The 54,835-nt window shown below is 65.5% G+C and carries 52 protein-coding genes, 3 tRNA genes and 1 other RNA gene (1 of these 56 running past the window's edge); 33 read left to right on the forward strand and 23 right to left on the reverse strand.

The features are described from left to right. Positions 1–44 precede the first annotated feature (44 nt). From tgt to MI302_RS00820, 4 genes are all read right to left on the reverse strand, one after another. A complete protein-coding gene (gene tgt / locus MI302_RS00805; RefSeq protein WP_239725937.1) occupies positions 45–1,202 on the reverse strand; it encodes a tRNA guanosine(34) transglycosylase Tgt in 1,158 nt (385 codons plus the stop codon). Further along, entirely contained in the window at positions 1,202–2,410 is a 1,209-nt protein-coding gene (gene ispG / locus MI302_RS00810) for a flavodoxin-dependent (E)-4-hydroxy-3-methylbut-2-enyl-diphosphate synthase (RefSeq protein ID WP_370687351.1), read from the reverse strand. Before ispG ends, tgt begins: the two co-directional genes overlap by 1 nt. Positions 2,411–2,477: 67 nt before the next feature. Next, positions 2,478–3,410: a VOC family protein gene (locus tag MI302_RS00815; protein WP_239725939.1), complete on the reverse strand. Its 933-nt coding sequence runs from the start codon at positions 3,408–3,410 to the stop codon at positions 2,478–2,480. Between the two features lie 140 nt (positions 3,411–3,550). Further along, entirely contained in the window at positions 3,551–4,327 is a 777-nt protein-coding gene (locus tag MI302_RS00820; protein ID WP_239725940.1) for an enoyl-ACP reductase, read from the reverse strand. A 684-nt stretch (positions 4,328–5,011) separates the two neighbouring features. On the opposite strand from MI302_RS00820, the gene MI302_RS00825 reads away from it, so the two are divergent. Next, positions 5,012–5,521: a DinB family protein gene (locus tag MI302_RS00825; RefSeq protein WP_126165501.1), complete on the forward strand. Its 510-nt coding sequence runs from the start codon at positions 5,012–5,014 to the stop codon at positions 5,519–5,521. Here the strand turns inward: MI302_RS00825 and MI302_RS00830 are convergent. After that, on the reverse strand, positions 5,500–5,754 hold the full coding sequence (locus tag MI302_RS00830) for a glutaredoxin family protein (RefSeq protein ID WP_126165500.1): 255 nt from the start codon (positions 5,752–5,754) through the stop codon (positions 5,500–5,502). The two genes, MI302_RS00825 and MI302_RS00830, sit on opposite strands and share 22 nt — an antisense overlap. A 49-nt stretch (positions 5,755–5,803) precedes the next feature. Between MI302_RS00830 and MI302_RS12155 the strand changes: the two genes are divergently transcribed. Genes MI302_RS12155 through fmt form a run of 9 tightly spaced genes read left to right on the forward strand, consistent with a single transcriptional unit; the run spans position 5,804 to position 11,896 of the window. After that, positions 5,804–6,079, forward strand: a complete 276-nt coding sequence (locus MI302_RS12155; RefSeq protein WP_219758864.1) for an AbrB/MazE/SpoVT family DNA-binding domain-containing protein — start codon at positions 5,804–5,806, stop codon at positions 6,077–6,079. Further along, positions 6,076–6,474, forward strand: coding sequence for a type II toxin-antitoxin system VapC family toxin (locus MI302_RS00840; protein WP_239726535.1), 399 nt, complete (start codon positions 6,076–6,078; stop codon positions 6,472–6,474). Before MI302_RS12155 ends, MI302_RS00840 begins: the two co-directional genes overlap by 4 nt. 18 nt (positions 6,475–6,492) lie before the next feature. Then, complete coding sequence (zapE, locus tag MI302_RS00845) at positions 6,493–7,464, forward strand: cell division protein ZapE (protein WP_239725941.1); 972 nt, start codon at positions 6,493–6,495, stop codon at positions 7,462–7,464. A gap of 9 nt (positions 7,465–7,473) precedes the next feature. Beyond that, positions 7,474–7,734, forward strand: a complete 261-nt coding sequence (locus MI302_RS00850; RefSeq protein WP_015718294.1) for a hypothetical protein — start codon at positions 7,474–7,476, stop codon at positions 7,732–7,734. Beyond that, complete coding sequence (locus MI302_RS00855) at positions 7,734–8,876, forward strand: phosphopentomutase (RefSeq protein WP_015718293.1); 1,143 nt, start codon at positions 7,734–7,736, stop codon at positions 8,874–8,876. Before MI302_RS00850 ends, MI302_RS00855 begins: the two co-directional genes overlap by 1 nt. A gap of 3 nt (positions 8,877–8,879) precedes the next feature. Continuing rightward, complete coding sequence (gene cdaA, locus MI302_RS00860) at positions 8,880–9,593, forward strand: diadenylate cyclase CdaA (RefSeq protein ID WP_015718292.1); 714 nt, start codon at positions 8,880–8,882, stop codon at positions 9,591–9,593. Further along, positions 9,586–10,404, forward strand: coding sequence for a YbbR-like domain-containing protein (locus MI302_RS00865; RefSeq protein WP_015718291.1), 819 nt, complete (start codon positions 9,586–9,588; stop codon positions 10,402–10,404). The genes cdaA and MI302_RS00865 overlap by 8 nt, the downstream gene beginning before the upstream one ends. Before the next feature lie 5 nt (positions 10,405–10,409). Next, positions 10,410–10,985 carry a peptide deformylase gene (gene def, locus MI302_RS00870; RefSeq protein ID WP_015718290.1) on the forward strand — a complete coding sequence of 192 codons (576 nt, stop codon included), beginning with the start codon at positions 10,410–10,412 and terminating at the stop codon, positions 10,983–10,985. After that, complete coding sequence (gene fmt, locus MI302_RS00875; protein ID WP_239725942.1) at positions 10,982–11,896, forward strand: methionyl-tRNA formyltransferase; 915 nt, start codon at positions 10,982–10,984, stop codon at positions 11,894–11,896. Before def ends, fmt begins: the two co-directional genes overlap by 4 nt. 240 nt (positions 11,897–12,136) lie before the next feature. On the opposite strand, the gene MI302_RS00880 is transcribed toward fmt, so the two are convergent. Both MI302_RS00880 and MI302_RS00885 read right to left on the reverse strand, forming a co-directional pair. Further along, positions 12,137–13,858 carry a hypothetical protein gene (locus tag MI302_RS00880; protein WP_239725943.1) on the reverse strand — a complete coding sequence of 574 codons (1,722 nt, stop codon included), beginning with the start codon at positions 13,856–13,858 and terminating at the stop codon, positions 12,137–12,139. Beyond that, positions 13,855–14,466 (reverse strand): hypothetical protein, encoded by a 612-nt coding sequence (locus MI302_RS00885; RefSeq protein WP_239725944.1) that lies wholly within the window; start codon positions 14,464–14,466, stop codon positions 13,855–13,857. Before MI302_RS00885 ends, MI302_RS00880 begins: the two co-directional genes overlap by 4 nt. A 78-nt stretch (positions 14,467–14,544) precedes the next feature. Between MI302_RS00885 and MI302_RS00890 the strand changes: the two genes are divergently transcribed. The 6 genes from MI302_RS00890 to MI302_RS00915 all read left to right on the forward strand — a co-directional run bounded on the left by MI302_RS00890 (position 14,545) and on the right by MI302_RS00915 (position 18,769). Continuing rightward, positions 14,545–14,618, forward strand: a tRNA-Gln gene (locus MI302_RS00890). Between the two features lie 6 nt (positions 14,619–14,624). Then, positions 14,625–14,699 (forward strand) — tRNA-Glu (locus MI302_RS00895). Between the two features lie 21 nt (positions 14,700–14,720). After that, a tRNA-Glu gene (locus tag MI302_RS00900) sits at positions 14,721–14,796 on the forward strand. 133 nt (positions 14,797–14,929) lie between these two features. After that, positions 14,930–15,907, forward strand: coding sequence for a thioredoxin-disulfide reductase (trxB, locus tag MI302_RS00905; RefSeq protein WP_126178231.1), 978 nt, complete (start codon positions 14,930–14,932; stop codon positions 15,905–15,907). Positions 15,908–15,918: 11 nt separating this feature from the next. Next, positions 15,919–17,154: a DUF4127 family protein gene (locus MI302_RS00910; RefSeq protein ID WP_239725945.1), complete on the forward strand. Its 1,236-nt coding sequence runs from the start codon at positions 15,919–15,921 to the stop codon at positions 17,152–17,154. A gap of 13 nt (positions 17,155–17,167) precedes the next feature. Beyond that, on the forward strand, positions 17,168–18,769 hold the full coding sequence (locus tag MI302_RS00915; protein WP_239725946.1) for an HD domain-containing phosphohydrolase: 1,602 nt from the start codon (positions 17,168–17,170) through the stop codon (positions 18,767–18,769). A gap of 85 nt (positions 18,770–18,854) precedes the next feature. Here the strand turns inward: MI302_RS00915 and glmS are convergent, their stop codons facing one another. Then, entirely contained in the window at positions 18,855–20,669 is a 1,815-nt protein-coding gene (gene glmS, locus MI302_RS00920) for a glutamine--fructose-6-phosphate transaminase (isomerizing) (RefSeq protein ID WP_239725947.1), read from the reverse strand. Between the two features lie 440 nt (positions 20,670–21,109). On the opposite strand from glmS, the gene MI302_RS00925 reads away from it, so the two are divergent. From MI302_RS00925 to uvrB, 4 genes are all read left to right on the forward strand, one after another. Beyond that, positions 21,110–22,201 (forward strand): IS4 family transposase, encoded by a 1,092-nt coding sequence (locus MI302_RS00925; RefSeq protein ID WP_014514485.1) that lies wholly within the window; start codon positions 21,110–21,112, stop codon positions 22,199–22,201. Positions 22,202–22,253: 52 nt separating this feature from the next. Further along, the gene (locus MI302_RS00930) at positions 22,254–23,306 is read left to right on the forward strand and encodes an integrase core domain-containing protein (RefSeq protein WP_239725948.1); all 1,053 of its coding nucleotides are present in this window, start codon (positions 22,254–22,256) and stop codon (positions 23,304–23,306) included. Positions 23,307–23,471: 165 nt separating this feature from the next. Continuing rightward, a complete protein-coding gene (locus MI302_RS00935; protein ID WP_239725949.1) occupies positions 23,472–26,264 on the forward strand; it encodes an S-layer homology domain-containing protein in 2,793 nt (930 codons plus the stop codon). 60 nt (positions 26,265–26,324) lie between these two features. Beyond that, the gene (gene uvrB / locus MI302_RS00940; protein WP_239725950.1) at positions 26,325–28,322 is read left to right on the forward strand and encodes an excinuclease ABC subunit UvrB; all 1,998 of its coding nucleotides are present in this window, start codon (positions 26,325–26,327) and stop codon (positions 28,320–28,322) included. Here the strand turns inward: uvrB and MI302_RS00945 are convergent. Beyond that, a complete protein-coding gene (locus MI302_RS00945; RefSeq protein WP_239725951.1) occupies positions 28,319–29,497 on the reverse strand; it encodes an E3 binding domain-containing protein in 1,179 nt (392 codons plus the stop codon). The genes uvrB and MI302_RS00945 overlap by 4 nt on opposite strands. A 20-nt stretch (positions 29,498–29,517) precedes the next feature. On the opposite strand from MI302_RS00945, the gene MI302_RS00950 reads away from it, so the two are divergent. After that, positions 29,518–30,606, forward strand: coding sequence for an aminopeptidase (locus tag MI302_RS00950; protein ID WP_239725952.1), 1,089 nt, complete (start codon positions 29,518–29,520; stop codon positions 30,604–30,606). Here the strand turns inward: MI302_RS00950 and MI302_RS00955 are convergent. Further along, entirely contained in the window at positions 30,603–31,373 is a 771-nt protein-coding gene (locus tag MI302_RS00955; protein WP_239725953.1) for an ABC transporter permease, read from the reverse strand. The two genes, MI302_RS00950 and MI302_RS00955, sit on opposite strands and share 4 nt — an antisense overlap. Continuing rightward, the gene (locus MI302_RS00960) at positions 31,366–32,283 is read right to left on the reverse strand and encodes an ABC transporter ATP-binding protein (protein ID WP_239726536.1); all 918 of its coding nucleotides are present in this window, start codon (positions 32,281–32,283) and stop codon (positions 31,366–31,368) included. Before MI302_RS00960 ends, MI302_RS00955 begins: the two co-directional genes overlap by 8 nt. A gap of 20 nt (positions 32,284–32,303) precedes the next feature. On the opposite strand from MI302_RS00960, the gene MI302_RS00965 reads away from it, so the two are divergent. After that, positions 32,304–33,356: an integrase core domain-containing protein gene (locus MI302_RS00965; RefSeq protein WP_239725388.1), complete on the forward strand. Its 1,053-nt coding sequence runs from the start codon at positions 32,304–32,306 to the stop codon at positions 33,354–33,356. Positions 33,357–33,407: 51 nt separating this feature from the next. Further along, positions 33,408–33,508, forward strand: an RNA gene (gene ffs / locus MI302_RS00970) — signal recognition particle sRNA small type. Positions 33,509–33,594: 86 nt separating this feature from the next. Here the strand turns inward: ffs and MI302_RS00975 are convergent. After that, a complete protein-coding gene (locus MI302_RS00975) occupies positions 33,595–34,797 on the reverse strand; it encodes a CaiB/BaiF CoA-transferase family protein (RefSeq protein ID WP_239725954.1) in 1,203 nt (400 codons plus the stop codon). Between the two features lie 106 nt (positions 34,798–34,903). On the opposite strand from MI302_RS00975, the gene nrfH reads away from it, so the two are divergent. The 3 genes from nrfH (at position 34,904) to MI302_RS00990 (ending at position 37,523) form a co-directional block, all read left to right on the forward strand. Beyond that, positions 34,904–35,362 carry a cytochrome c nitrite reductase small subunit gene (nrfH, locus tag MI302_RS00980; protein ID WP_026328935.1) on the forward strand — a complete coding sequence of 153 codons (459 nt, stop codon included), beginning with the start codon at positions 34,904–34,906 and terminating at the stop codon, positions 35,360–35,362. Between the two features lie 12 nt (positions 35,363–35,374). After that, on the forward strand, positions 35,375–36,676 hold the full coding sequence (locus MI302_RS00985) for an ammonia-forming cytochrome c nitrite reductase subunit c552 (protein WP_019550387.1): 1,302 nt from the start codon (positions 35,375–35,377) through the stop codon (positions 36,674–36,676). A 61-nt stretch (positions 36,677–36,737) separates the two neighbouring features. Next, complete coding sequence (locus MI302_RS00990; protein WP_239725955.1) at positions 36,738–37,523, forward strand: carbohydrate ABC transporter permease; 786 nt, start codon at positions 36,738–36,740, stop codon at positions 37,521–37,523. Here MI302_RS00990 and MI302_RS00995 read toward each other — a convergent pair. After that, the gene (locus tag MI302_RS00995; RefSeq protein WP_239725956.1) at positions 37,520–38,770 is read right to left on the reverse strand and encodes a replication-associated recombination protein A; all 1,251 of its coding nucleotides are present in this window, start codon (positions 38,768–38,770) and stop codon (positions 37,520–37,522) included. The two genes, MI302_RS00990 and MI302_RS00995, sit on opposite strands and share 4 nt — an antisense overlap. 44 nt (positions 38,771–38,814) lie before the next feature. Between MI302_RS00995 and MI302_RS01000 the strand changes: the two genes are divergently transcribed. Both MI302_RS01000 and MI302_RS12075 read left to right on the forward strand, forming a co-directional pair. After that, positions 38,815–39,498 (forward strand): hypothetical protein, encoded by a 684-nt coding sequence (locus MI302_RS01000; RefSeq protein ID WP_239725957.1) that lies wholly within the window; start codon positions 38,815–38,817, stop codon positions 39,496–39,498. 62 nt (positions 39,499–39,560) lie between these two features. Beyond that, the gene (locus MI302_RS12075; protein ID WP_255721668.1) at positions 39,561–39,686 is read left to right on the forward strand and encodes a hypothetical protein; all 126 of its coding nucleotides are present in this window, start codon (positions 39,561–39,563) and stop codon (positions 39,684–39,686) included. 44 nt (positions 39,687–39,730) lie between these two features. Here the strand turns inward: MI302_RS12075 and phnE are convergent, their stop codons facing one another. From phnE to typA, 4 genes are all read right to left on the reverse strand, one after another. Further along, positions 39,731–41,356: a phosphonate ABC transporter, permease protein PhnE gene (phnE, locus tag MI302_RS01005; protein ID WP_126213437.1), complete on the reverse strand. Its 1,626-nt coding sequence runs from the start codon at positions 41,354–41,356 to the stop codon at positions 39,731–39,733. Beyond that, positions 41,353–42,102, reverse strand: a complete 750-nt coding sequence (gene phnC / locus MI302_RS01010) for a phosphonate ABC transporter ATP-binding protein (protein WP_038029982.1) — start codon at positions 42,100–42,102, stop codon at positions 41,353–41,355. The genes phnE and phnC overlap by 4 nt, the downstream gene beginning before the upstream one ends. Before the next feature lie 61 nt (positions 42,103–42,163). Beyond that, positions 42,164–43,039 (reverse strand): phosphate/phosphite/phosphonate ABC transporter substrate-binding protein, encoded by an 876-nt coding sequence (locus MI302_RS01015; RefSeq protein WP_054391546.1) that lies wholly within the window; start codon positions 43,037–43,039, stop codon positions 42,164–42,166. A 41-nt stretch (positions 43,040–43,080) separates the two neighbouring features. After that, on the reverse strand, positions 43,081–44,844 hold the full coding sequence (gene typA / locus MI302_RS01020; RefSeq protein ID WP_239725958.1) for a translational GTPase TypA: 1,764 nt from the start codon (positions 44,842–44,844) through the stop codon (positions 43,081–43,083). Positions 44,845–44,896: 52 nt separating this feature from the next. On the opposite strand from typA, the gene MI302_RS01025 reads away from it, so the two are divergent. The 4 genes from MI302_RS01025 to folE are packed head-to-tail and all read left to right on the forward strand — an operon-like array spanning position 44,897 to position 47,454. Continuing rightward, complete coding sequence (locus tag MI302_RS01025; protein WP_239725959.1) at positions 44,897–45,763, forward strand: DUF1028 domain-containing protein; 867 nt, start codon at positions 44,897–44,899, stop codon at positions 45,761–45,763. Beyond that, the gene (locus MI302_RS01030) at positions 45,754–46,134 is read left to right on the forward strand and encodes an NUDIX hydrolase (protein ID WP_015718263.1); all 381 of its coding nucleotides are present in this window, start codon (positions 45,754–45,756) and stop codon (positions 46,132–46,134) included. Before MI302_RS01025 ends, MI302_RS01030 begins: the two co-directional genes overlap by 10 nt. Next, positions 46,115–46,807 carry a gamma carbonic anhydrase family protein gene (locus tag MI302_RS01035; RefSeq protein ID WP_015718262.1) on the forward strand — a complete coding sequence of 231 codons (693 nt, stop codon included), beginning with the start codon at positions 46,115–46,117 and terminating at the stop codon, positions 46,805–46,807. The genes MI302_RS01030 and MI302_RS01035 overlap by 20 nt, the downstream gene beginning before the upstream one ends. Before the next feature lie 38 nt (positions 46,808–46,845). After that, the gene (gene folE / locus MI302_RS01040) at positions 46,846–47,454 is read left to right on the forward strand and encodes a GTP cyclohydrolase I FolE (protein ID WP_019550381.1); all 609 of its coding nucleotides are present in this window, start codon (positions 46,846–46,848) and stop codon (positions 47,452–47,454) included. Positions 47,455–47,493: 39 nt separating this feature from the next. Here folE and MI302_RS01045 read toward each other — a convergent pair whose 3' ends face one another. From MI302_RS01045 to MI302_RS01055, 3 genes are read right to left on the reverse strand one after another with little or no spacing between them, the layout of a single operon-like run. Next, on the reverse strand, positions 47,494–47,925 hold the full coding sequence (locus MI302_RS01045; protein WP_126205284.1) for a hypothetical protein: 432 nt from the start codon (positions 47,923–47,925) through the stop codon (positions 47,494–47,496). A 15-nt stretch (positions 47,926–47,940) separates the two neighbouring features. Then, positions 47,941–49,101 carry a hypothetical protein gene (locus tag MI302_RS01050; RefSeq protein ID WP_239725960.1) on the reverse strand — a complete coding sequence of 387 codons (1,161 nt, stop codon included), beginning with the start codon at positions 49,099–49,101 and terminating at the stop codon, positions 47,941–47,943. A 31-nt stretch (positions 49,102–49,132) separates the two neighbouring features. Next, a complete protein-coding gene (locus MI302_RS01055; RefSeq protein ID WP_239725961.1) occupies positions 49,133–50,128 on the reverse strand; it encodes a hypothetical protein in 996 nt (331 codons plus the stop codon). 87 nt (positions 50,129–50,215) lie between these two features. Between MI302_RS01055 and MI302_RS01060 the strand changes: the two genes are divergently transcribed. Continuing rightward, complete coding sequence (locus tag MI302_RS01060; RefSeq protein WP_054391492.1) at positions 50,216–51,436, forward strand: IS256-like element ISTth4 family transposase; 1,221 nt, start codon at positions 50,216–50,218, stop codon at positions 51,434–51,436. Here MI302_RS01060 and MI302_RS01065 read toward each other — a convergent pair. The 3 genes in view from MI302_RS01065 to MI302_RS01075 are tightly spaced (at most 1 nt apart) and all read right to left on the reverse strand, a layout consistent with a single transcriptional unit that may run on beyond the window. Beyond that, complete coding sequence (locus tag MI302_RS01065; RefSeq protein WP_239725962.1) at positions 51,344–53,512, reverse strand: hypothetical protein; 2,169 nt, start codon at positions 53,510–53,512, stop codon at positions 51,344–51,346. The genes MI302_RS01060 and MI302_RS01065 overlap by 93 nt on opposite strands. A gap of 1 nt (position 53,513) precedes the next feature. Continuing rightward, a complete protein-coding gene (locus MI302_RS01070) occupies positions 53,514–54,002 on the reverse strand; it encodes a hypothetical protein (protein WP_015718257.1) in 489 nt (162 codons plus the stop codon). Further along, positions 53,999–54,835, reverse strand: the 3' portion of a protein-coding gene (locus MI302_RS01075) for a hypothetical protein (RefSeq protein WP_015718256.1). It continues 6 nt past the right edge of the window; only the last 837 of its 843 coding nucleotides appear in the window; its start codon lies beyond the right edge, outside the window; it ends in the stop codon at positions 53,999–54,001. Before MI302_RS01075 ends, MI302_RS01070 begins: the two co-directional genes overlap by 4 nt.

Below are 54,835 nucleotides of genomic sequence, written 5' to 3' on the forward strand. Positions count from 1 at the left end.
CCGCCTTGGCGAAGCCAAGGCGGGGTGGCCTCACCGGGGTGGTATCACCAGTGCCCCCCCGCCGCCATGGCCTCCCGGAACCAGGGGGGTATCTCCTCGCCAAAACGCCTCTCGGCAAACTCCCGGGCAAAGGCCCCGTAGCTTCCTTGGCGGATGGCCTCCCGGGCCCTTTCCGTGAGGCGGTGCAGGAAGCGGAGGTTGTGCAGGGAAAGGAGGATGCCTCCAAGCATCTCCCGGGCGCGCACCAGGTGGGCGATGTAGGCCCGGCTGAAGGTCTGGCAGGCGTAGCAATCGCAGCCTTCTTCCAGAGGCCGTTTGTCCTCCAGGTACTGGGCATTTTTCAGGTTGATTCGCCCTTCCGGGACCAAGGCCGAGCCGAAGCGGCCCGTGCGGGTGGGGTACACGCAGTCAAAGAGGTCCACCCCAAGCCCCATGGCCGCCACCAGGTCCTCGGGATGGCCGACCCCCATGAGGTAGCGGGGCTTGGTTTCGGGGAGAAGCTCCGTGGAGAGGGCCACCATGCGGAACATGGCCTCCTTGGGCTCCCCCACGGCCAGGCCCCCGATGGCGTAGCCTGGGAGGTCAAACCGAATCGTCTCCAGGGTGGAGCGGCGCCTTAAATCTGGCTCCGTCCCCCCCTGGGCGATGCCGAAGAGGGCCTGGTCGGGCCGGGTCTTGGCCTTCAGGCTCCGCTCCAGCCAGCGCAGGGTGCGCTCCAAGGAGGCTTTTAGGTAATCCCGGCTTGCGGGGTAGGGGGGGCACTCGTCAAAGGCCATGATGAGGTCGGCCCCCAAGGCCTCCTGCACCGCGACGCTCCTTTCCGGGGTGAGCTTGATGAGGCGCCCGTCCAGGTGGCTTTGGAAGACCACCCCCTCCTCGTCAATGCGCCGCAGGTGTCCCAGGCTCATCACCTGGAACCCCCCGGAGTCCGTAAGCCAAGGGCCATCCCAGCCGGCAAAGCGGTGGAGTCCTCCCAGGGCCCTCACCCGCTCAGGCCCCGGACGGAGGAGGAGGTGGTAGGTGTTGGCTAGGAGCACCTGGCTGCCGATGGCCTTCAGGTCCTTGGGCAGAAGCCCCTTCACCGAGCCCTGGGTGCCCACGGGCATGAAAAGAGGGGTTTCCACCCTTCCGTGGGGGGTGGTGAGGAGGCCTACCCGGGCCCGGCCAGAGCGGGCTTGGATGGCGAAGCGAAAGGGATCCATCAGGCTTTGGAAAAGCGCCGCTCCACGTAGTCTTCCAAAAGGGCCAGGAAGTCCTGGGCCAGGTTCTCCCCCTTGAGGATGGTGAGGAGCTTCCCGTCCGCGTAAACCGGGGCCTTGGGTTCTTCCCCGCTTCCCGGCAAGGAGATGCCGATATGGGCGTGGCGGCTCTCCCCGGGGCCGTTCACCACGCACCCCATCACCGCTACCTTGAGCTCCTCCACCCCTGGGTACTTCGCCCGCCATTCGGGGAGCCTGGCCCTCAGGTGGGCGTTTACGGTTTCCGCCAGTTCCTGGAAGAAGGTGCTTTGGGTGCGGCCGCACCCCGGGCAGCTGGTGACCTCCGGGGCGAAGCTTCTAAGGCCCAGGGCCTGGAGGATCTCCTGGGCCACCTCCACCTCCTTGGTCCGGGGCTCGCCGGGAGCGGGGGTGAGGGAGACGCGGATGGTGTCCCCGATGCCTTCCAGAAGCAGGGGAGCAAGGGCTGCGGTGCTGGCCACGATCCCCTTCACCCCCATCCCCGCCTCGGTAAGGCCCAGGTGAAGGGGGGCTTCGGTGCGGCGGGCGAGTTCCCGGTAGACCCATACCAGGTCCTTGGCCTTGGACACCTTGGCGGAAAGGACGATCTTGTCCTCCCCTAGCCCCAGCTCCCGGGCAGCCTCATAGGCCCGCACGGCGCTTTCCACCAGGGCTTCCAGAAGGACCTCGTGGGCGCTTTTGGGCTCAGGGCGGCGGGCGTTTGCCTCCATGAGCTCGGTGAGGAGGGCAGGGTCCAGGCTTCCCCAGTTGGCCCCGATCCTCACCGGCTTCCCCAGGTCCATGGCTATGCGCACCATCTCCGCGAAGTTCTCGTCCTTATGCCGCCCCCGGCCCAAGGTGCCCGGGTTGATGCGGAGCTTGTCCAGGGCCTCGGCCATTTTAGGGTACTTCCTGAGGAGCAGGTGGCCGTTGAAGTGGAAATCCCCCACCAGGGGCACCTCCACCCCCTCCACGAGGAGCCTTTTCCTGATCTCCGGGACGGCCCGGGCCGCCTCCTCGTCGTTCACCGTGAGGCGCACCATCTCGCTTCCCGCCCGGTAGAGGGCCAGGATTTGCGCCGTGGTGGCCTCCACATCCTGGGTGGGGGTGTTGGTCATGGACTGCACGGCCACGGGGTGGGCGCCCCCTATGGGCACCCGGCCCACCCAGACCGTAGGGGTAGGTCGCCTCATCCCCTCCATGGTAGTCCATTGGGGAAAAGGGAACTCCCGGACAGGCCACCTTCCTGGCCAGAGGGGCTTAGCCCTCCTTTCCGGGGAGGCGGACGGGGGGAAGGGCGGCCTCTATGGCCGGGCGCTGCCCTTCCAGCCAAGGGGGGAGGACGAGGCGCTCCCCCAGGGCCTCAGGGTCCTCGTCCACAGCAAAACCTGGCCCCTCCGTGGCCAGCTCCAAAAGGACCCCTCCCGGCTCCCGGAAGTAAACGGAGCGGAACCAGAAGCGGTCGATGAGGGGGGTGGGCCGGAGCCCCCAGGCCAGGGCCGCCTCCCTCAGGGCCAGGGCGTGGGCCTCGTCCCGCACCCGGAAGGCCAGGTGGTGGACCCCCCCTACCCCCAAGGTTCCCCGGCGCCCCCCAGGAAGGGCCCGTACCTCCAGGAAAGACCCCTCCTGCTCCAGGATCCAGCCTGCCCCGTCCCCCACCTGGCGCTGGCGGTAGCCCAGCACCCCCTGGAGGAAGGCCAGGGTCGCCTCTACCTCCCGCTCCAAGATCCGCGCCCCCAGAAGGCCCCGCACCTGGTGCTCCGGGGGAACGGGGCTTTCCTCCCAAGGAAGGCCCGGACCTTCCGCAGCCGTGAAGGCGAGGGGCAGGCCGTGGGGGTCGGGGAAGAGGAGGGCGGGCAGGCCAAAGCGCTCTCCCCTTTCCAAGGGCCTGCCATAGCGGGCCAGGCGCGCTTCCCAGTAGCCGAGGCTTTCTGGAGGCACGGCCAGGGCCACCTCCACCGCCTGTCCCACCCCCAAGCGGTGGGGAGGGAGGTGGGGGTAGGGGAAGAAGGTGAGGGCAGTGCCGGGGGTGCCCTGGCGGTCGGCGTAGAAGAGGTGGTACGTGGCGGGGTCGTCCTGGTTTACGCTCCGCTTGACCAGGCGTAGGCCTAAGACTCCCAGGTAGAAGTCCAGGTTCTCCTGAGGATCGCCGGCCAGGCAGGTCACGTGGTGAAGCCCCAGGGTACCCTCCATGGGGCCAGGGTACTCCTCTGGAGGCGGGACGAAGGTGAGGGGGAAAACCCTTTACTTTTGGTTCCCGCGCTAAAAAAACTTCACGGGGACTTTACCCCGGGGCCCCCAGGCGGGCCTAAAGCCCACCTGGGGTGGTATTCCTAGACCTCCATCCCCATGATGTGGTACCCGGCGTCCACGTAGACCACCTCCCCGGTGATGCCGCTGGCCAGGGGTGAGAGGAGGAATAGCCCCAGGTTCCCCACCTCCTCCTGGGTCACGTTGCGCTTTAGGGGGGCGGTCTGGGCCACCCGGTCGTACATCTTGGAAAAGCCGGGGATGCTCCGCGCCGCCACGGTGCGCACGGGCCCCGCGGAGATGGCGTTCACCCGCACCCCCTTAGGCCCGAGCTCAAAGGCCAGGTAGCGCACGCTGGCCTCCAGGGCCGCCTTGGCGATGGCCATCACGTTGTACCGGGGCACCACCTTTTCGCTGGCGTAGTAGGTGAGGGTGACGATCCCGCCCCCTTCCCGGAGGAGGGGCTCGGCCCTTTGGGCCACGGCCACCAGGGAGTAGGCGGAGACCTCGAGGGCCAAGAGCCAGTCCTCCCGCCGGGTGTCCAGGTAGCGGCCCTCCATGGCCGCCCTAGGGGCAAAGGCGATGGCGTGGACCAGATAGTCCAGCTCCCCCCAGGCCTCCTTGATCCCGGCGAAAAGCCGGTCCAGCTCTTCGTCCTTGGTGACGTCCGCCTGGAAGGTGAGGGCGTTAAGGGGGGTGGCCAGCTTCTCCACGTCTTCCTTAAGCCTTTCCCCTTGGTAGCTGAAGGCGAGGGTTGCCCCTGCTTGGTGGAGCTTCTCCGCAATGGCGTAGCCCAGGCTCCTTTGGTTGGTGACCCCCATGACCAGGGCGGTCTTGCCCGATAGGTCCACGGTGAGCATGGGGGGATTATACCGAAGCTCCCAACACGGGAACGCCCTCCCAGGAGGCCGTGAGGGCCAGCCGCCCCTTCAGGCTGACCAGGGGTGACTCCTGGCCGCCAGAAGGGCGGCCCGTTGAAGGGTGCCCAGGGTCCTCAAGGGGTGGGCCGGGAGGGGGAGGGATACCACCCCATGCAGGCCCAAGCCTGCATGGGGCCCCGGTAGAAAGTCCCCGTGAAGTTTTTGGGAACCTGGAAGCGTAGGAACCCAAAGTAAAGGGCAGGATTCCCGGCGCGCCCTTGGGGAGACCTCCTACCCGTTGGCCCTGAGCCTCCCAAGGCGCTTTCGGGCCAAGGCGTGTTAAGGACCCCCTCCGCCTCCTCCGGCTCAGGGCCGAGGCCGCCTCCACCCAGGCCACCGCCATCTCCCCCTCTTCCTTCTGCCCAGGGCGGGGCCGCGGGGGTACGAGGGCCGAGGTGTCCCGGAACCTCAACCCTCCAGGAGGGTCTGGAGGAGGCTTTCCTTCGAGGGAGGAAGGGAAGGTCTTCCGGGCTTTCCCCGAGGGGGCCCTGGCCTTCTAGCCGAAGAAGGGCCCCGGAGCCCAGGGCGGGGAAGAGGCGGTCTCCGGCCTCCCTCACCGAGACGACCCGCATGGGCCTATATAGCCCGGGGAAAACAGCCCATTAGGCTGGTTTATACTGAGGCATGGTCCAGTTAGAGGACTACGGCACCTGGGAGGAGGCCCTGAAACGGCTTGAGGCGAGCCGCGAAGCCCTCCTCGCCCTGCTTCGGGAGGCGGACCCCGCTTGGCTTGCCACCCCCCTCCGGGAGGGGGCCTGGACCCCCCTCATGGTGGCGGAGCACGTGGCCTTGGTGGAGGACTCCACCGCCCGGGTCCTGCGGCGCTTGAGGCGGGTGGCGGCGGGGGAGAGCCTGCCCCCCGTGCCCTTCGTCCCCGGGGAGTTCAAGGACGGCAGGCCCCAGGCCCCCGAGGGGGTGAGGCCCAAGGGGGGGCTTCCCCTGGAGGAGGTCCTGGCCCTCTTGGCCAAGGCCCGGACCTTCCTCCTGGAGGAGGCGGCCCAGGCCGATCCCCAGCACCCCGCCACCTTTCCCCACCCCTTCTTCGGGGAGCTCACGGCCCTGGGGTGGGTGCGGGCCGCCGCTTACCACGAGGTCCACCACCTGAGGGCCCTTCAGGCCTCTTGGGCGCGGTAGCGGTCAAGCCAGGCGTTGAGGGTGGCCGGGGAGACCCCCCGGATGGCCTCCACCTTGCCGTTCCACTCCAGGACCACCCCGGCGGTGGGGCTTCCCACCAGCTCGCTGATCTTCCTGGCCGCTTCCGGGTCCTGCCGGGCGTTGACGAACTCAAAGGGCACGCCCTTTTGCGCCAGGAACATCTTCACGATCTCGCAAGGACCGCAGCCGGGGATGCCGTAAAGCCGCACCATACCCCACCATGGTACCACAAGGGCTCCTTCCAAGGGGTACAATAAAAGCATGGGGGAGGTTTCGGATAAGACCCACTATGTGGTGCAGGTGGGATCTAAGGGTCGGGTGGTCCTCCCGGCGGAGGTGCGGGAAGCCCTGGGGCTTAGGGAGGGGGATCGCCTCCTCTTGCGCTGGCGGGAGGAGGGCACCCTCGAGCTGGTGAGCTTCCGCGAGGTGGCCCATCGGGCCAGGGGCCTTCTCAAAGGCCTGGCGCCAGGGGTGAGCCTGGTGGACGAACTCATCCGGGACCGGCGGGAGGAGGCCCGGAAGGAGGACCTGGAGTGAGGGCGGTGCTGGACGCCTCGGCCTTGTTGGCCCTGCTTTTGGATGAACCTGGAGCCCAGCGGGTGGAGGAGGCCCTAGCCGAGGGAGCGGCGATAAGCGCTGTCAACCTGGCGGAGGCGCTTTTCAAACTTGCCGAACGGGGAGGGGATCCCAAGGGGGTTCGGGATCGGTTGAAGCGGGAAGGGATTCTGGGCGAGGTCCTGGTGGTCTTCCCTTTTACCGAGGAGGATGCCCTTGGGGTGGCCCGCCTTCGCCCCCTCACCCGCTCCTTGGGGCTTTCCCTGGGGGATAGGGCCTGCTTGGCCTTGGCCCAGCGCCTGAACCTGCCGGCCCTTACCGCCGACGCTTCCTGGGGTGCCCTTTCCCTGGGGGTGGCCGTGGAGGTGGTGCGCTAGCCGGCTAGAATGTAGGCCATGCGCCTGGTGGACCGCTACCCCGAGGTGGATCTGGAAAGACTCCTGCAAAGCTTTGTGCCCCCACCCCGCTTCCAATCCGCCACCTTCGCCACCTATCGGCCCGATCCCCGCTATCCTTCCCAGACCCTGGCCAAGGAGCGCCTGCGACGATGGATCAAGGACCGCCCCCGGGGCTTCCTCCGGCCCCGGCTTCCCGGCCCCCAAGGGCTCTACCTGGACGGGGGCTTTGGCGTGGGGAAGACCCACCTCCTGGTGGCTGCCTACTGGGAGGCTCCGGGCCCTAAGGCCTTCCTCACCTTTGAGGAGCTCACCTACACCCTGGGCCTCATGGGGCTAAGGGAAGGGGCTAGGCGCTTTGCCGCCTTGCGCTACCTTTTCCTGGACGAGTTTGAGCTGGACGACCCCGGCAACGCCCAGATGATCACCCACTTCCTGGCCCTCACCATGGATAGGGGCCTGCGGGTGGCCACCACCTCCAACACCCCGCCCGGGGCCTTGGGGGAAGGGCGGTTTAACGCCGAGCAGTTCAAGCACCAGATCCAAAGCCTCGCCCGGCGCTTCGCTGTGGAGCGCATCGAGGGGGAGGATTTCCGCCACCGCGACCCGGACCGGTTTCCCGAACCCCTTTCCGATTGCAGGCTCCTTCCCCTCTACCGGGAGGACCCCCGCCGGAAGACCCTGGACGCCTTTCCCGAGCTTCTCGCCCACCTGCGCGCCTTACACCCCATCCGCTACCGCTACCTGCTGGATGGGGTGGAGGCCGTCTACCTTAAGGGCCTCGAGGCCATCCCCGACCAGAACGACGCCCTACGCTTCGTGCACTTCGTGGACCAGGTGTACAACCTGGGGGTGGACCTCCGGGCCTCCGGGGTGCCTCTCAAGGAGGTGTTTCCCGAGACCTACCGGCACGGGGCCTTTGCCAAGAAGTACGGCCGGGCCCTTTCCCGGTTGGCGGAGCTTTTGGGGTAGCATGGGGGCATGGAGCTGGCAGAAAGGCTTTCGGAACTGGCCCAGGCCCTATCCCAGGCCAGCGCCGCGGTGGGGATCCTCGAGGCCATAGAGGAAGTGTTGGACGAGTACCAGGACGGGGAACTCTCCCTGGAAGAGGCCATGGAGGAGATCCAGGGCCTGGTGGAGGAGTTCCAGGCGGTCCGGGCCCTTTCCGAGATGACCCCGGAGGAGCTCATGGCCCTGGCCGAGGAGGAAGAGGAGGAAGAAGAGGGGGGCTTAAGGTCGTAATGAAGGTCACGGCCATCGTCCTGGACTCGGTGGGCCTGGGGTATCTGCCGGATGCCCCCTTGTTCGGGGACGAGGGGGCGGACACCCTGGACCACACGGTGCTGAAAACGGGGGTGGAGCTTCCCCACCTGGCCGCCCTGGGCCTGGGGTGGGTTCCCGGGGTCCACACCCTTCCCCGGCCTGAGCCCCAAGGGGCCTTTGGCCGCATGCGGGAGGTGAACCCCGGCAAGGACACCACCACCGGGCACTGGGAGTTCGTGGGGGTGTACCTGGAAAAGCCCTTCCGCACCTACCCTGAGGGCTTCCCCGAGGAACTCCTTAGGGCCTGGGCCGAGGCCATCGGGGTGAAGGGATGGCTTTTGAACCGGCCCTATTCGGGCACCGAGGCCATACGGGACTACGGCGAGACCCACCTGAAGACGGGTTTCCCCATCGTCTATACCTCCGCGGATAGCGTCTTCCAGGTGGCCGCCCACCTGGAGGTGGTGCCCCTGGAGGAGCTTTACCGATGGTGCCAGGTGGCCCGGGAAATGCTAAAGGGCGAGCACCAGGTGGCCCGGGTCATCGCCCGGCCCTTCGCCGGGGAACCCGGGAACTTCTACCGGCGGGAGGATTTGCGGAAGGATTTCGCCCTGGAGCCCCCCAGGAATGTCCTGGATCTTCTCAAGGAGGCGGGCCTCGAGGTGGTGGGGGTGGGGAAGATCCCCGACATCTACGCCCATAGGGGCTTCACCCGGGAGGTGAAGACCAAGGACAATACCGACGGCCTGGAGAAGACCCTGGCCCTCATGCAAGAGCCTTTTTCCGGTCTCCTCTTCGCCAACCTGGTGGACTTTGACGCCAAGTACGGGCACCGGAGGAACCCGGAGGGGTACGCCCGGGCCCTTAAGGAGGTGGACGATTTCCTTCCCAGGCTTATGGAGGCCCTGGGCCCGGAGGATCACCTCTTTCTGGTCTCCGACCACGGCAACGACCCCACCTTCTTCGGCACCGACCACACCCGGGAGTACGGGATGCTCCTCTGGGTGGGCCCGGGGGTGAAGGGGGACCTGGGTACCCGGGAGAGCTTTGCGGATCTGGGGGCCACCTGGGCCAGGCTGTTTGGCCTCACCTGGGAGGGCCCTGGGAAAAGCTTGGTGTAGGCCATGCCCCTCACCTGGCGCGACGTCCTGGATATCCTTCTCGTTGGCATCCTCTTTTATTACCTCTGGCGCCTCATAGCGGGAACCCGGGCCCTGAACCTGGTGCGGGGGGTCTTGGTCTACCTGGCGGTCTGGTTTCTGGCCAGCCTCCTTGGGCTTTCCACCCTTTCCTGGCTCTTGGGGAACGCCGCCACCCTAGGGGCCTTCGCCCTGATCGTGGTCTTCCAGCCCGAACTCAGGGGGCTTTTGGAGCGCATCGGCCGGCCTCAGGGGCCCAGGGCTCCTTCTTTGGCCCTGGAGGAGCTCCTCTTGGGCCTGGCCCGGCTTTCCGAACGGCGCTACGGGGCCATCTTGGCCCTGGAAAGGCGCACCCCCCTGGGGGAGTATGCGGCCACGGGGGAGATCCTCGAGGCCAGGCTTTCCGCCCGGCTACTCCAGACGGTGTTCTACCCCGGCACGCCCTTGCACGACGGCGGGGCCATCCTGAGGGGGGATCGGCTTTTCGCCGCGGGGTGCGTCTTTCCCCTCTCTGAGGCCCGTATGGGCCTGGGCACCCGGCACCGGGCGGCCTTGGGGCTTTCCGAGGTTTCCGATGCCCTGGTGATCGTGGTGAGCGAGGAAACAGGGGCCATAAGGCTGGCGGAGGGGGGAAGGCTTTCCCCACCCATGAGCCTCGAGGCCCTGCGGGAAAAGCTGAAGGAGGCGCTCCGTGCGTGATTGGGGGAGCTTCCTCATCGCCCTTTTGGCGGCTTTTGCCGTCTGGTACTCCTTAAGGGAAAGGGCCCCGGTGGTGGAGCGGGCGGTGAGCGTGCCCCTCCAGGTGGTGGGCCTGGGGAGGGAGCGCACCGCGGAGGGAGTGCCCAAGGAGGTCATGTTACGCCTGAGGGGGCCAGCTCCCCTGGTGGAGGGGGCCAGGCTTCCCGTGTCCGCCTACCTGGACCTCTCCGGGGCCGAGGGGGCCTTTTCCCGGGAGGTGCGGGTGGCCGTGCCCCAGGGGGTGGAGGTTTTGGAGATCCGCCCCGCCCGGGTGGAGGGCCGGGTGGAGGCCCTCCTTACCCGCACCCTGCCGGTGGAGGTCCTTTCCCAGGGGGCGTGGGTGGAAACCCAGCCCGCCTTTGTGGAGGCCAAGGGGCCGAGAAGCCGGGTGGAGGAGGCGGTGGTGGCCTTGGGCCTGGACCTTGGAGGGGATACGGTGGCCCTTACCGCCTTTGGCCCCCAGGGGCCCCTTCCCGGGGTGGAGCTTCTTCCCGCCCAGGTGCAGGTGGTGGCGCGGGAGGTTCCCCTTTTCCGCAAGCAGGTTCCCCTGGTCCTGAAGCCCCCGGCAGGTTTAAAGGTAGTGGACTATGCCCCCAGGGCCGTGGAGGTGGTGGGACCCAAGGAGGCTTTGGCCGGTTTGACCCAGGTGGAGGCGAGGCTGGAAGGAAGCTTCCGCCCGGGAGAGGTTTCGGCCCCCTTGGTCCTTAACCTGCCTCCGGGGGTGAGGGTTCTGGGGGAGGTTTTGGGTAGGGTGCGGCTTGCGCTAGAATAGGTGGGATGATCTACCCCATCCGCCTTTACGGGGACCCGGTGTTGCGCAAAAAAGCCCGGCCCGTCCAGGATTTTCAGGGCCTCAAGAAGCTTGCCGAGGATATGCTGGAGACCATGTTTGAGGCCCGGGGAGTGGGCCTGGCCGCACCCCAGATTGGGCTTTCCCAGCGCTTCTTTGTGGCGGTGGAGTACGCCGACGAGCCCGAGGGGGAGGAGAGGCCCCTCCGCGACCTGGCGCGCCGGATTTACGTGGTAGCCAACCCGGTGATCACCCACCGGGAGGGGGAGGTGGAGGGGCTGGAAGGCTGCCTCTCCCTCCCTGGCCTCTACGCTGAGGAGGTACCCCGGGCGGAGCGGATCCGGGTGGAATACCAGGACGAGGAGGGAAGGCCCCGCGCCCTGGAGCTGGAGGGGTATATGGCCAGGGTCTTCCAGCACGAGATTGACCACCTGGACGGTATCCTCTTTTTTGAACGCCTGCCCAAGGCCAAGCGGGAGGCCTTCCTGGAGGAAAACCGGGCGGAGCTGGCCCGGATGCAGAAGGAGGCCAGGGCGCTTTTGAAGGAGCTTTCCCAGGGATGAGGGTGGCCTTCTTCGGCACGCCCGCCTGGGCGGTGCCGGTTTTGGATGCCCTAAACCGCCACCACCAGGTGGTCCTGGTGGTTACCCAGCCGGATAAGCCCAAGGGCCGGGGCCTGAAGCCCGCTCCCAGTCCGGTGGCGGAGTACGCCTTGGCCCACGGGCTTCCCCTTTTGAAGCCCGAACGCCTCAAGGGGAACCGGGAGTTTCTGGAGGCCTTTAAGGCCGTGGCCCCGGAGGTGGCGGTCACCGCCGCTTACGGCAAGATCCTTCCCAAGGAGGTCCTCGAGGTTCCCCCCTTGGGGTTCTTGAACCTCCATCCCTCCCTTCTTCCCAAGTACCGCGGCCCGGCCCCGGTGCCCTGGGCCCTCATCCGGGGGGAAAGGGAAACCGGGGTGGCCATCATGAAGACCGAGGAGGGCCTGGACACCGGCCCCCTTTACGCCCTCTGGCGCACGGAGATAGGCCCCGAGGAGGATGCGGTGGCCCTTTCCGAGCGCCTCAGGGACAAGGGCATAGAGCTTCTCCTTTGGGTTTTGGAAAACCTTCCCCACCTCACCCCCACGCCCCAGGAGGGCGAGCCCTCCTATGCCCCTCTCCTCATCAAGGAGGAGGGGCGTATCCGCTTTGCAGATAGCGCCCAGGCCATCTACAACCGCCACCGGGGGGTGCAGCCCTGGCCGGGAAGCTACTTCTTCCACGGGGGCAGGCGGGTGAAGGTCCTGAGGATGCGCCCCGAGCCGGGGGCGGGGGAGCCTGGGGTGGTGCTGGGGGTGGACCGGGAAGGGGTCTTGGTGGGTACCGGGGAGGGAGCCATCCGGCTTTTGGAGGTCCAGCCCGAGGGAAAACGCCCCATGCCCGCCGCCGACTGGGCGCGGGGGTATGGGGTGGTCCCAGGCACCCGGCTGGACTAGGGGGCCCCGGCCCGGCGCAAGCCAGGCTGGGGTGACATTAGAGAAAAGTGGGGGTGTGGGGGAGCTATAATCCCCCGGTTTTCAAGATAGCCCTACCAGTGTGGGGCGCTTCTCCACCGGGATGTGGCCGCCGCTCAAAACATCCTGGCAAAGGCCTGGGCGGGGCCTTCGGGGGAGACCCTGCGTGCTTTCCCGCAGGGAAACACCCCGAGAAGCCCCGGACTTTAGTCCGGGGAGTCGTCACAACTCCTCGTCCCACTCCACGATGGTTTCGCTGGTGAGGGTGGTGGCGGATGGCCTTTGGTCTTGGGTGGTGATTACCTCCCGCCCCCGCTCTTTGAGAAGGCCGAACTGGGCGGCGATGCCCCTGAGGCCGGCCCCGGCGAAGGCAACAACGAGGAAGGCGGAGATTCCCCAGGCCAGGTAAGGCACCAAGCCTTGGGCAATGGAGAGGTTGGCCAAAAGGCCCAGGATGGGCAAGCCCCCGTACTCCGCCAGGATGGAACCCATGTAGGAAAGCCCTTCCGCCAAAATGGGGAGAGCTAAGAAGAGGAAGGCTAGTCCCAGAAGCGTCCAGTACACATTTCTGCCGCTGAAGGTGATCCAACCCAAATAAAGGGGGAAGAAGGCCAGGGCCGATGCGAGGAGGAACAGAATGGCCCGGGGAATACCTAGGAGGAAAAGCTGAAGCTGGACCTGCAGGGTGTGCCAAGGACCCAGGGAACTTCCCAGAAGGCGTTCTTCGATTTCCTGAATCTCGCCTAGAAGAACGGTGAAGTCCACCGTGCGCAAGCCCACTGCGTTTTGCATGGCCAAAAAGAGACGGTCGGCACGTTCGGCCAGCTCAGGGGCGTAGGCTCCCACCACCGGATAGACCTTCAGGCGAAAACGGCTATAGGCATAGCTCAGTTGAGCCCGGGCTCGGTTGTACTGGCCCGCTTCGGTATAAAGCTGGGCCTGGGCGAGGCTACTGCGCACCTCGTCCAGAAGGTCCAGCCAGTTGATCAGACTGGGGATGGCCAGGCGTTGCAAAGTCTCGCCTATGCGGGTAGCGGCCTGAGGATCCAGGCGAAGGAGGCTGACTTCCTCCCGGATCTCCTGGGGAAGGGGGCTTTCTGCCGGGGATACTTGACCGGATGAAGGGGCAGGGGGGGAGGGCGGGGAAGCCGCTGGAGGCGTGGTGGAGGGTTTCCCTGCAGGGGAACCCGTAGGGGATTGGGCTGAAGCGGGTGGAGGTGCGGACGTAGCCATAGGGGAAGGCGCCGCCAGGGTTTGCAGATGCTTCCGCCAGGCCAGGGTCTTTTCCTGCAAATCCCTTACCGAGGGTCGGAAGTCCTCCCCGCTGGAAACCTTGCCCAGCGCCTGGATGAAGTCCTGGGCTTTAAGGGTGCTTTGGGGGCTATCCTGGATCACCAAAAAGCGGGCGTAGGCTCGGGCCAGGGCCAGGTAGGCCTGGGGTCGGGAGCTGGCGGAAAGAGCCTGGCCCAGGTCCTCGGTCAGGAGTTGCAGGTAGCCGGCTTCCAGCCTGCGCCGGGCTTCTTCGGGCGCCAGGTTTTCCGCTCCCTGGGCCAGGGACTGGGGTAGACCGGTGGCCCGGACCAGGCGGGTGAGGTAAGGGGCTTTTTGGCCAGCGGGAGCCTGGAAGAAACCATCGTAAAGGGCCTTACCCAGCAGGTGGCGCACCAGGAGGAGACGGGCCTCGAGGTCCACCCGGCTTTGCCTAAGCACCGCCTGCCGGGCATCCTGCAGGTGCAACAAAGTGGCGTCGCGCAACACGGGGGGAAGCCCCTCGCTTTCCTGGCGCAGAAGGCTTTGCGCCCGGTCCAGGGCGGCAAGGGCCTGGGTGGGGTTTTCCAGGCGCACCTGCTTTAGGGCTTCCTCCAGGCGGTCGTAAACCTGGGGCAGGGGGGCGGCCAAGGCCAGAAGGCCGAGGAACCAGGCTAGGGCTAACCATCGTTTCATCCGCTGACCTCCGCTAGGGATATGAGCCGCCGCAAGGCGTGAAGGAGGCGGCCGATGTTGGCTTCCTTTTTGGCGAGAAGGCCGATGTATCCCTGGGCCAGGGGTCTTAAGGCCACGATTTCCCTCTCCAAAATGGCGTAGAAGACCCCATATCCCTGGCGCCTGAGAAGGGGGTAGGCTAGGTCCAAGGGGACGGGCTCCCCGGAAAAAAGCTCCTCCTTGCCGTTTTTACCCGCCACCACCACCCCCGTCACCCCCTCCAGGCGGGCAAGCCTCTTGGCCAGGTGCTGGCGGGCCAAGGGATCCTCGAGGTCCACGGCCTCCACGGGTAGCTCTTCTTCCCCGGTTTCGGTGGCCTCGGCTTCCGCCACCTGGGAAGCGGCGAGCTTCCTCCATTCCTGGGCCAGGGCCTTAAGCTCGGGGGGCATCTCCCGGAAGGGCAGGAGGCGGCGGAGCTCAGGCCAGAGGGTTTCCTCTAGAAGGTGCGCCCACTCCCCTGGCGAGGTGGGCATCCTCTGGGCCAAGGCCCGCCTCAGCAGGTTTTCCGCAGCCCGGGGGGAAACATACCGGCTCAGAACTTCCAAAAGGCTTTCCTCGTTCACCGCCATAGAGGGCACCCTGGGGCTTGCCAATCTGCCCTTCAGAGTGTACCATAACCTCTGCCCGAGGGATCGGGCAAAAGCCGCTGGGGTGTCGTCTAACGGCAGGACAGCGGACTCTGGATCCGCCGGTCGTGGTTCGAGTCCACGCACCCCAGCCAAAACCTGGCCCCATCGACTAGTGGTTAGGTCACCGCCCTTTCAAGGCGGCGGCGGGGGTTCGAGTCCCCCTGGGGTCACCAGAAGCAGTCCGAGCCGCGCGCGGCCCCATCGTCTAGAGGCCTAGGACACGGCCCTCTCAAGGCCGAGACGGGGGTTCGAATCCCCCTGGGGTCACCAGATGCGGCTCGGATTGCCTTTATGCCCGGTCCAGATTTCCCTTGACGGATGCCCCGGGCCTGGGGGAAACTGGATGGGCTATACCCCCACTAGGTATGTGGGGGGTGTAACCTGGACGAAGGAGGAGGGATCCATGGAGTTCACCCTCACGGGGCTTGCGGGAAGCGGGGAAAAGGAGGAGCGGTACGACGTGGTCATCATCGGCGGCGGGCCTGCGGGCCTCACCGCGGGGATTTACGCCGGACGGGCCCAGCTGAAGACCGTCATCCTGGAAAAGGGCCTTCCCGGAGGGCAGATCGCCCAGACCGACGAGGTGGAGAACTACCCGGGTTTCCCCGAGGGCATTTCCGGGCCGGAGCTGGCCAGCCGCATGGTCCAGCAGGCGGAGAAGTTCGGGGCCAGGATCGTCATGGACGAGGTGCTGGGCCTCGAGGCCCAGGACGGGGGTTTTCTGGTGCGGGGGTTTGAGCGCTCCTACTTCGGGCGCGCGGTCATCATCGCCACTGGGGCCAATCCCAGGAAACTCGGGGTGCCCGGGGAGGAGAAGTTCTATGGCCGGGGGGTATCCACCTGCGCCACCTGCGACGGCTTCTTCTACCGGGACAAGGAGGTGGTGGTGGTGGGGGGCGGGGATGCTGCCGTGGAGGAAGGCCTTTTCCTCACCAAGTTTGCCCGCAAGGTAACCCTTATCCACCGCCGGGATGAGCTTAGGGCCAACAAGGTGGCCCAGGCCCGGGCCTTCCAGAACCCCAAGATGCACTTCCTCTTCTCCCACGTGGTCACCGAGGTTCTGGGGGAGGAGCAGGTGACGGGGGTCAGGCTCAAGAACCTGAAGACGGGGGAGGAGTACGTCTACCCCACGGACGGGGTCTTTGTCTTCATCGGCCACGAGCCCAATACCGGCTTCCTAAAAGGGGTGGTGGAGCTCAGGCCCGATGGCTACGTGGCGGTGCGGGATGAGGTCTTCACCTCGGTGCCGGGCATCTTCGCCGCTGGGGATGTGGCCGACCCCATCTATCGGCAGCTCACCACCAGCGTGGGGGCGGGCACCCGGGCGGCCATGATGGCGGAGCGCTACCTGGCGGAGGCCCACGAGAAGGTAAAACCCTAGGGTCGGGTAGGGTGCGGGGCCTGGGGCTTTTGGGGCTTTTTCTTTGGGGTTTGGGCCTGGCCCAGGCTTCCATCCTTTACCTTCCCCTGGACGACCGTCCTCCCAACTGGGGCCCATGCGCCTGGGAGCGGGTGGCCTGCCCTCCCCGGGAGGTCTACCGGGGGCCTGAGGGGGCCGATCTTGCCGCCTTAAGGGCCTGGCTTTTGGCGAGCCCGGGGGAAAAGCTGGTGGCCAGCCTGGATGCCCTGGCCTACGGCGGGCTTCTCCAAAGCCGCCACCTGGCCCTGCCGGCGGAGGATGCCCTAGCCCGGCTTGGCCCTTTGCTCTCCTGGAAAGTCCGCTACGGAGGGGAACTTCTCCTTTTCGGGGTGGTGCCCCGTTGGGACGCCACCCAGCGGCAGAGAAACCTGGCGGTCCTCGAGGCCTTGGCCTCCTGGCCAGGGCTTCCCGGGGTTTATCTGGAGGCAGTTTGGGACGATGCCCTGCGCAACTCCCCCGCCCCCAGAGAAGCCAGGGCCCTTCCCTACCCCAGCCGGCCCGGGGCGGACGAGGCAGGACAGGTCCTGCTCTTAAGGGCGTTGAGACCAGGCCTAAAGGTGGCGGTGGTTTACGAGGACGAAGCCTTGGCGGAACGCGTCACCCCTTATGAGGGGATTCCCTTACGGGATACGGTGATGGGGCTCCTCCAGAGCGCCCTTGCCCAAAGGGTTTCCCTGGAAGAGGGGCCCGACCTGGTCCTTTACGTGTACGGGGGCCGGAATCCCAGAAAGGCCACCCACGACCTGCTTCGCCTCATGCCCCGTTTTCCCGTGGCCCTGGCGGATCTTTCCCGGGTGAACCGGGGGGATCCTGGCCTCATGGCCTACCTGGTGGGCCTTGGGCTTTACCCTCGCCTTGCCTCCTACGCCTCCTGGGGTACCCCAGCCAACAACCTGGGAAGCGCCCTGGCCCAGGGAGGGCTTTTCCTGAAGGACCCAGAGGGGCGGCTTAGGCGCCTGGCCGAGGCCTACTTCGCCTACTGGTGGGGGGAGGTGGGCCGCCCTTGGGTGCGGGCTCGCTTTCCTGAGCCCTTGCCCGTGGAGGCCCAGGAGGTGGCGGCCCTTTGGCCGTACCTGGAGCTGGAAGGGTACCGGGTGGACCTCGAGGACCTGCGCTTCCCCTGGGAGCGATCCTTTGAGGCCGAGGCCCGCTTGGGTTGGACGATTCTTTCCCTTGAGTTTGGGGGCAGGGCCCGGCCCACCTGGTAAAGTAAAGGGCGTTATGACCCCTGGTCAGCCCGAAGGGCTAGATGGCGTAAGCCTCGAGACGCGGGAGCTAAGGCGCCTTCAGACCTTGGCTGAGGCCTGGCGTCTTTTGGCTCCCCTGGAGCGGCCGGAGGAAGTGTACCGGACCGTGGTGGAAACCGCCAAGGGGGCCACCCGGGCGGTTTCCGTTCTCCTCTTCCTCTACCGTCCCCAGGAGGATGCCCTCGAGCTGGTGGCGGCCCAGGGGTTAAGCCAGGAAAAGGTGGGCTTTAAGCTTCGCCGCGGCGAGGGCATTTCCTGGGTGGTGCTGGAGAAGGGGGAGCCCCTCTACCTGGCGGATGTGACCCAGGATCCTCGGGTCATCTTTCTTTCCGGCAGGCCCCAGCCTGGGGTCTATTTGGGCGTACCCTTGCGGAATGCGGAAGGAAAGGCTTTTGGCGTGCTTTCCATGGACACCGCCGGGGGCGTGGGGGAGATCCTCCCCGAAGAGGAGTTTTGGATCCAGGCCCTGGCGGAGGCGGCGGGTTTGGTGTTAGCTCGCATTGAAGCTCTGGAGCTGGCCAAGGCCGAGGCTGCCCGGGCCCAGGCCCTTCTTGAGCTATCCCTGGCCCTGGAAGCTGCCCGCGACCCTCTTGTCATGGCCAAAGAGGCCTTGGAAACCCTCCTCCGCCTCACTCCCTACCATGCCGGGGCCCTTTACCTTTTTCAGGAAGGGACGGTACGCCCTGCCGTCACAGCAGGCCGTTACCCTCTGGGCTTTACCCAGCTTTACGAGGAATATCCCATCCATTTTGGAGAAGGCCTTTTGGGCCACCCCAGGCTCTGGGAAGGGCCGGTGTATGTGGAAGACTATGCCCAGTTCCCTGGAGCTTTAAGGCCCTATGTAGAAAACGGTCTTCGCTCTGCCCTCCTGGTACCCTTAAGGCCTGAGGGAAGGCGGTATGGGGTTTTGGCCCTGGGCTCTTTTGGGGAGCCGGTCCCTTACCGATCTGAAGACGAAGGGGTTTTGCGGCTGGTGGCGGGCAGACTGGAGGAAGCTCTGGAACGCCTTTCCTACCTAAAAACCCTAAACTATACCCGGGAAGCCGCCCTTAGGGCGTTGGCCCGGGTCCTCGAGTACCGGGACCTGGAAACCAAGGGGCACACGGAGCGGGTGGTAGCGCTGGCCTTGCGCCTAGGGCGGGCGGTGGGCTTTCCGGACCTCGAGGGCCTCCGCCTGGGAGCCTACTTCCACGACCTGGGGAAGCTGGCCCTGCCCGACGAGATCCTTCGCAAACCCACGGTTCTGCACCCCGACGAGTGGCGGGTGGTGAAGACCCATCCCCAGGTGGGCCTGGAAATCCTCAAAAACCTGCCTTTTCTTCCCCAGACTGCCTTGAACGTGGTCCTCTACCACCACGAGCGCTGGGATGGTTCGGGTTACCCCCGGGGGTTGAAGAGGGAAGAGATCCCTTTGGAGGCACGGATCTTTGCCGTGGCGGACGTGTACGATGCCTTGCTTTCCCCCCGCCCTTACAAGCGGGCCTGGATGGTGGAAGAGGCCAAGAAAGAGCTTGGGGCCCAGGCGGGTAAGGGTCTGGACCCCAAGCTGGTGGCAGTATTTCTGGATCTCGTGTAGGGCTTTCTAGGTTCGCTCCCTATGTGTTTGCCCTACGGGCAAAGCACCGCCGGGCTGACCCTGGATCCCACCTTGCCTCAACTCTCTATTCCACCGTCACGCTCTTGGCCAGGTTACGGGGCTGGTCCACGTCCCGCCCCAGGAGGACGGCGATCTCGTAGGCCAAAAGCTGGAGGGGCACCACGCTCACGATGGGGGCGAGGAGGGGGTGGACCTCCGGCACGTAGAGCACATCCTGGGCAAGCTTGGCGATCCCCGCATCCCCAAGGGTGGCGATGGCGATCACCTTCCCTCCCCGGGCCCGCACCTCCTGGATGTTGGAAAGGGTTTTCTCGTAAAGGGGCCCTTGGGTGGCCAGGACCACCACGGGCAGGTGCTCGTCTATAAGGGCGATGGGCCCATGCTTCATCTCCCCGGCGGGGTAGGCCTCCGCGTGGATGTAGCTGATCTCCTTGAGCTTCAAAGCGCCCTCATAGGCGGTGGGGGCCTGGACGTGCCGCCCCAGGAAGAGGAAGTCTTGGGCCTGGTGGTACTTCTCCGCCAGGTGGGCGATGAGGGGGCGTTTTTCCAGGACCTCCTCCACCAGCCGGGGAAGCTTGCGCATCTCCCGGATGAGTTCCCTGGCTTTTTCCCGGGAAAGAATGCCCCGGCCTCGGCCCAGGTGGACCGCCAGCATGGCCATGGCGGAAAGCATGGCGGTGTAGGCCTTGGTGGAGGCCACCCCGATCTCGGGCCCCGCGTGGATATAGAGCACGTCCTCCACTTCGCGGGTGAGGCTGGAGCCTTTGGCGTTGATGACCCCAAGGGTCTTGGCCCCTTTGGCTTTGGCCTCCCTCAGGCCCTCCAGGGTGTCTATGGTCTCCCCGGACTGGCTGATGGCGATGGCCAGGGTCCTTTCGTCCGCCACGGGATCGCGGTAGCGGTACTCGCTGGCCACGTCCCACTCCGTGGGGATGCGGGCCAGGGCCTCCAAAAGGTACTTCCCGTACCAGCCCGCATAGCTTGCGGTGCCGCAGGCGATCACGTGGATGCGGTCTATGGCCTTGGGGTCCAGGCTGAGCCCCAGTTCCACATCCCCTTCCTCCTCCCGTAGGCGCCCCCCCAGGGTGTTTTCCAGCACCCAAGGTTGCTCGTAGATCTCCTTCAGCATGTAGTGGGGGAAGCCTCCTTTCTCGGCGGCCTCGAGGGTCCAGTCCACCTCCACGGCCTCCCGGGAAAGGGGGCGGCCCTCCAGGTCCGTGACCACCACCCCTTCCCGGGTGATGCGGGCCAAATCCCCATCGTGGAGGAAGATGACCCGGCGGGTATAGGGGAGAAGGGCAGGCACATCCGAGGCCAAGAAGTTCTCCCCCTCCCCCAGGCCGATGACCAGCGGGCTCACCGTGCGGGCGGCCACCAGCTCCTGGTGGTCCTTGTGAACCGCCACCACCGCATAGGCCCCCCGCACCTCCTTAAGGGCTTCCTTGAGGGCTTGAAAGAGGTTCCCCCGGTACTTCTCCTCTATGAGGTGGGCCAGGACCTCGCTGTCGGTATCCGAGGCGAAGCGGTGCCCCCGCGCCCTTAGGGCCTCCTTAAGCTCCAGGTAGTTTTCAATGATGCCGTTATGGATCACGGCGATGGTGCCGTCCTCCGTGGTATGGGGGTGGGCGTTGGGGTCGGTGGGGGCACCATGGGTGGCCCAGCGGGTATGGCCTACCCCCAAGGGGCCTTCCAGGTGCTCCTCTTTAAGAGCCCTTTCCAGGGCGGAAAGCTTCCCCGAGCGCTTCACCACCTTAAGCCCCTCCGGGGTCCGTACCGCTACCCCTGCGGAGTCGTACCCCCGGTACTCTAACCTCCTAAGCCCATCTATCAGCACATCCGTGGCGTTCCGAAAACCGATATACCCCACGATTCCGCACATACGGTACCCGTTTCGGGTGGTAAAGGGACCACCCGGCGACTCCCTTGGACGCCCTGCCCCTCGGTTGTCCCCGTTTCTTAGGCGGGGCTTTCCCTTAGGGCTTTTCGCAGGCGGGCGGGGCGGGCACACCCCGGGCGGCATCCGCGGATTCCTCGATCTTTCCCGGTTTCCCGGTTATCCCCATCTAGGGGTCCGCCACCTCGTCAGGCCCATAGGGCCCCCTGCGCTTCCCGCCTTCCTTCCCTCCGCGTGCGGTTTTCTCCTCCGGCTTCCCACCCCCTTTCCCGGGGGAGTATAGCAGAATCTTAAGGCCCGGTGCTGAACCCGGCCAGACACATGTGAAACTGGACGAGCTCAGTACACGTCAAAACGTGGGACCACCCCTTTAGGATGGACCTGCGCCCACGTGGATGGGCAGGTACCCATAGGAGGTGGTCCCCATGGAACAGCTTACCCCACTCATCAACGCCTTGAAGCGATACTGGAAGGCCGACCTCAGGCGCCTCACCTTCCTGGCCGCCCTGGTGATGGCTCTGGTCACCGCCCGCACCACAAGCGGCCCCAGACTCGCTCTTTCCCTCGGCTCCATAGCCAGCCCTGACCCCCGCTCCGCCTACCGAAGGTTCCAGCGGTTCTTGGCCTGGCCGGGGCTGGACGGGGAGGGCTATGCCCGCTTCATCTTCGCCCTCCTCCGACCCCAAGGGCTCCTCCTGGTCATGGACCGGACCGAGTGGGAGCTGGGGAAGAGCAAGGTCAACCTCCTGATGCTGGCCTTCCTGTACCAAGGCCTGGCCGTCCCCCTGTTCTGGAGCTTCCTTCCCCACGACGGCAACTCCTCCACCCCCGAACGCATCGCCCTGATGGAGAGGGCCTTGGCTTTCCTGAGGGCCCACTTCCCCCACCTCCGGGTGGAGGGGTTCCTGGCGGATCGGGAGTTCATAGGGGAGGCGTGGTTCCGGTACCTGGAGGAGAAGGGCATCCCCCGGTGCATCCGAATCAAGGCCAACACCCGGATGTGGCGGTTGGGCTCGGGCCCTCGGGCCTGGGAGCTCTTTGCCTCCCTGAAGGTGGGAGAGAGCCGGGTGCCCAGGCGGCGGTACTGGGTCTACGGGCGGCGCATGTGGGTGGTGGGGTTGCGCCTTGGGGTCCGGGAGTGGCTGATTGTGGCTACGGACCTGGACCCTCACCGGGTGCTGGAGGTGTACGGGCTCAGGTGGGGGATAGAGCGGCTCTTTGGGGCCCTGAAGGGGCGGGGATTTGACCTGGAGGCCACGCACGTGACGCGGGGGGAGAGGCTTTCGCGGCTTTTGGTCCCCTTGAGCCTGGCCTTCGTGTGGGCGTTTCGGACGGGGCTTGTGCTGCACCGGGTGCGTCCGGTGAGGCCCAAGAAGCACGGGAGGCTGGGACAGAGCCTCTTCCGGGCGGGGCTGGACCTGCTCACCCTTTGGGCGCTTGCCCTCTGGGGTGCAGGGGGAGGAAGGCGCGGAAGTCCCTTGGGGTTATGCCCTATGGAGGTTTTGACGTGTACATAGCTGGACGAGTAAAAATGTGGGGACCACTCTAGGAGAGAGGGGGTCCCCACGGATGCAGCTTACCACGGTTGGCAAAGAGGTTTTGCGGGGAGCGCGGAAGGCCCGGGAACTCCAAGAGGCCGGGGCCGGCGATCCCACGGTTCAGGACCGCTTACGGAAGCTCAAACAGGTGGAGGCGCTCAGGAAATACCGGGTGGGCTGGCCCGAGATCCAGGAGCTTTTGGGGATCAGCCGGGCCACCTATTACCGCTGGCGGAAACGCCTCAAGGAAGAGGGCCTTGCCGGTGTTAAGCCTCGGTCAAGACGTCCTCAGCGCTTGCGGCGGGGGATTTACTGGTCTTCCGATCTGCTGATCCGGGTGGAAGCCCTAAGGAAGGAGAACCCCACCTGGGGCCGCTGGCCGATTTGGCTGACCCTAAGGAAGGAGGGCTTTGCGGTGAGCGAGCGCACCGTGGGGCGGATCCTGGCCTACCTTGAAGCACACGGCCGCGTGGAAAGCGTAGCCGCCTTTCTGGCCCAGGCCCGGCGGGGGAAGGGGGGGCGAAGACCCAGGAGGCCCTATGCGCAAAGGAAGCCCAAGGGATACGAGGTGGGTCACCCTGGCGACCTTATCCAGGTGGATACTCTCACCGTGACCCTGGGCCCTGGGGAGAGGATCCAGCACTTCTCGGCCGTCGACCTCTTCACCCGTTTCTCCCTTGCGGAAGTCCACACCCGAGCCACGGCCAACCTGGCGGCCAGCTTTCTTGCCCGCCTGATGGTGCGAGCGCCTTTTCCTATTCGTGCGGTGCAGGTGGATGGGGGCAGCGAGTTTATGTCCGATTTTGAGGAGGCCTGTGAACGTTTGGGCGTTAAGCTCTTCGTTCTTCCTCCGAGGAGCCCCAAGCTCAATGGTCACGTGGAGCGGATGCAGCGGACCTTTAGGGATGAGTTCTACACACGACCGTTGCCTTCACAGATCCCCGAGCTCCAAAGGGAGCTTGACGCCTACCTGGACCACTACAACCGCCGGCGACCCCACCAGGCCTTGGGGGGCCTGGCCCCTTTAGAGTACCTGGCTAGAATACGGGGGGAGGCGGTCCCCACAGAGTCTCAAATGTGTTGACCGACTACAGGTGCTTGACAAGGCCCGGGTGAGGCTTTTATGATAGCGGCGGACGCAAGGCGAAAGAAGCCGTGCTTTGCGTCCCGGAGGGCGTCTCTTGGGGAGGAAACGCGGTAACTCGCCCAAAAGGACGCTTCCGAAACCCTAAAGGGGGTGTAAGGAAGTATGAAGAAAAGGCTAGTGATGCTACTGGCAGGGCTTTTGACCGTACTCTCCATGGGGTTCGGTCTAGCCCAATTCTCCGACGTGCCCGCGGGGCACTGGGCCAAGGAGGCGGTGGAGGCCTTGGCGGCCAAGGGGCTTGTCATTGGCTTCCCCGATGGCACCTTCCGGGGTAACGAGCCCCTCACCCGCTACCAGGCGGCTCTCATCATCTACCGCCTCCTGCAGCAGATTGAGGGGGAGCTCAAGGCCAAGGGTGAGTCCCCCACCATGCAGGCCATGGACCCCAAGGACCTCGAGGCCCTGAAGAACGCGGTGCAGGAGCTGGCCGCCGAGCTGGCCGCTTTGGGCGTTCGGGTCTCCGCCCTGGAGGACAGCGCCGCCACCAAGGAGGACATCGCCCGCCTCGAGGCCATGATCCAGGAGCTCAAGGCCCAGCCGGCCCCTGAGCCCGGCATGGACCAGGCCGCCCTCAAGGACCTGGCCGACCGGGTAGAGGCGGCCTCCATCGCTGCCGACACCGCCTTGGCCCAGGCCCAGCAGCTCGCCGAGCAGCTGGATGCCCTGGCCCAGGATGTGGAGGGGGTGAAGGGCGACGTGGCTGCCCTTTCCACCCAGGTGGAGAGCAACGCCCAGGCCATCCAGGCCCTCAATGAGCTCGCCGTCCTCCTCAACCAGGACGTCCTCTCCCTCCAGGACCGGGTGACCGCCCTGGAGAAGGGCCTGGTGGACCTTCAGGGTGTGGACTTCAAGCAGTTTGCCACCAAGGAGGACGTGGCCGCGGTCCAGGAGTTCGCCGCCGCCCTCCGCTCCGACTTGGTGGGGCTCTCCGAGAAGGTCTCCAAGCTGGAGGGCCAGGTGGCGGAGCTTTCCAAGGTTCAGTACTCCATCAAGGGTTCCCTCTCGGCTACGTATGGCTCGGTGGTGACCAACACCGGTACGAACTTTGATATCGATCGCCTCTTCCCCAACGCCTTCTCTACCGGTGTGTTTGGTAGTGCTACCTCCAACGTGCAGAAAGGGGATAGTCAGCAAGGCAACATCTCCTACGGTGGGGCGAGCCTCTCCTTTGGCCTTAAGAACACGGCTCCCAGCGCCCAGGGCGTAGCGGTTTCCGAAGCCAGCGCCACCCTGGGTGTAGATGCCTTTGGCACTAGCTTCGGCACCCCCACCATCCGGCTGGACGCCGCCAGCGTGAAGGGTAGCGTGGATGGGCAACCCTTCAGTGTGGCCTACAGCCGCAACAATAGCGCCTTCAAGTTCAACGATTACCTCTTCGCCAATAACAACGACTCCGAGGTGGTCAACCCTCGCCAGGGCATGGTGGCCACCTTCTCCGGCACCAAATTCCCCCTGGCCCCCGAGGTGACCGTGGTGGCCGGTGTCGCGGGAGCCACCTCTTCCGATAGCGCCCCGGCGCTTAGCGGGAACTACTTCGGCATCCGTACCGCCCTAAAGCCCTTCTCCGGCCTTAACCTGGCCCTGAACTACGCCACCAACCTGAGCAACAGGTCCGCCATCGGTGCGGATGGAGGTCTTGAGGTAGGCCCCTTGAGCCTGAAGGGCCTTTGGGTGTCTTCGCAGGCGCCGGGGGCTCCCGTGGCCAACTTCTTTGACAACACCCTTTCCAACTGGGCCTACTATGTGCAAGGTGAGGCTAAGCTTGGCCCCTTAAGCCTCTCCACCAACTACCATGCGGTCGACCCTCTCTATGGCGATGGTCAGGCGGGCATGTCGGAGAATGAGGACACCACCTACTATGGCGGGGTGAAGGCTGGCGCACCCTACGGGGCTGACACCCGGGGCTTCGGAGTTGTGGCTTCTACTAGCCTAGGGCCTGTGGCCATCAAGGGGTACCTCGAGTCTGAGGGGAATTATAACCTTGGTGGTGGTACCGTAAACGACGCCTGGGGAGTGGCCGCTACCCTTGGAAGCTTCCGTGGCTTCAGCCTCACGGGCTTCTACAACGCTGCGTATACCGGTGGCACGGGCTACCTGAGCTTTACCACCGCAAGCGATGCCATTAACCCCGGTAGTAACTACTACTACACCATTGAGAACAACAAGTACTCCTCCAGCTGGGGCGTGCGGGTGAGCCACGACGGCAAGGCCCAGGATGCCCTCATCCCCACCCTGAACCTCACCGCCCAGTACGCCAACTTCTACGTGTCCGGCTACAGCGACATCCAGGTCTACGCCAACCTGAGCCAACCCTTCAAGCTGGCTTTCCTCAGCCTGAACCCGGGCGTCCGGTACCACAGCTTTACCGGCCCGGCGGCCAAGACCGGGGATTACACGACCCTGAAGGGAGGCATCCAGGTCAGCACCGATCCCATCATCTTCGGCCTGGCCTTGGAGGGAGCAGCTTCTTACCGTCAGACTGATTACGTGGGTAACAGTACGGCGGGTGGTGGGGTTAATACTCCCACCCAGGCCAAGGAGCTCTATTGGCGGGCTGGCGTCAAGATCAGCGACTTCCTGGCACCTAAGCTCAACTTCAGCGTGGCCTACGCCCACTACCAGGGGGACATGCTGGCGGGTACGGGCCTTCCCGTGGTGGGTAGCGGTAACCAGGCCTTCAACTTCGCCCGCGACCGGGTGTACCGGAGCCCTGATCCCATTGGCGCTCCGTGGCTGGCTACCCCGGGCACCCAGTCCGGGCAGCTGGAGGGGTTCTATCTGGAGGCCAAGTACTACAACCTGACCGTGGCCTACGGGGAGTTCGCCCTCGGACCCTTGGGTTCTTTCACCGACTACGGCCGGGGCTTCAAGATCAGCTACAGCGTGGACTTCTAACCGGTCTGATCCGCTTAGGCCCCCCGCCCTCTGGGCGGGGGCCTTTGCTATGGTGGAGGTATGCCCTTCCGCTACCAGGGGCCCACCCCCAAGGGGGACCAGCCCAAGGCCATCCGGGAGCTTTTGGAGGCCTTGAGGGATGGGGAGCGCTTCGTCACCCTCCTCGGGGCCACGGGGACGGGGAAGACGGTGACCATGGCCAAGGTGATAGAGGCCCTGGGAAGGCCTGCTTTGGTGCTGGCTCCCAACAAGATCCTGGCGGCCCAGCTCGCCGCGGAGTTCAGGGAGCTCTTTCCGGAAAACGCCGTGGAGTACTTCATCAGCTACTACGACTACTACCAGCCCGAGGCCTACGTGCCGGGGAAGGACCTCTACATTGAGAAGGACGCCAGCATCAACCCGGAGATTGAGCGCCTGCGCCACTCCACCACCCGAAGCCTCCTCACCCGGCGGGACGTGGTGGTGGTGGCCTCGGTCTCGGCCATCTACGGCCTGGGGGACCCCAGGGAGTATAGGGCCAGGAACCTGGTGGTGGAAAGGGGGGCGGTCTACCCCCGGGAGGCCCTGTTGGAGAGGCTTCTGGAGCTGGGGTATACCCGGAACGACCTGGACCTCTCCCCGGGCCGTTTCCGGGCCAGGGGGGAGGTGTTGGAGATCTTCCCCGCCTACGAGACCGAGCCCATCCGGGTGGAGCTCTTTGGGGACGAGGTGGAGCGCATCACCCAGGTCCACCCCGTCACCGGGGAAAGGCTCAGGGAGCTTCCCGGCTTTGTGCTCTTTCCCGCCACCCACTACCTTTCCCCCGAGGGCCTGGAGGGGATTCTGAAGGAGATTGAGAAGGAACTCTGGGAAAGGGTCCGCTACTTTGAGGAAAGGGGCGAGGTCCTATACGCCCAGCGCCTTAAGGAGCGCACCCTCTACGACCTGGAGATGCTCCGGGTCATGGGCACCTGCCCGGGGGTGGAGAACTACGCCCGCTACTTCACGGGGAAGGCCCCGGGGGGGCCTCCCTACACCCTCTTGGACTACTTCCCCGAGGACTTCCTGGTCTTTTTGGACGAGTCCCATGTGACCGTGCCCCAGCTTCAGGGGATGTACCGGGGGGACTATGTGCGCAAGAAGACCCTGGTGGACTACGGCTTCCGCCTCCCCAGCGCCCTGGACAACCGCCCCCTTCGCTTTGAGGAGTTCCTGGCCAAGGTGCCCCAGGCGGTCTTCGTTTCCGCCACCCCGGGGCCCTTTGAGCTTCAGCACTCCGGGCGCATCGTGGAGCAGATCATCCGCCCCACGGGGCTTCTGGACCCCCTGGTGGTGGTGAAGCCCACGGAGAACCAGATCCTGGACCTCATGGAGGGGATCCGGGAAAGGGCCCAAAGGGGAGAGCGCACCCTGGTCACCGTCCTCACGGTGCGCATGGCGGAGGAGCTCACCGCCTTCCTGCAGGAGCATGGGGTAAGGGCCCGGTATATGCACCACGAGCTGGATGCCTTTGAGCGCCAGGCCCTGATCCGGGACCTGCGCCTAGGGCATTTTGACGCCCTGGTGGGGATCAACCTCTTAAGGGAGGGCCTGGACATCCCCGAGGTTTCCCTGGTGGCCATCCTGGATGCCGACAAGACGGGCTTTCTGAGGAGCGAGCGAAGCCTCATCCAGACCATTGGCCGGGCGGCCAGGAACGCCAAGGGGGAGGTGTGGCTTTACGCCGATACCATCTCCGAGGCCATGGAGAGGGCCATCCGGGAGACCAACCGGAGAAGGGCCCTGCAGGAGGCCTACAACCAGGAGCACGGCATCGTCCCGGAGACCGTGCGCAAGGAGGTAAGGGCCATCATCCGCCCCGAGGAGTACGGGGAGGCTCCCTTGGAGGCCGTTGAGGGGGAGGATCTCAGGGAGCGGATCGCCCAGCTGGAGCTAGCCATGTGGCAGGCGGCGGAGGCCTTGGACTTTGAGCGGGCGGCGAGGCTAAGGGATGAGCTACGAGCTTTGGAAGCCCGCCTGCAAGGCCTCACGCCCCCAGAAACCCTGCCGGGAGGCCGGAAGCGGCGCAGGCGGCACTAGGCCAGAAGCAGCACGGGGTTTTCCAGGTAAAGGGCCACCCGTTCCAGAAGCTTCCGGGCCAGGGGAGCCTCGAGGCCCGAGGCGGCAAGCACTCCCTCCTGGGAGAGGAAAAGGCTTGGACGACCGGAGTGCACTTCCTCCTCCCCCGCGAAGCAAAGAAGCCCCTCCCCTTCCTCCCCCTCCTGCTGTCGGAAGAGGGCGAGGAAACCGCTCATGGGCCTTACACCCCGCACCGCCTCCCCTGCCACCTGGCCCAGGAGGGGCCTGAGGGGAAGCTCCAGCTCCGATAGGGCCTTCTCCGCCGCCTTTAAGAGAAAGGGAAGGGGGTTTTCGGGAACGCCATAGACCTCTTGGAAGGCCTTAAGGGCGGCGCTGAGCCCTCCCGGATTGAACCGCAAGCGGTATACCTGCAAAAGGGAGGGGGGAGGGGCTAGGGAGGCGGTGAGGCCGGGGGATGGGGCGGGTGAGGGGACGGGGATAGCCCCGGCCAGGGCGGGCGGGGCTTGGGTTTCCCCCGGTTGCGCCGGAGGAGGCTCGGCTAAGGGTTCTGGGGCCAGGAGGTCTTCCTCCGGGGCTTCGGCCTTAAGGGCAGGCTCTCCGGGGAGCGTTTCCTCAAACGCCCATTCCTCTTCCAGGGTCTCGGAGGAGGTGGGCAAAGGGGCTTCCTCTTCGGTGCCCAAAAGGAGTTCTTCCAGCTCCTCCTCCACCATCTCCTCGGGCAAAAGCGCCTCTTCCCGGGCCTCAGGAAGGGGAAGGGTCTCCCCGGAGGCTTCCTGGGAAAGCTCCTCCGCCAGGAGGAGGTCCTCTTCCAGTTCCAGCTCCAGGTCCTCGTCTACCTCCAAAAGGGCGGGCTCCAGCTCCAGCTCCTCTTCCGCCACCTCTTCCACCGCCAGGGTGGGGGCCTTGGGGGTTTCGGGGAGGACGTCTTCCAGATCCACGCCCTCCCGGCTCAGGACCTCCTGTACCCGTTTCAGTTCCTCTTCCGGGGGGAGGGGTGGGGCTTCCTCGGGCATGGGGGGCAGGTCCACCTCCCCGGCCATCACCTTGGCCAGGAAGGCGAGGATGTCCCGCTCTACGATGGTGCCGTCGGGGCCGGTGCCCTGGAGCCTGCGCCAGTCTATGCCGTTTTCCTCGGCCAGACGCCGGGCCAAGGGCGTGATCTTGGGTTCGGCCATCTTGGCCCTATGATAACAAAGTGGAAGCCGCTTTCGCTCAACTCCTGGTGGAGTACTGCCTCGAGGCCCAGGCTGGCGATACCATCCTGGTGGAGGCGGAGACCCCGGCCTTGCCGCTTTTGCCCCACCTGAAGCGCCTCCTTTTGCAGAGGGGGGCCTACCCCTTTTTCCGCGTAAGCTACCCCGGGGAAGGGCGGGACTTCCTCCTCTACGGGGGGGCTTGGTTGGAGAGGATACCGGAGGTGGAGCGCGCTCTTTATGAGAAAGCGGACAAGTTCCTGCGCATCCTTTCCGCGGAAAACCCCCTGGAGGGAGCCTCCCTGGACCCCGGCCTTTCCCTAAAGCACCAGCGGGCCTGGCGGCCCCTGGCCGAGCTCCGCCTGAACAAGCGCTGGACCCTCACCCTCTACCCCACGGTGGGGTATGCGGTGGGGGCGGGGATGGGGACGGAGGAGTTCCGGGAGTACCTTAAGGGGGCGTTATTCCTGGACCGGGAGGACCCGGTGGGCGCCTGGCGGGCCCTTTCCCGCTTTCAGGAGGCCTTGATCGGGAGGCTTTCCCAGGGCAGGGAGCTTCGCATCCAGGCCCCGGGCACGGACCTCAGGCTTTCCGTGGCGGGGAGGAGGTGGATCAACTCCGATGGCCGGCGCAACATGCCCTCGGGGGAGGTGTTCACCGGGCCCCTCGAGGATTCCGCCGAGGGGGAGGTGCGCTTCAACCTTCCCGCCTTCGTGGGGGGCAGGCGGGTGGAGGGGGTTTACCTGCGCTTTAAAGGGGGCGAGGTGGTGGAGGCCCGGGCGGAGGTGGGGGAGGAGTACCTGCTTGCGGCCTTGGCCACGGATGAGGGAGCCAGGCGGCTTGGCGAGGTGGGGATCGGCACCAACTTTGGCCTCACCCGGCCCACCGGCCTCATCCTCCTGGACGAGAAGATGGGGGGCACCGTGCACCTGGCCCTGGGCCGGAGCTACCCGGAAACCGGCGGGAAGAACCCAAGCGCCCTGCACTGGGACCTGGTGCTTTCCCTAAGGGAAGGAAGCCTTCTTTTGGACGGCGAACCCCTGGTGGAGCGAGGACGCTTCGTGGGCGTTTCTGAACCCCATCCCTTCTAGAGGTCCTTGCGTTCAAAAACCAAGGCCGCCAGGAAGGTGAAGCCCAGGGTGTAGATGAGGAGGAGGGGCAGGCCGAGCCCCGCTGCGCTGGGCCTTAAGTGGAGGTCCAGGTAGGTGGTGAGGAGGAAGGGGGTAAGGGCGGGGAAGGCCACCAGGAGGCGCATGAGAAGCAGGGTGGCCACCGCTGCCAAGGCGCTTGCGGTGGTGGAGAGGAACACCGTGGCGTAGAGGAGGGCCAAGGCGGCCAAGGGCAGGAGGACCACCCCCGCCAGAAGATGGGCGCGAAGGAGTTCGCCCAAGGCCTGTTGGGGGCCCACGAAGCCCGCACCGGCAAACCCCCCTTGCCCAAGCCCCGTGCCCCCGTAGAACCCTCCTAGCCCGTGGGGCAGGCCTGCCAGGAGGCTTCCCAGGAAGCTCGCCCCCAAAAGGACGAAGGGATAGAGGAGGGCAGAGAGGAGCTTGGCTAGGATCAGCCGGGTCCGGGGGAGGGGGTGGAGGAGGAGGCTTTTCAAGGTGCCTTGGGCCACCTCGCTTCCCAGGGACTCGCTGGCCGCCATCACCACCAAGAAGGGAAAGAGGAACTCCATGCCCGCCATGAGGCTCAGGGAGACCACCTGCCAGCCCGAGGCCAGGACCAGGCCGTACACTTCCTTAAGCCCCGGGGCCAGGGCCCACAGGAAGGGAAGAAGGAAGGCGGCCAGAAGCCCAAGCTGCACCGAGCGCAGGCGGAAGAGCTTGTAGAGCTCAAAGACCAGAAGCCTAAACATGCTTCACCCTTTCCTGGTAGTACACCCTCAGGTCAAAGCCTTGGAGCTGGAGGGCTTTTACCCGGTACCCCTCGCGGAGAAGGGCCTGAAGGGCGGCCTCGCTATTGCCCTCGAAGAGGATGGCTGGCCCCTGGATCCTGGCCGAGGCCACCTGGGGCAAGGTCTTGAGGAGGGCGAGGGCTCCTTCCAGGGGCTCTGTTTCCAGGCGGTACACCTCCTTCTTCCCTAGGACCACCTCGTCCAAGAGCCTACCTGCCCCCAGGATGCCCACCTTGTGGGCGTAGCGGCTCACCTCCTCGAGGTGGTGGGTGGAAAGGAGCACAGCCACTCCCTCCCGAGCCATCTCCTGCAAGAGGCTATGGACCAGCTCCACCCCCTCGGGGTCCAGGCCACTGGTGGGTTCGTCCAGGACCAGGACCCTGGGCCGGTGCAGGATGGCTGCCGCCAGGCCCAGGCGCTGGCGTTGCCCCAGGGAGTAGCTTCCCACCTTCTGGTCGGCCACGGCCAGGAGCTTAAGCCGGTCCAAGGCTTCGCTGATACGGCTTTCCTCCTTTACCCCGGCCAGGTAGGCCCGCATCTTGAGGTTCTCCCGGCCCGTGAGGTAGGGATAGAAGGCGGCCGGAGCCTCCACCACTGCCCCCAGGTGGCGCCGGGCTTGGGGGTTTTGGTGCACGTCCTCCCCCAGGAGGAGGGCCCTTCCCTCGCTGGGAAAGGCCAGGCCGGTGACCAGGCGGATAAGGGTGGTTTTCCCCGAGCCGTTGGGCCCGGCCAGGGCGTAGACCTCCCCAGGGCGCACGGATAGGTTGATCCTCTCCAGGATGGGCTTGCGCCCATAGCGCTTGCTCAGGCCCTCTGAACCCGGACAGACACATGTGAGACTGGACGAGTAAAAATGTGGGGACCACTCCAGAAGAGAGGGGGTCCCCACGGATGCAGCTTACCACGGTTGGCAAAGAGGTTTTGCGGGGAGCGCGGAAGGCCCGGGAACTCCAAGAGGCCGGGGCCGGCGATCCCACGGTTCAGGACCGCTTACGGAAGCTCAAACAGGTGGAGGCGCTCAGGAAATACCGGGTGGGCTGGCCCGAGATCCAGGAGCTTTTGGGGATCAGCCGGGCCACCTATTACCGCTGGCGGAAACGCCTCAAGGAAGAGGGCCTTGCCGGTCTTAAGCCTCGGTCAAGACGTCCTCAGCGCTTGCGGCGGAGGATTTACTGGTCTTCGGATCTGCTGATCCGGGTGGAAGCCCTAAGGAAGGAGAACCCCACCTGGGGCCGCTGGCCGATTTGGCTGACCCTAAGGAAGGAGGGCTTTGCGGTGAGCGAGCGTACCGTGGGGCGGATCCTGGCCTACCTGGAAGCACACGGCTGCGTGGAAAGCGTAGCGGCCTTTCTGGCCCAGGCCCGGCGGGGGAAGGGGGGGCGAAGACCCAGGAGGCCCTATGCGCAAAGGAAGCCCAAGGGATACGAGGTGGGTCACCCTGGCGACCTTATCCAGGTGGATACCCTCACCGTGACCCTGGGCCCTGGGGAGACGATCCAGCACTTCTCGGCCGTCGACCTCTTCACCCGTTTCTCCCTTGCGGAAGTCCACACCCGAGCCACGGCCAACCTGGCGGCCAGCTTTCTTGCCCGCCTGATGGTGCGAGCGCCTTTTCCTATCCGTGCGGTGCAGGTGGATGGGGGCAGCGAGTTTATGTCCGATTTTGAGGAGGTCTGTGAACGTTTGGGCGTTAAGCTCTTCGTTCTTCCTCCGAGGAGCCCCAAGCTCAATGGTCACGTGGAGCGGATGCAGCGGACCTTTAGGGATGAGTTCTACACACGACCGTTGCCTTCACAGATCCCCGAGCTCCAAAGGGAGCTTGACGCCTACCTGGACCACTACAACCGCCGGCGACCCCACCGGGCCTTGGGGGGCCTGGCCCCTTTAGAGTACCTGGCTAGAATACGGGGGGAGGCGGTCCCCACAGAGTCTCAAATGTGTTGACCGACTACACCCTCTAGCTTTAGGGCTTCCATGGATGCTATACTATCCAAGCCCCCGGTCCAGCGCGACGGTCCGGGCGTGAACCGGGTCAGGTCCGGAAGGAAGCAGCCCTAAGCGCCACGGGTCGGGTGCCGCTGGGTAGCCGGGGGCAGTTATCCACAGGGTTATCCACAAGGCCTCGGCGCCGCTTAAGCAAGGTGTTTAAAGGCTTTAGGCCCCTGGGGAACGGGATTCTCGCTCATCCTTTTCCCTGGGGTTGGGCGCGGGCCACACCCTTTTCCACAAGCCAGGCCACTTCCTCCTGGGAGTACCCGGCTTCCTTTAGCACCTCCTCCGTGTGCTCCCCGAGAAGGGGCGGGGGCAGGGAGGGGCTTGCCGGGGTACGGGAGAGGAAGCGCAAAGGGTTGGCCAAGGTGGGCAGGGGTCCCAGGAGGGGGTGGGGAAGGGTCCAGATGGCTCCCCGGGCCTGGGCCTGGGGGTCTTGGAAGGCTTCGGCCAGATCGTTCACCGGGGCGGCGGGGATGCCCTTCTCCCTGAATCTTTCCAGCCAGTGGGCCCGGGGTTGGATCTTGAGCACCTGGGAAATAGCTTCCACCACCTCCTTTCTTGCCTCCACCCTCTCTGCGTTGGTGGGAAACCGCGCCAGGAGGTCCGGCAGGTCCAGGACCTGGCAAAGCCTGGCGAACTGCTCGTCGTTCCCCACCGCCAAAACCAGCCAGCCGTCCGCCGCGGGAAAGGCCCCGTAGGGCACGATCTGGGCGTGGGCGTTGCCCAGGCGTTTGGGGGGGGTGCCCGTGAGAAGGTAGCTTTCCCCCAGGTTGGCCAGGGCGAAGAGGCCCACGTCGAAGAGGGAGAGGTCTATGTGTTGCCCCAGGCCGCTTTTTTCCCGCTCGTAAAGGGCGGAAAGCACCGCCACCGCCCCCATCATCCCCGTCATCACGTCGATCCAGGCCACCCCCACCTTCATGGGGGGGCCTTCCGGCTCCCCGGTGACGGACATGATGCCGGTGTAGCCCTGCAAGGCGGCGTCGTACCCGGGTTCCTGGGCCCTGGGTCCCGTGTGGCCGAAGCCGGTTATGGAGAGGTAGACCAGGCGCGGGTTAAGCTCCCTCAGGCTTTCATAGTCCAGGCCGTAGCGCTTCAGGTTCCCGGTCTTGAAGTTTTCCACCAGGACGTCGGCCCTTTGGGCTAACCTGCGCACCACCTCCTGGCCCTCGAGGGTCTTGAGGTCCAAGGCCAGGCTCTTCTTGCCCCGGTTCACGGAGAGGAAGTAGGCGCTCTCCCCTTGGACGAAAGGGGGGCCCCAGCCCCGGGTTTCGTCCCCCCAAGGGGGTTCCACCTTGATCACCTCCGCCCCCAGGTCGGCCAGGATCATGGTGCAAAGGGGCCCAGCCAGGACCCGGGAGAGGTCCAGAACGCGGATGCCATCAAGGGGCCTCATGTGGGCATCTTACGCCAGGGGCAGGGGTGGGGGTTTGGGGAAGCTGGGGACATTTTACCCTTGAAGGAGGTTTTGGCTGGGGGTATACTCTCCCCGCGAGGGTCATATGAGGGCACTGCGCCTAATTGTGGGAGTGGCAGGTCTGGGCTTCCTGCTGGGCATGGGGGGGTATGCCTTTTACCAGGGCAAGGGATGGTCTTACTTGAGCGATAGCCCGGAGGCCTGTGTGAACTGCCATATCATGCGGGACCAATATAATTCCTGGCAACACTCCAGCCATCGCAACTGGGCCAGTTGCAACGACTGCCACATGCCCCACACCTTCCTGGGCAAGTGGACTACCAAGGTGATCAGCGGCCTGCGCCACAGCGTGGCCTTCACCACGGGGCGTTTCCCCGAGCCCATCATGGCCACGCCCCGTAGCCGGGCCATTGCCTTGGAAAACTGCGTGGCCTGCCACCGCCCGGTGGTGGAGGCCATGCTCCTGAGGCCCGGGGTGCACGGCCCTGAGGACCTGAACTGCACCGCCTGCCACGGCAACGTGGGGCACAGGGGGCTGAAGTGATGAGGTGAGGCTATGAAGGGAAGCGGATGGTTGCAGATACTAGGCGTTCTGGCGGTCTTCGTGCTCCTGGGTGTGGGGGTGGGGTATGTGCTGGCCACCATTGTGAAACGCCAGGCGGAGGCGCAGCAGTATCCCCTGAAGCTGGTGGAGATCGGGGAGCTGGAGGTGGATCCGGCAGTCTGGGGAATGAATTTCCCCTTGCACTACGATCGCTTTTTGCGCACCCGGGAGGACTACGGGCGTACCGCTTACGGCGGCAGCACCCCGTACGACAAGCTGGAGGCCAGGCCCTTCTTGAAAATCGCATGGGCCAACATGCCTTTCTCCGTGGATTACAAGGAGGAGCGGGGGCACTACTACGCTCAACTGGACCAATTCCACAGCAAGCGCACCACGCAGTTTAAGCAGCCTGGGGCCTGCCTTAACTGCCACTCGGGGGAGTTTCTCAAGCTGGTGGCGGAGATGGGTTGGGACGAGCTCAACCGTACCCCCTACGACCAATTCCGTGAGCGCTTGGCGGCGGGAGGGCATCTTGGGGTGACCTGCGCCGACTGCCACGACCCCAAGACCATGGCCCTGCGCATCACCCGTCCCGCCTTGGAAAACGCCCTCAAAGCGCAGGGCAAGGACTGGCGGCAGGCCTCGAGGCAGGAGATGCGTTCCCTGGTCTGCGCCCAGTGCCATGTGGAGTACTACTTCCTGGGAGAGGGCAAGACCCTCACCCTCCCCTGGTCTAAAGGGCTCACGGTGGAGGCCATAGAGGCCCACTACGATACTTATGGCTTCAAGGACTGGAGCCACGCCCTCACCGGGGCCCCCATGATCAAGATCCAGCACCCCGAGTACGAGCTATTCACCACCAGTGTCCACTACAAAGCCGGGGTGGCCTGCGCCGACTGCCACATGCCCTATATGCGTGTGGGTGGGGTGAAGATCAGCGACCACTGGATCCGCAGCCCCCTTACCAACATCGCCCAAAGTTGCCAGACCTGCCACCGAGTGCCTGAGGAGGAGCTTCTGGAGCGGGTGAGGTCCATCCAGGACCGCACCAAGGAGCTCATCACCACCACGGAAAAGGCCCTGGAGGCGGCCATCACCACCCTGCAGAAGGCCAAGGAAGCCGGGGTCCCTGATGCCAAGCTGGAGGAGGCCCGCAAGCTCCATCGTGCGGCCCAGCTCCGCTGGGACTTCGTAGACGCCGAGAACAGCATGGGCTTCCACAGCCCGCAGGAGGCGGCCCGCATCCTGGCCCATGCCGTGGACCTGGCCCGGCAGGCCCAGCTGGCCGCCGAACGGGCTTTGCGGGAAAAGTAAAACTGGGGATCACCTCCTCTGGCCCGCCCCGAAAGGGGCGGGCTTTTGTATAGTGGAGGCCGTGGTCCGGCTCCTGAAGCACCTCCTGGTCTTTGCCGTCCTTCTCTTCGTGGCGCTTCCCTTCCTCTGGATGGCCTACGCTGCCTTCATGCCCAAGGAGGCGGTGTACTCGGGGGAGCTCTTCTCCAAGGTGGGCTTTAGCCTGGAAAACGTCCAGGGCCTAGCCAAGGAGGGGTTTTGGGGCCGGCTCTTCTTCTCCCTGGGGCTTTCCTCGGGGGTGGTGATCCTTCAGCTCTTCACCGCCCTTTTGGCCGCCTACGCCTTAAGGGCGGGGCTTGGGCTTCTTCCCTTTTACCTGGTGCTGATGGCCGTGCCCGCCGAGCTCCTCCTGGTCCCCCTCTATGGCATCCTCAAGGGGCTTTCCCTTCTGGACACCTTTTGGGCCTTAGCCTTGCCTTTTGCGGCCAGCCCCTTTGTCATCTACCTGGTTTACCAGGCCATGCGGGGGGTGCCCGAGGAGCTTCTGGAGGCAGCCAGGCTGGATGGGGCGGGGCACAGGGTCCTTCTTTTTAGAATACTTTTCCCCTTGGTGCGGCCCACCTTGGTGGCGGCCGGGGTCTTGGCCTTCGCCGCCCACTGGAACCTGGTCCTTTACCCCCGGGTAATGGTTTCCGACCCCCGGTTCTGGACCCTGCAGACCTGGCTTACGGACCTGCAGCGCAAGTACCCCACCGACTGGGGCCTCCTTTCCGCCGCCGCCCTTTTCTCCGTCCTTCCCATCGCCTTGCTCTACCTTGTCTTTGAAAGGCGGGTGGTGGCTACCTTTGAGGAAGGGCTAAAGGGTTAGCTCCTTCGGAACCGCTCCCTAAGGGCTTTGAGCCTTTTCCGCACCCGTTCTTCCCAGCCTTCCCCCGTGGCCTCAAAGAGGAGGAGGTCTTCTACTCCCTCCGGCAGGTATCGTTGGGCGAAGCTGCCCTCCTTGTCCTCGTGGTAGTAGGCATACCCCTTGCCGTGGCCCAGGGCCCGTTGCAGGCCGGTGGGGGCGTTCCTGAGGTTCAGGGGGACGGGGGCGTGGGGGTGGGCCCCTGCGGCCTCTTCCGCCTTCTTCCAGGCGGTGTAAAGGCTGTTGGACTTGGGGGCCAGGGCCAGGTAGACCGTGGCCTCCACCAGGGCCAGCTCACCTTCGGGGCTTCCCAGGGCCTCGTAGGCCTCCTTGGCCGCCACCGCCAGGCGCAGGGCCAGGGGATCGGCAAGGCCCACATCCTCCACCGCCACCCGTATGAGGCGCCGGGCCAGGTAAAGGGGGTCGGCCCCGGCCTTAAGAAGCCTGGCCAGATAGTAGAGGCTTGCGTCCACGTGGTTTCCCCTGAGGCTTTTGTGAAGGGCGGAGACCAGGTCGTAAAACTGGTCTCCTTCCCGGTCCATGGCGAAGCGTTCGGCTCCCAAGGCCTCCTTCACGCTGCTGGCGTCCACCCGGCCCAAGGAGGCGGCCAGTTCCAGGGTGTTGAGGGCAAAGCGGGCATCCCCTCCGGCAGCCTGGGCCAGGAGGCGGAGGGCTTCCTCCTCAAAAGAGGTCCCCGGGAGGCCCCGGGGGTCCGTGAGGGCCTTCTTGAGGAGGGCGAGGAGGTCCTCCTCGGAAAGGGGCCTTAGGGGAAAGAAGCGGAGGCGGGAGCGGAGGGCGGGGGTGAGCTCAAAGGCGGGGTTTTCCGCGGTGGCCCCGATCAGGGTGAGGAGGCCGGACTCTAGGTGGGGCAGGAGGGCGTCCTGCTGGGTGCGGTTGAAGCGGTGCACCTCGTCCAGGAAGAGGACCAGGCCCCCTTCCCTCCGGGCTCTTTCCACCACCGCCCTTACCTCCTTAACCCCGGCCTCCACCGCGGAAAGCCTTAGGAAGGGCTTGCCCACCCCTTCCGCCAGGATCTGGGCCAGGGTGGTCTTGCCCGTGCCCGGGGGGCCGAAGAGGACCATGGAGGAAAGCCTTTTCGCCTCCAGCATCCGCCTTAAAAGCCCTTTGGGCCCCGTGAGGTGGGGCTGGCCCAGGACCTCGTCCAGGGAACGGGGCCTGAGGCGCTCGGCTAGGGGCTCCATCTCCCTCATGCTAAGGCCAGGGTAAGGGGAGGCATGGTAGGCTTGGAAGGAGCATGCGCTGGCTTTTCCTCCTGCCCTGGGGCCTCTTCCTTTTGGGGCTTGCACCCCTGGCCTTGGCCGAACCCCTGGGCCAGGTGGAGCGGGGGCTTGGCCTTCTGCTCGCCGCCCTTTTGCTGGCGGCGGCGGGAAGCCTGTACTCCCGGTTCCCCGTGGCCTTTTCCGTGCAGTTTTTCCTGGTTTTAGGCCTGGGGCTTCTGGCCTTTCAAATGGCCCTGGAGAGCGCCCTGGCCATCACGGGCCTCGAGGCCTATGGGTACACCGCTTTGGGCGGTGCCTTGGGGGCTTTGGCCCTGGCCACGGCGTTTTTCCTGGGCACGGGGCGGGAGGCGCCCCTTTTGCCAGCCCCGGAGGGCATCGGTTCGCAAAAAGACCTGCGCCGCCTGGCCGGGGCCCTGGAAGGCCTGACCCTAAGGCGCCCCTTGGTGCTGGTCTACCTTTCCACCCCGGCCTCTCCTGAAGAGCTCCAGGCGGAGCTTCGCCGGGGGGACTTGGCCTTCCGCCTGGCGGGAGGGTATCTTTTGGTCCTCCAGGGAAGCCGGCCTGAGGATGCGGCAGGACTGGTGCGAAGGCTTAAGGAACGGTTTCCCCTTTCCGTCTGCGCCGTGGAGCGCTGGCAAGGGGAAAGCCTGGAGGGTGTGCTGGCCCGCCTCGAGGCGGAGGCCCTTCTCCAGTCCTGAGCGTTTTGGTGTAGGTGGCAGAGGCTACACCGACCCCAGGGTGTACGGGTTTTTGCTTTACCTTGATACGCCTGCCCCTCCCGCCCCTTACCCTTAGGCTCAGGGAGGTCAAGATGGAGCAGGCCAAGGAGATCAGCCAGGCGTGGCAGGAAGCCCTGGAAACCTACGGGGAGCGGGAAGAGGAGTAGACGGGAAGAAAGCCCAAACCGGGTCCCGTGGGACCCGGTTTTTTCTACACCAGGCGGCTTCGCAGCCAGCTGGAGGCAAAGTCGATCAGGTTCACCACGATGACGATGGCGATGATGCCGATCACCATCTGGTCGTAGTGGCCCGCATCCATGGCACCCTTGATGAAAAAGCCAATCCCCCCGGCCCCCACCAAGCCCAGGACGATGGACACCCGGAAGTTGATCTCAAAGCGGTACAGGGTATAGGACACGAAAAGGGGAAGCACCTGGGGCAGAATAGCCCAGCGGAGCACATTGCTCCCGCTGGCCCCCACGCTCTCCAAAGCCTCGATGGGTCCTCTATCCACGTTCTCTATGGCTTCGGAGTAAAGCTTGCCCAGATCGGCGATGGAGTGGATGGCCATGGCCAGCACCCCGGCGAAGGGGCCCAGGCCCACCGCCGCCACCAGGATCAGGGCCAGGATCAAGGTGTCTACCCCCCGGTCCACGTTGTAAAAGCCCCGCATCAAATAGAAAAGAACGCGGAGCAAGGGGTTTTGGAAGGTGAGGTTGCGGGCGGCGAGGAAGCTGGTGGGCAATGCAAATAAGGCGGCCAGCAGGGTGCCCACCAGGGCGATTTCCAGGGTCAGGAGCATCTCGCTGGCCACGCTCTGGAGCGGGTAGATGCCGCTTTGGGGTTGGGCCAGATTGGGGGGCCAGGCCCGGTCCAGGAAGTTTACCAGGAAGGGCCAGCCTTTGACCAGTTTGCCCAGGTCAAACTCGGTGGCGTCGAAAGCGGGAAAGACGCTGGCGGCCACCAGGGCCAGGACCAGGCCCGTGCGGAGGTCATCGGGTTGCGCCAGCTTAGGTCGGAAAAGAAGCCAGATCCCCGAGCCCATCATCACCCCCAGGAAGAGGAGAAGGGCCACGTTCCCGTAGGCGGCGGACTGGGGTTGCAGGAGCCGGTAGCCCGCCTGGGCCACCTCCTGGGGCAGGCGCCCCTCGTTGAGGCCCGTGAGGTCCCGGATGGGCTTTAAGGGGGGAAGCCCGATTTCTTCCCGCACCCGGTTTAGCTCCTCCAGGCCCTGGTTGTACGCCGCCACCAGCTTTTCTTCGGTCCCGGGCTCGGCGGGAAGGATGAGCTTGTAGTAGCCCTCCATCCGGGGAAAGTAGGTGTGGGCCTGGGGGGAGGTGAGCCAGGCGAAGGTGGTGAGGGCCAGGGCTACCCCCAAGGGTAGCCAAAGCCCAGCCTGTTTCCTGCGCCAGACGGCCAGGACCACGAAGGGAACCAGGAGGCTTAGGGCCACCACTCCCTCCATAAGCCCCGGGAGGGGTTTAAGCCGCACCAGGTGGGCAGGGCCCTGGAGGAAGACCAGAAGGCTTGCAAGAGCCAAGCCCCCGCCCAGCACGCCTCCGACACCTGCGGCCCGCCCGCCGAAGTGGGCCAGGAGCAAGGCCAAAAGGGTTCCTAAGGGAACCAGGGCCAGGTGAGGGGCCATGGGGAGGAGGGCCAGGAGGGTGGGCCCCAGGGTTTCCCGGGAAAGGTACCCCACGGCCTCCACCACCGGGAAGGTGGGGGTGGCCACCAGGAGACCCAAGGCCGCAGCCACCAGGTAGCGGCGCATGGAGCCCCGGCCAAGGCCGAGGAGACCCGCCAGTGCCAGACCCAGCAGGAAAACCGCCACGTTCATAGAGCCTCCAGGTTGCCTGCGTAGACCATCCGCTCCACCTCGAGGGTCAGGGCCTCCACCGGACCGTCAAAGACCAGCCTTCCCCGGTTGAAGGCCAGAATGCGCCGGGCGTAGCGCCGGGCCAGTTCCAGCACGTGGATGTTCACCAGGACCGTCACCCCTTTTTCCTGGTTGTACTCCTTGAGAATGCCCAGGATCACGTCGGAAAGCCTGGGGTCCAGGCTGGCCATGGGTTCGTCCGCCAGGATCAGCTGGGGTTCCTGGGCCAAGGCGCGGGCGATGGCCACCCGCTGTTGCTGGCCCCCGGAAAGCTGGTCGGCCCGGGCTTGCTCCTTCCCCTGAAGCCCTACCCGACGGATCTGCTCCAGGGCGATGGCGGTATCCTCCTCCCGGTAGAGCCCAAGAAGCCCCTTCCACGTGGGCAGGTAGCCCAGGCGCCCATGAAGCACGTTTTCCAGGACGGTGAGGCGCTGCACCAGGTTGAACTGCTGAAAGATGAAGCCCACCTTCCGGCGGAAGGCCTGGAGCTCCTTGCGGGAAAGCCTGGTCACCTCCACCCCCCCCACCCACACCTCGCCGGTGGTGGGCTCCACCAGGCGGTTTAAGGTGCGCAAAAAGGTGCTCTTCCCCGCACCCGAGAGGCCGATGATGGCCACGAAGTCGCCCTGGGGTATGGAGACGTTCACCTCCGAAAGCGCCCGGGTCCCGTCGGGAAAGACCTTGCTCAGGTTCTTGACCGTGATCATGTTTCCTCGGCTTCCCCAAAAAGGCCCCCAGGGGGTCCTGGGGGCCCGGAGGGTCAAGGCTTCACTTATCCTGGCCGGAGATGCGCCGGGCCTCACGCACCACGTCGTAATCGCTATCCTTGGCCGGGACCATGTAGTCGATGCGGTAGAGGTTCTGGAGCAGGGTGCATTTGGGCGCCTGGCAACGCTGGATGGCGGCGGCGATTCCCTTGGCCAGGTTGGGGTACTTGCTGAGGAAGTCCTTGGCCACGGAGAAGGTGTCGCCGGGGATGGGCTTGGAGTAGAAGATGGCGGTGATCTGCCGTGCCTCCTGGGGTTTTAGGAACTGGGTCCAGGCCCCGGACTTGTTCTTGTCGTCGTTGGCGAAGGTGGCGGCGGCATCCACGGATTTGTTGAGGACCGCCAGCACAGCAGCGTCGTGCTTGCCGGCGAAGACCTGCTTGGCGAAGAAGGTGTCGGGGTTGATGCCCCGGCTCACCAGGGCTGCCCGGGGGAAGACGTAGCCGGCGGCGGAGAGGGGGTCTACCCAGGCGATGGTCTTGCCCTCGAGGTCCTCGATCTTCTTGATCCCCGAGTCCTTGCGCACGATAATGGCCGACCAGTAGTAGGGGCTGCCGTTCCGCACCGACTTGAGGAGGACCTCCGCCCCCGCTTCCCGGTGGGCCAGCACGTAGCCGTCGGGGGGGAAGAAGGCGAACTCCAGTTTCCCCGCCCTCATGGCCTCGATGAGGCCGCGGTACTCGGTGGGGACGAAGATCTCCACCTCCACCGTCCCCCTGAACTCCTTCTCGATGTAATCCGCGATGGCCTGGGCGGCCGCCTTGAGCTGGTCGGAGTTCTGGGTGGGGTTAAAGCCGATGCGCACCTTTACCGGGGCCTGGCCAAGACCCAGGCCAAGGCCCAGAAGGGCCAAAAGGAAAACCATGAAACGCTTCACGGGCCGATTCTACACCGCTTGGACCCGGGGGCAAGGGGGGTTTACTTCCCCACCAGGCGTTTGCGCTGGGAAGGGTCCAGGACCTTCTTGCGCAGGCGAAGGCTCTTGGGGGTTACCTCCAGAAGCTCATCCTCGGCCAGGAACTCCAGGGCCTCTTCCAGGGAAAGCCGCCTTGGGGGTACCAGGCGGATGTTCTCATCGGAGCCCGCCGCCCGGATGTTGGTGAGCTTCTTGGCAAGGGTGACGTTCACATCCAGGTCGTTTTCCCGCACGTGCTCCCCCACGATCATGCCCACGTAGACCTCGGTGCCCGGTTCTATGAAGAACTGCACCCGCTCCTGCAGGCGGTTCAGGCTGTAGGCGGTGGCCACCCCGGCCTCCATGGCCACGGCGCTTCCCGTGGTGCGGGTGGGGATGGGGCCCGCTTGGGGGCCGAAGCCGTGGAAGGTGTGGCTTAGAAGCCCCTCTCCTCCCGTAAGGGAAAGGAAAAGGCTACGGAAGCCGAAAAGGGCCCGGGCCGGGACCACGAACTCCGCCCGCACCCTCTCCCCCACCTCCATGTGCACCATCTCGGCCCGGCGGGCTCCCAAAGCCTCCATGACGCTTCCGAAGCGGTCCTGGGGCACCTCCACCACCAGCAGCTCGTAGGGCTCGAGGCCATCCTTGGTGAGCACCCGGGGCTGGCCCACGCTGAACTCGTAGCCCTCCCGGCGCATGGTTTCCAGGAGGATGGCCAGATGGAGCTCCCCCCGGCCCCTCAGCTCAAAGACCTCGGGGCCCACCTCCTCCACCTGGAGGGCCACGTTGGTGCGAAGCTCCTTAAGGAGGCGCTCCTTCAGCTTCTGACCCGTCACGTACGCTCCCTCCCGTCCGGCGAAGGGGGAGGTGTTGGCGGTGAGGGTGAGGGCCACGGTGGGCTCGTCCACCTTAAGGCGGGGAAGGGCCTCGGGGGTTTCTCTGGCGGCCAGGGTGTCCCCGATTCCCACGCCCTCCACTCCCGCCAGGGCCACGATGTCCCCGGGGAGGCTTTCCTCCACCTCCACCCGCTCCAGGCCCTGGTGGGTGTAGACCGCTACCACCCTGGCGGAAAGGACCTCGCTCTCCTTCAAGATGGCCACGCTTTCCCCCTTGCGCACCCGGCCCCGGGCCACCTTGCCGATGGCGATCCGCCCCAGGTAGGGGGAGTGGTCCAGGTTGGCCACCAGAAGCTGGAACGGCCCTTCCTCCCACCTGGGTGAGGGGATGTGCTCGAGGATGGTTTGGAAAAGCTCTGAGAGATCTTCTTTGGGTACTTCCCGCCAGGCCCGGCCATCCCGGCCGATGGCGTAGAGGTAGGGGAAGTCCAGCTGCTCCTCCGTGGCCCCCAGCTCCACCATGAGGTCAAAGGTGAGGTTGAGCACCTCGTCGGGGCGGGCCTCCTTCTTGTCCACCTTGTTGAGGACCACGATGGGCTTGAGCCCAGCCTGGAGGGCCTTCCGCAGAACGAACCGGGTCTGGGGCATGGGGCCCTCGGCGGCATCCACCAGAAGGAGCACCCCGTCCACCAGGGAAAGGGCCCGCTCCACCTCCCCACCGAAGTCCGCATGGCCGGGGGTGTCCACGATGTTGATCTTCACCCCACCCCAGACCACGGCGGTGTTCTTGGCCAGGATGGTGATCCCCCGCTCCTTCTCCAGGTCGCCCGAGTCCAGGATCCGCTCCCCCTCTTCCTTGGCCAGGGCCTTGGCCTGGCGGAGCATGGCGTCCACCAGGGTGGTTTTCCCGTGATCCACGTGGGCAATGATGGCAATGTTTCTAATCTCCATGGGCGCACCCAATCCTCCCACTCTACCACGTGGGGGCGCGTAGGATAGGGGCATGGTGGTGGCCACCTTTTCCCTGGTGGCCCAGGACCCGGAAACCGGGGACCTGGGCGTGGCCGTGGCCAGCAAGTTCCTGGCGGTGGGCTCGGTGGTACCCTTTGCCCGGGCGGGGGTGGGGGCGATCGCCACCCAGTCCTACGCCAACCCCTGCTTTGGGCCGCAGGGGCTTGCCCTTTTGGAGCAAGGGGCAAGCCCAGAAGGGGTCCTAGAGGCCTTCCGGCGCACCGATCCCGGGTTGGAAAGGCGCCAGTTCGGCCTGGTGAGCGCCCGCGGCGAGGCCCTCACCTTTACCGGAGGGGAGTGCCATCCCTGGGCCGGGGGGAGGGCGGGGAAGGGATTCGCCGCCCAGGGCAACCTTCTGGCAGGTCCCCAGGTGGTGGAGGCCATGGTGGAAACCTTCCTGCAGGAGGAACGGGTTCCTTTTCCCGAAAGGCTCCTTCTGGCCTTAAAGGCGGGGGAGGAAGCGGGAGGGGATAAAAGGGGCAAGCAGTCCGCGGCGCTTCTGGTGGTGGGGGAGGGCAAGGGGTACGGAGGGCTTTGGGACCGGTACATCGACCTCCGGGCCGACGACCACCCGGAGCCGGTGGAGGAGCTTTTCCGCCTGCTTTCCCTCCACCGCCTCCTCTTTGAAAGGCCCAAGGAGCGCCGCCCCTTGGCCCCGGAGGAGGTGCGGTGGTTGCAGGGGGTGCTCCGGAGCCTTGGGCTTTACGCAGGGGAAGTGCATGGGGAGTTTGACGAGGCCACGGAGCGCGCTTTTCTTGCCCTGATCGGCATGGAGAACCTGGAGGAGCGCTACCAGGGAGGCCCGGAGGTGGACGAGGCCACCCTGAGCTATCTCAAGAGGAGGTATCCATGGAGCTAGGGGCGGGAGGTGTGGTCTTCAACGAGAAGGGGGAGGTGCTCCTCCTCCGCGATCGCATGGGCTTCTGGGTTTTCCCCAAGGGGCACCCGGAGCTGGGGGAGACCCTCGAGGCGGCCGCGGTGCGGGAGGTCCTGGAGGAAACCGGGGTAAAGGCGGAGGTCCTGGCTCCCCTTTTCCCCACCCGCTACGTGAACGCCAAGGGAGTGGAGCGGGAGGTGCACTGGTTCCTCATGCGGGGCACCGGCGAGCCCCGCCTGGAAAAGGGGATGACGGGCCTGGGGTGGTTCAGCCTGGAGGAGGCCCGCTTGCTCCTTTCCTTCCCCGAGGACCTGCGCCTTCTGGAGGTGGCCCTTGAGCGTCTACCGCTTTGAGGACAAGCTTCCCAGGGTGCACCCCAGCGCCTTCATCGCCCCCGGGGCCTACGTGGTGGGGGAGGTGGAGGTGGGGGAGGGAGCCTCCATCTGGTTTGCCGCCGTGGTGCGGGGGGATCTGGAGCGGGTGGTGATCGGCCCGGGAAGCAACGTCCAGGATGGCGCCGTTCTCCACGCGGACCCGGGTTTTCCCTGCCTTTTGGGTGCTGGGGTTACCGTGGGGCACCGGGCGGTGGTCCACGGGGCGGTGGTGGAGGAAGGAGCCCTGATTGGCATGGGGGCGGTGGTGCTGAACGGGGCCCGGGTGGGCAGGAATGCGGTGGTGGGGGCAGGGGCGGTGGTTCCCCCAGGGATGGAGATCCCCGAGGGCGCCCTGGCCCTGGGGGTTCCAGCCCGGGTCAAGGGTCCCGCCGAGCCCCCGGGCAACGCTCCCCGGTACCGGGCCCTGGCGGAGCGGTACCGGAAGGGGCTTTTGGCCATGGACCTTCCCAGGCGCTACCGCCTTACCCTGCGAGGCCAGGATGCCCTAAACCCCTTTAGCGAGCTTCACCTCCACCTGAAGCGCACCCGGAAGGAAGCCCTGGAAGCCTTAAGGCGGGCTTCCCAGGGGTTTCCCCTGGCCCTGGAAGAGGCCCTGCCCCTGGTGGAGGAGGGTTTCCTCGCCCCGGAGTGAGCCCGAGGCCACACAGGGGGAGGAACGGAGGTGGCAAGATGGAGCGCAAGATGGTGGAGCTCGAGGATACGGGTCTTACCTTTGAAACCCACGTGGACCTGGGGCGCCTGAAGCGCCTGGCAGCGGAATGGCTGGAGGTCATCGGGGAGGATCCCAGCCGGGAAGGCCTCCTGAAAACCCCCGAGCGGGTGGCCAAGGCCTGGGCCTTCCTCACCCGGGGCTACCGCCAGGACCTGAAGGCCATCGTCAACGGGGCCCTCTTCCCCGCCGAGGGGAGCGAGATGGTGGTGGTGAAGGGCATAGAGTTCTACTCCATGTGCGAGCACCATCTCCTGCCCTTCTTCGGCCAGGTGCACATCGGCTATATCCCGGGCGAGAAGATCCTGGGCCTTTCCAAGTTCGCCCGCATCGTGGACATGTTTGCGAGAAGGCTGCAGGTGCAGGAACGCCTGGCGGTGCAGATCGCCGAGGCCGTCCAGGAGATCCTCGAGCCCCAGGGGGTGGGGGTGGTGGTGGAGGGGGTCCACCTCTGCATGATGATGCGGGGGGTGGAGAAGCAGCACTCCCGCACCACCACCAGCGCCATGCTGGGGGTCTTCCGGGAAAGCCAGAAGACCCGGGAGGAGTTCCTGAGCCACCTAAAGTGAACCCCCCCCGCCTAGGCAGGGGGGCTTGGTCCGGTGCTTCTAGTCAGGGTTTTGCGGAGGCGCAGGCACCTCGCACCCCGGCACCGCCATCTCAGGGGAGATGCCTCCCACCACAATGGGGATTTCCGCATCCCCCACGCCTTCCACGTAGATCCTCAGAATGCCGCTTTCCGCTCCCACGGGCACGCGGAACATCAAGGTGGCAGGATTCTCAGCCTGGGTGATCTCGGGGTTTTCCGCGGGCAGGCCTGGATCCGGGGGAAACAGGGCCCGGTTGATGCCGGCATCCCATTCCTCCTGCGTGCCAAAGGTGTTGCCCTTAAGGGCCATCCAATCCCCGGCCCGCACGGTGCACCCGGAGACCACATCGGGCTGGACGCTTTGGATGCGCAGCTTCCCCGTGGTCTTGATGCCCTGAGGGGCCGAGCAGGCCGCAAGGGCGAGGAGCAAGAGCCAGCCGATCTTTTTCATGCTTCCTCCAGGGTTTTACTCTGAGCAATGACCGGGGCCGATGAGGCCGTTGTTGTAGCTGTCCAAGGTGGCTGCGTACCCCTTGGCCTGGTTGGCCAAGGTCTTGCTCAGGGAGTCGGTGGGCTTATAGGTGCCGAAGAAGCCTTCCGCCCAGGCCAGGGCCGCATCCACCTCAGGGGTGGTGGAGGCTCCGTTCAGGGTGTTCAGTTTGGCGGCGATGTACTGATGGGCCAGGACGTAGTAGGCATTCCCCCTGGGTGAGGTCCAGAGAACCTGGTGATAGCTCTGGCTAGAAATGAAGAAGGGAGTATCCTCGCCTATCTTTGCCCAGGTGTCGTCGTAGGGAGCGGGGCCATAGCGGGAATGGGTCTTCCAGTAGCCCTGGGTTAAGGTGCACCCACCCGCACAGGGTACGGAAACCTTTACCGTGGCCGAGGCGGAACCCTGGGTCTGGGTGGTGGAGGTGGTGAAGGTGGCGGTGTTGTCCACCTGGTACTCCCCGCATTTATCAAAGCTGACCCAGCGCTCAAAGAAGTAGGTCTGGGAGATCACGCCCTCGGGGGTGATGCCGCTGATGGCGCTGACCGGGGTGGCCGAGGGGTCGCTTACCTGCACGCTGCCGTCCACCACCTGGGTGGGCGTGGTGAAGGCGAAGCTGGCCTGGCCCGAGGCAGTGCCGCTTTCCCCGTTGCTGGTCCAGTTCACCGTGGCGGTGTTGGTCCGGCTTTGCCCGTTGGGCAGGGCTTGGCTGTAGGTGCAGCTGAGGGTTTGCCCTGCGGGCAGGGTGTAGGGGAAGCTTACACCACAGTTAAGGGTCACGGTCTCCCCTGAGGAGAGGGTATCGCTGGGAGCTTCCAGGAGGACATCCACGCCGCCTGTGTTCTTGATGGTGACCGTGCCCTCCACTTGGAAGTCCGAATCCGTGGGCGTGCCCACCAGGTATACCGCATACTTGACCAGGTAGGACTGCCCTGAGGCCAGGGTAAGGGTTCCGCTTGCTGGGTCCGTCACCTTCTTCTCCATGGTCCAGCGGTAAGTGCGCTTGAACTTGGGCACCGCCGTCTTTTCCACCGTCACCGAGGTGCCTACCGCCACCTGGGGCTTCACGCCTTGGGGAGCCTGGGAGCAGGCTCCAAGGAGCCCCACCGCTAAAAGAATCCCGTACCAATACCGCATACCCATTCTCTCCTTTCCTGAATCCTTTACCTCAATGATTTGCGCTCTCCGAGGGGATGGCCAGGTCCAGCTGTCCTAGCCTTTCCCCGTCGGCCAGCACCAAAAGGGTGTAGCGACCGGGGCTCAAGGGCACCTCCCCGGTCCAGGTGTAGCCGTCTTCGCTCTTTAGGGCGAAGCTTTGGCCCTTTTCCGTGAGGGCCACCTGGGTGGCCCGGAAGCGCAGGGCGATCTTCACCTTGGGTCCTTCCAGGGAACTGGGGCTATAAAGGGAGCCGGAAACCACCTGAAGGAAGAGGGGAGCCTCCGCTTCCCCCTGACCCCTGGCCTTGACGGAGAGGGTGTGGAACCCCGGGGGCAGGGTCAGGCGTATCCGGGCGGTGTAGTAGTTCCCTTCCTGGCGGGCCAGGGGCACCGGTCCCGAGGGCAGGTCCAGAAAGACCTGGTCTGCTTCTCCCTGGACCAAAGCCTTGACCTCCACCTCCGCTCCGGCGATGGGGGTGGTGGGATCGGCGGTGGCCACCAGGCTCAGGCGGCCTGCAGTGTAGGTCACCTCCACCTCCCGCTTGGGGGGGAGGGCCACCACCTGGATGGCCTTGGGGGGTGCGCTGGGATCCACCTGGGCCTGGACCCCGCCTTCCTGCCGGTAGCCCTCGGGCAGGTAGCGGGGGTCGGCGTAGACCCGGTACTCCCCCCGGAAAAGCCCCCCGATGAGGGCGCGGCCGTTGGCATCCGCCCGGGTGCAGCGCTTCACCAGCCCTTCGGCGCAGACGCCGGCGAAGGCTAGACCCTGCTCGTTTCCACCGTCCAGCACCTGAACGGCCAGGGTGGTGGCGGGGGCGAAGGGGAGGTTCTTCTCCAGGCTGGCGTTTAAGGTGACCTGTACCCGTTCCTCCCCCAGAAGGGCCAGGGTGGCGGGAAGGTTGGGGAAGGCGAGGGCACCTTCGCCTGGGGCCACGAAAAGGCGGTAGCGGCCCTGGGCGTCCGTGGTCTCGCAGGTCTTTCCCAGGCAGATCCGGAGGTCCGTCAAAGGTGCCTCTCCGGGATCCAGGCGTCCATTCAGGTTTTCGTCGCGGAAGGCCTGGCCGGTCGTGTAAGGATTTATGTGTAAGGGTCCGTGTTTAATAGGGGGGCACACCTTAGCACGAGGAGGTGCCCCGTGGACCAGGATACCTTGCGGATCTTGCTGAGGGAAGCGGTGCGGGAGACAGTAGCCGAGGTTCTGCAGACGGTTCTGGAGCTGGACCGGACGGCCTTCTTGCAGGTGCACGGAGGCCGCAGGAACGGCTACTACCCCCGCAAGCTGGAGACCACCTTCGGCCAGGTGGACCTGAAGGTCCCTAGGGATCGGGAATCTCGGTATTACCCGGCTTTCCTTAAGCCCTACGTCCGCCGCCTGGTGGACGTGGGGGAAGTGGCGGTAGCCCTTTACGCCGCCGGGGTCAGTCAGCGCAAGGCGGCCGAGATACTGAGCCTGCTCTTAGGCCACCGCTACTCCCACGAGACCCTGAGCGCCCTGACGGACGAGGTCCTGGAGGCGGCAGGAGCCTTCCGCACCCGGCCTTTGCCCGAGGAGATGGCCTTCGTCTACCTGGACGGGCTTTCCCTAAAGGTCTTCAGGGAAGGAGAAGGGATCGTACGGGAAAGCGTGTATGTGGCCCTGGGCATCGCCCCTAATGGGGAGAGGCGGGTCCTGGGGTTTTGGCTGTTGCCCACGGAGAGCGCCCTGGGATGGGAGGGGGTCCTGGGGGAGCTTTGGCAGCGGGGCCTGCGGCGGGTATTGCTCTTCATCACCGACGGGCTGCCCGGGCTTCCCGAGGCGATCCGCAGGGTCTACCCTCAGGCGGAGTGGCAGCGGTGCGTGGTGCACGGGGTGCGGTGGAGCCTGTCCCAGGTGCGCTCCCGGGACCGGGCCCTGCTGGCGGAGGACCTGAGGCGGGTGTACGGGGCGGAGAGCCGGGAAGAAGCTCTTGGGGCCTTGGAGGAGGTGAAGGCCGCCTGGGGTTCGCGGTACCCGGGGGTGGTGGGGCTTTGGGTACAGGATTCGGGGGCCTTCCTGCGGTTCTACGGGTACCCCAAGGTGCTTTGGCCGTACCTGCGGAGCACCAACCTGATGGAGCGGTTTATCCGGGAGCTACGGCGGGGGACGAAGGTGCGGGACCACAAGTTTCCTAAGGAAGAGGCGGTGTACAAGCTTCTTTACCTGGAGTCGGAGAGGCAGGAAGGGAGGTGGGCAGAACGGAAACTAAAGGGGTTCTCGGAGGTGAAGGAGGTGCTGGAGAAGATGCTTCAGGAGCGGTATGCCCCCCGTACACAGACTCTTACACATAACTCTTGACACGACCGCCTGGCCCACCACCTCACCACCCTTGCGGCCGCCAAAGAGGTCCACCATCTCCTTCGGGGTGGTGAAGGTAAAGGTTTGGGTGTAGGCCAGGCTGAGGCTAAAGGCGTGGCGGGTCTCCCCGGACTGCAGGAGAAGGGTATAGGAGGCTCCCAAGGAGAGGCCGGCTTCCAGGAAGTTGCGCTGGGCTAGGGCAAGGCCCAGGCGCTGGCTGGTGGCCTCCTCCAGGCGGTACTCGTAGAAAAGGCGGCTTTGCAGGCTTCCGGGCCAGAGCTGGTTCCAGGCAGCCCCGTAGAGGGTGAGGTCCCGTTCCGTTCCCCGCTTGATCAGGTACTGCCCCTCGAGGCTCCCTCCCTCCAGGGCCATCCGGAGCAAAAGACTTCCTTCCCACAAGGGGTTTTCCTGGAGGAGGTAGCGCAGGTAGCCGGAGAGGCTGAGGTCGCGGGTACCCAGGGTGAGGCTGGCCTGGTAGCCCTGGTTCTCCGGGGCCTCCCCGGAAAGCTTGCGGTTCAAGCCGTAGCCCAGGCTGAGGCTTCCGGCGTACACCCCGGGTTCGCCAAAGGTGGTGCTGAGGCTTGGGGCCAGGCCGAAGCTCCGGTTTTCCCCTTGCTGGCGGTAGCTACCCGTAAGGCTTAAGAAGGCCCCGGCCACCGGCTGGGCGTAAAGGGTAAGCTGGTTTTGCCAGAGTCCCTGGCTGGGTCCCAGCTGCAAGCTGGTGCTTCCACGAAGGCCCAAGGGGTAAAGGTTTCGGGTGCCTCCCGCCAGGCCCAGGGTGTGGAGGCCAGCCAGGGGCACACCGCCATAACTCTGGACTAGCTCTAGGTCCTGGGTCTGCCAGGTGAGGCTTTGGCTCAAGCCCAGGGAAAGGCGGTAGCCTTCCCCGGTCTGGCCGCTGAGGTCGGTGCCGAGGCCCAGGTTGAAGCCTCCCTCCAGGGGAAGACGGTAGCGCAGGCTGAGGTTGTCCTGGCGGCCCGTGGGGGCGGTTTGCGTGGAGAGGGCCCCTTGCAGGTCCAGGTTCTTGTCCAGGCTCACCGCGCTGGCCCTAAGGCCCAGGGCCTCCGGGCGGTAGGTGCCCTCGAGGCTCAGCCGCACGGGATCCAGGCGGAAGGTGGAGGCCAGGCCGAAGCCTCCCTGCCCCCCTTGGGCCCGGGCCTCCCAGCCCTCGCCCTTGAGGCTTAGGGTGAGGGCCTGGGGTGGGCGCAGGGGGTCTTGGAGGTCTCCGGTCAAGGGGCTGGTGGCGGCGGTGGCCGTCACGTAGTCCGAAAGGGCCCCGCTTACGCTGGGGGCCAGAAGGTAGCCCACCTGCCCCTGGAGCCGGCCTTGTTCCAAGGTGGCCCCCAGGCTCAAGGCCACGCCTAGGCCCAGGGTGAGCTCAGGGTCCCGGCCCTCTTGGCCCCTTGCCAGCAAGGGGTCCTTGAAAAGCACGATGATCCCCGCTTCCTTGCGGGCCTCGGGCTGGGTCCTGGGGGTGACCCGAAGCTTCATGTAGAAGCGGTATCCGGCGGAGATCTCCCCCTGGGGGTTCACCAGCACCCGCACCACCCCGGTTTCCCCGGGAGCCAGGCTCAGGCCAGCAGGGTTTAAAAACACCTGGAACATGGCGGCTTCCGCCTGCAGAAGGAACTCCTCCTTTTGGTTGGAGCGGTTGCTGACGTAGACCGGAAACTCAAAAGGTCCTCCCAGGCTGGCCTCGAGGGTGGCGGGAGCGGATAGGGCCACCTGGATTAAGGGCAACACCTTTAACGCCACCTCGGTCCTGGCCACTTCCTTTTCCCCCTCGTAGGCCACCACCAAGGCCTTCCCCTGGGTGCCTGCAGCCAGAGGCGGCACCCTTAGGGTGAAGCTCAGGGTTTCCTCCTTTCCCTCCAGCACCGCCTGCCTTTCCTGGGAAAGAGCCTGCCAGCCCTCCGGGGGAAAGAGGCGGAAGCGCACCGACCCTGTTCCCTCCACCCTCAGGCTTAAGGTGAGGTAGTCCCCCGGGACCCCGGCGAGGCCAGGGGTGGGGAGGAAGTGCACCTGGGCCCAGGCTAGGCCCAAAAGAAGGGGGAAAAGAGCCAGGAAACGCCTCATCTCAAGGTTGCCTCAAGGCGGTGACCAGGGCCTGGACCACGTAGCTACCGGCGCGCTCGTTGCCGAGAAGCTCGAGGGCAAACTCCAGGTGGATTTCCAGCCAGTCCCCCGTGGGGCCCGCTTGGGTGTAGATGATCTGCGGGGTGCCGTCGGCCCTAAGCCAAAGCCCCCCGTTCACCCGGTAGAGGACCTGCCTGGCAGGCAGAAGCAAAACCCCGTTTTGATCCTTGAGATCCGGAATCTGCAGGAGGAGGCTCCACACCCCGGGGGCGTTGGAGAAGACCTGGACGGGCAGGATGCCCCCTTCCAGGTTGCTGGCGGGGTAGGTGGCGGGGAAGGCCTTGGGGGGGTAGTCCTGAAGGTCAAAGGCAATCTGGGTGGTGGGGGTGCGGAGGGCGATGGTTTCGGGGATCAAGGTCTGGACGATCCAGGTGGCCTGGGCCAGGGCTGGGGTAACCAGCAAGAGGAAAGCGGTTAGCCAACTTCTCATGGGGTCTTTCCTTTCTCCCCCTCGTCCGCAGGGGGCGCAGGAGGGGCGCTCAAGGGGGTGCGCAGGGTAAAGGGAAGGTCTGCGGCCACGTCCTTGGTGGCGTCGCCGTAGTTGAGGATGGCCAAGGCAGTGTAGTTGCCCACGGGCAAGGGACCCACCAGGGTCACGGGCAGGATGCGCACCTGACCCGGCAGGACCACCACCTCCTCCACCTCCACCTCCGCCACCTTGCGCCCCGAGCCATCCCGCACCTCAAAGCGGCCGGAAAGCTTCTGGGCGGTGTTGCCGGTGTTCTGGTACTGGATGGCGAAGCGGTAGGGATCCTGGGAGGCCTTGGGGGGACTGGGCACGATCCCGGTGATGCGCCCGGCGGTGCTCAGGGGGGCGATGTTCACGTAAAAGACATGGGCCATGCGCACCCGGAAGGTGGCCAGGGGCACCCCGGGAGGTGGGTTGGGATCCTCGGATTCCAGGAAGAGGATGCCCCAGTGGGTGCCGGGAGTGGCCTCCTTGGGCACGGTGAGGGTGTAGGTGAGGGGCCGGCTCTGCTTGGGCTCAAGCAGGAACTCCGCCGGGGAGAAGGTGGCCCATGGGCTTGCGCTTTCCCTTAGCGAGCCCGTGGGGAGAAACTGGATCTTTCCCATGGGATCGTAGGTCCAGTCCCCCAGGCTGGCCCGTACCCGTACCGGGCGGGTGCCCACGTTGTAGACCGTGAGGGTTTGCGTGAGGACCTCCCCTGGCTTGGCTTCCTTGAGGAGTACAGGGGGTTCCACACCCAGGGTGCTTTGGGCCAGGGCGCTGAGGGCCAGGGTGAAGAGGAAGGGAAAGATTCG

Origin of the sequence: Thermus sp. NEB1569 (assembly GCF_022385295.1) — a bacterium.
Lineage (GTDB): Bacteria > Deinococcota > Deinococci > Deinococcales > Thermaceae > Thermus > Thermus scotoductus.

Excerpts from the sequence above, each read along its gene's own strand:
- phnE (WP_126213437.1), bottom strand. The coding sequence starts at position 41,356 with ATGAACGTGGCGGTTTTCCTGCTGGGTCTGGCACTGGCGGGTCTCCTC.
- MI302_RS01045 (WP_126205284.1), bottom strand. The coding sequence starts at position 47,925 with ATGAAAAAGATCGGCTGGCTCTTGCTCCTCGCCCTTGCGGCCTGCTCG.
- glmS (WP_239725947.1), bottom strand. The coding sequence starts at position 20,669 with ATGTGCGGAATCGTGGGGTATATCGGTTTTCGGAACGCCACGGATGTG.
- MI302_RS00935 (WP_239725949.1), top strand. The coding sequence starts at position 23,472 with ATGAAGAAAAGGCTAGTGATGCTACTGGCAGGGCTTTTGACCGTACTC.
- MI302_RS00885 (WP_239725944.1), bottom strand. The coding sequence starts at position 14,466 with ATGGCGGTGAACGAGGAAAGCCTTTTGGAAGTTCTGAGCCGGTATGTT.
- MI302_RS00925 (WP_014514485.1), top strand. The coding sequence starts at position 21,110 with ATGGAACAGCTTACCCCACTCATCAACGCCTTGAAGCGATACTGGAAG.
- MI302_RS00930 (WP_239725948.1), top strand. The coding sequence starts at position 22,254 with ATGCAGCTTACCACGGTTGGCAAAGAGGTTTTGCGGGGAGCGCGGAAG.
- MI302_RS00955 (WP_239725953.1), bottom strand. The coding sequence starts at position 31,373 with ATGTTTAGGCTTCTGGTCTTTGAGCTCTACAAGCTCTTCCGCCTGCGC.
- def (WP_015718290.1), top strand. The coding sequence starts at position 10,410 with ATGATCTACCCCATCCGCCTTTACGGGGACCCGGTGTTGCGCAAAAAA.
- phnC (WP_038029982.1), bottom strand. The coding sequence starts at position 42,102 with ATGATCACGGTCAAGAACCTGAGCAAGGTCTTTCCCGACGGGACCCGG.
- MI302_RS00965 (WP_239725388.1), top strand. The coding sequence starts at position 32,304 with ATGCAGCTTACCACGGTTGGCAAAGAGGTTTTGCGGGGAGCGCGGAAG.
- typA (WP_239725958.1), bottom strand. The coding sequence starts at position 44,844 with ATGGAGATTAGAAACATTGCCATCATTGCCCACGTGGATCACGGGAAA.
- MI302_RS00945 (WP_239725951.1), bottom strand. The coding sequence starts at position 29,497 with ATGGCCGAACCCAAGATCACGCCCTTGGCCCGGCGTCTGGCCGAGGAA.
- trxB (WP_126178231.1), top strand. The coding sequence starts at position 14,930 with ATGGAGTTCACCCTCACGGGGCTTGCGGGAAGCGGGGAAAAGGAGGAG.
- tgt (WP_239725937.1), bottom strand. The coding sequence starts at position 1,202 with ATGGATCCCTTTCGCTTCGCCATCCAAGCCCGCTCTGGCCGGGCCCGG.
- MI302_RS00915 (WP_239725946.1), top strand. The coding sequence starts at position 17,168 with ATGACCCCTGGTCAGCCCGAAGGGCTAGATGGCGTAAGCCTCGAGACG.
- MI302_RS01065 (WP_239725962.1), bottom strand. The coding sequence starts at position 53,512 with ATGAGGCGTTTCCTGGCTCTTTTCCCCCTTCTTTTGGGCCTAGCCTGG.
- MI302_RS00880 (WP_239725943.1), bottom strand. The coding sequence starts at position 13,858 with ATGAAACGATGGTTAGCCCTAGCCTGGTTCCTCGGCCTTCTGGCCTTG.
- MI302_RS01025 (WP_239725959.1), top strand. The coding sequence starts at position 44,897 with ATGGTGGTGGCCACCTTTTCCCTGGTGGCCCAGGACCCGGAAACCGGG.
- fmt (WP_239725942.1), top strand. The coding sequence starts at position 10,982 with ATGAGGGTGGCCTTCTTCGGCACGCCCGCCTGGGCGGTGCCGGTTTTG.
- ispG (WP_370687351.1), bottom strand. The coding sequence starts at position 2,410 with ATGAGGCGACCTACCCCTACGGTCTGGGTGGGCCGGGTGCCCATAGGG.
- nrfH (WP_026328935.1), top strand. The coding sequence starts at position 34,904 with ATGAGGGCACTGCGCCTAATTGTGGGAGTGGCAGGTCTGGGCTTCCTG.
- MI302_RS01050 (WP_239725960.1), bottom strand. The coding sequence starts at position 49,101 with ATGCGGTATTGGTACGGGATTCTTTTAGCGGTGGGGCTCCTTGGAGCC.
- MI302_RS00975 (WP_239725954.1), bottom strand. The coding sequence starts at position 34,797 with ATGAGGCCCCTTGATGGCATCCGCGTTCTGGACCTCTCCCGGGTCCTG.
- MI302_RS00995 (WP_239725956.1), bottom strand. The coding sequence starts at position 38,770 with ATGAGGGAGATGGAGCCCCTAGCCGAGCGCCTCAGGCCCCGTTCCCTG.
- MI302_RS01000 (WP_239725957.1), top strand. The coding sequence starts at position 38,815 with ATGCGCTGGCTTTTCCTCCTGCCCTGGGGCCTCTTCCTTTTGGGGCTT.
- zapE (WP_239725941.1), top strand. The coding sequence starts at position 6,493 with ATGCGCCTGGTGGACCGCTACCCCGAGGTGGATCTGGAAAGACTCCTG.
- MI302_RS01030 (WP_015718263.1), top strand. The coding sequence starts at position 45,754 with ATGGAGCTAGGGGCGGGAGGTGTGGTCTTCAACGAGAAGGGGGAGGTG.
- MI302_RS00820 (WP_239725940.1), bottom strand. The coding sequence starts at position 4,327 with ATGCTCACCGTGGACCTATCGGGCAAGACCGCCCTGGTCATGGGGGTC.
- MI302_RS00850 (WP_015718294.1), top strand. The coding sequence starts at position 7,474 with ATGGAGCTGGCAGAAAGGCTTTCGGAACTGGCCCAGGCCCTATCCCAG.
- MI302_RS00815 (WP_239725939.1), bottom strand. The coding sequence starts at position 3,410 with ATGGAGGGTACCCTGGGGCTTCACCACGTGACCTGCCTGGCCGGCGAT.
- MI302_RS00855 (WP_015718293.1), top strand. The coding sequence starts at position 7,734 with ATGAAGGTCACGGCCATCGTCCTGGACTCGGTGGGCCTGGGGTATCTG.
- MI302_RS00985 (WP_019550387.1), top strand. The coding sequence starts at position 35,375 with ATGAAGGGAAGCGGATGGTTGCAGATACTAGGCGTTCTGGCGGTCTTC.
- MI302_RS00830 (WP_126165500.1), bottom strand. The coding sequence starts at position 5,754 with ATGGTGCGGCTTTACGGCATCCCCGGCTGCGGTCCTTGCGAGATCGTG.
- folE (WP_019550381.1), top strand. The coding sequence starts at position 46,846 with ATGGAGCGCAAGATGGTGGAGCTCGAGGATACGGGTCTTACCTTTGAA.
- MI302_RS01070 (WP_015718257.1), bottom strand. The coding sequence starts at position 54,002 with ATGAGAAGTTGGCTAACCGCTTTCCTCTTGCTGGTTACCCCAGCCCTG.
- cdaA (WP_015718292.1), top strand. The coding sequence starts at position 8,880 with ATGCCCCTCACCTGGCGCGACGTCCTGGATATCCTTCTCGTTGGCATC.
- MI302_RS00825 (WP_126165501.1), top strand. The coding sequence starts at position 5,012 with ATGGTCCAGTTAGAGGACTACGGCACCTGGGAGGAGGCCCTGAAACGG.
- MI302_RS12155 (WP_219758864.1), top strand. The coding sequence starts at position 5,804 with ATGGGGGAGGTTTCGGATAAGACCCACTATGTGGTGCAGGTGGGATCT.
- uvrB (WP_239725950.1), top strand. The coding sequence starts at position 26,325 with ATGCCCTTCCGCTACCAGGGGCCCACCCCCAAGGGGGACCAGCCCAAG.